The sequence below is a fragment of the Pseudomonas sp. 8 R 14 genome (assembly GCF_900005955.1).
GTDB lineage: Bacteria > Pseudomonadota > Gammaproteobacteria > Pseudomonadales > Pseudomonadaceae > Aquipseudomonas > Aquipseudomonas marginalis.
The window spans coordinates 57,672-108,717 of the sequence record NZ_CVTH01000090.1 but is presented as its reverse complement, the minus strand read 5'-3'; the positions used below and the strand labels follow the sequence as shown (position 1 = coordinate 108,717).

Annotated in this window: 48 protein-coding genes (1 of these 48 running past the window's edge); 21 read left to right on the top strand and 27 right to left on the bottom strand. The window is 63.5% G+C overall.

Annotated elements, in window-relative coordinates:
• Positions 1–51: 51 nt before the first annotated feature.
• A complete protein-coding gene (locus BFQ01_RS29340; protein ID WP_065928053.1) occupies positions 52–1,455 on the bottom strand; it encodes an MFS transporter in 1,404 nt (467 codons plus the stop codon).
• Positions 1,456–1,862: 407 nt separating this feature from the next.
• On the opposite strand from BFQ01_RS29340, the gene proP reads away from it, so the two are divergent.
• On the top strand, positions 1,863–3,365 hold the full coding sequence (gene proP / locus BFQ01_RS29335) for a glycine betaine/L-proline transporter ProP (RefSeq protein ID WP_065928052.1): 1,503 nt from the start codon (positions 1,863–1,865) through the stop codon (positions 3,363–3,365).
• Between the two features lie 52 nt (positions 3,366–3,417).
• Positions 3,418–3,924 (top strand): GAF domain-containing protein, encoded by a 507-nt coding sequence (locus tag BFQ01_RS29330; RefSeq protein ID WP_065928051.1) that lies wholly within the window; start codon positions 3,418–3,420, stop codon positions 3,922–3,924.
• Here BFQ01_RS29330 and BFQ01_RS29325 read toward each other — a convergent pair.
• A complete protein-coding gene (locus BFQ01_RS29325; RefSeq protein ID WP_065928050.1) occupies positions 3,899–4,822 on the bottom strand; it encodes an AraC family transcriptional regulator in 924 nt (307 codons plus the stop codon). The two genes, BFQ01_RS29330 and BFQ01_RS29325, sit on opposite strands and share 26 nt — an antisense overlap.
• Before the next feature lie 165 nt (positions 4,823–4,987).
• Here BFQ01_RS29325 and BFQ01_RS29320 point away from each other — a divergent pair, with 165 nt between their 5' ends.
• Together BFQ01_RS29320 and BFQ01_RS29315 are read left to right on the top strand one after the other, a co-directional pair.
• Positions 4,988–6,010, top strand: coding sequence for an alpha/beta hydrolase (locus BFQ01_RS29320; protein WP_065928049.1), 1,023 nt, complete (start codon positions 4,988–4,990; stop codon positions 6,008–6,010).
• Complete coding sequence (locus BFQ01_RS29315) at positions 6,007–7,212, top strand: MFS transporter (protein WP_065928048.1); 1,206 nt, start codon at positions 6,007–6,009, stop codon at positions 7,210–7,212. Before BFQ01_RS29320 ends, BFQ01_RS29315 begins: the two co-directional genes overlap by 4 nt.
• Here the strand turns inward: BFQ01_RS29315 and BFQ01_RS29310 are convergent.
• Positions 7,164–7,907 carry an SDR family NAD(P)-dependent oxidoreductase gene (locus BFQ01_RS29310; protein ID WP_027608503.1) on the bottom strand — a complete coding sequence of 248 codons (744 nt, stop codon included), beginning with the start codon at positions 7,905–7,907 and terminating at the stop codon, positions 7,164–7,166. The genes BFQ01_RS29315 and BFQ01_RS29310 overlap by 49 nt on opposite strands.
• 138 nt (positions 7,908–8,045) lie before the next feature.
• Between BFQ01_RS29310 and BFQ01_RS29305 the strand changes: the two genes are divergently transcribed.
• Both BFQ01_RS29305 and BFQ01_RS29300 read left to right on the top strand, forming a co-directional pair.
• Positions 8,046–8,396 carry a winged helix-turn-helix transcriptional regulator gene (locus BFQ01_RS29305; RefSeq protein WP_199275504.1) on the top strand — a complete coding sequence of 117 codons (351 nt, stop codon included), beginning with the start codon at positions 8,046–8,048 and terminating at the stop codon, positions 8,394–8,396.
• Positions 8,397–8,462: 66 nt separating this feature from the next.
• Positions 8,463–11,072 carry a bifunctional diguanylate cyclase/phosphodiesterase gene (locus BFQ01_RS29300; protein ID WP_065928046.1) on the top strand — a complete coding sequence of 870 codons (2,610 nt, stop codon included), beginning with the start codon at positions 8,463–8,465 and terminating at the stop codon, positions 11,070–11,072.
• Here the strand turns inward: BFQ01_RS29300 and BFQ01_RS29295 are convergent.
• Positions 11,029–11,850, bottom strand: coding sequence for an AraC family transcriptional regulator (locus BFQ01_RS29295; protein ID WP_065928045.1), 822 nt, complete (start codon positions 11,848–11,850; stop codon positions 11,029–11,031). The genes BFQ01_RS29300 and BFQ01_RS29295 overlap by 44 nt on opposite strands.
• 97 nt (positions 11,851–11,947) lie before the next feature.
• Here BFQ01_RS29295 and BFQ01_RS29290 point away from each other — a divergent pair, with 97 nt between their 5' ends.
• Positions 11,948–13,159: an MFS transporter gene (locus BFQ01_RS29290; protein ID WP_065928044.1), complete on the top strand. Its 1,212-nt coding sequence runs from the start codon at positions 11,948–11,950 to the stop codon at positions 13,157–13,159.
• A gap of 110 nt (positions 13,160–13,269) precedes the next feature.
• Complete coding sequence (locus tag BFQ01_RS29285; RefSeq protein ID WP_027608507.1) at positions 13,270–14,433, top strand: GGDEF domain-containing protein; 1,164 nt, start codon at positions 13,270–13,272, stop codon at positions 14,431–14,433.
• On the opposite strand, the gene iolG is transcribed toward BFQ01_RS29285, so the two are convergent.
• Together iolG and BFQ01_RS29275 are read right to left on the bottom strand one after the other, a co-directional pair.
• Complete coding sequence (gene iolG / locus BFQ01_RS29280; protein WP_065928043.1) at positions 14,421–15,425, bottom strand: inositol 2-dehydrogenase; 1,005 nt, start codon at positions 15,423–15,425, stop codon at positions 14,421–14,423. The genes BFQ01_RS29285 and iolG overlap by 13 nt on opposite strands.
• Before the next feature lie 35 nt (positions 15,426–15,460).
• Complete coding sequence (locus BFQ01_RS29275; RefSeq protein ID WP_065928042.1) at positions 15,461–16,486, bottom strand: LacI family DNA-binding transcriptional regulator; 1,026 nt, start codon at positions 16,484–16,486, stop codon at positions 15,461–15,463.
• A gap of 122 nt (positions 16,487–16,608) precedes the next feature.
• On the opposite strand from BFQ01_RS29275, the gene BFQ01_RS29270 reads away from it, so the two are divergent.
• Genes BFQ01_RS29270 through BFQ01_RS29260 form a run of 3 tightly spaced genes read left to right on the top strand, consistent with a single transcriptional unit; the run spans position 16,609 to position 19,543 of the window.
• Positions 16,609–17,451, top strand: coding sequence for an SDR family oxidoreductase (locus BFQ01_RS29270; RefSeq protein WP_065928041.1), 843 nt, complete (start codon positions 16,609–16,611; stop codon positions 17,449–17,451).
• The gene (locus tag BFQ01_RS29265) at positions 17,451–18,584 is read left to right on the top strand and encodes a phytanoyl-CoA dioxygenase family protein (protein WP_065928040.1); all 1,134 of its coding nucleotides are present in this window, start codon (positions 17,451–17,453) and stop codon (positions 18,582–18,584) included. Before BFQ01_RS29270 ends, BFQ01_RS29265 begins: the two co-directional genes overlap by 1 nt.
• A gap of 35 nt (positions 18,585–18,619) precedes the next feature.
• Entirely contained in the window at positions 18,620–19,543 is a 924-nt protein-coding gene (locus BFQ01_RS29260; protein WP_065928039.1) for a sugar ABC transporter substrate-binding protein, read from the top strand.
• Positions 19,544–19,590: 47 nt separating this feature from the next.
• Here the strand turns inward: BFQ01_RS29260 and BFQ01_RS29255 are convergent, their stop codons facing one another.
• Entirely contained in the window at positions 19,591–19,911 is a 321-nt protein-coding gene (locus BFQ01_RS29255; RefSeq protein ID WP_065928038.1) for a DUF2834 domain-containing protein, read from the bottom strand.
• Between the two features lie 82 nt (positions 19,912–19,993).
• On the opposite strand from BFQ01_RS29255, the gene BFQ01_RS29250 reads away from it, so the two are divergent.
• The gene (locus BFQ01_RS29250; RefSeq protein WP_065928037.1) at positions 19,994–20,779 is read left to right on the top strand and encodes a helix-turn-helix domain-containing protein; all 786 of its coding nucleotides are present in this window, start codon (positions 19,994–19,996) and stop codon (positions 20,777–20,779) included.
• 56 nt (positions 20,780–20,835) lie between these two features.
• Positions 20,836–22,542, top strand: coding sequence for an amidase (locus BFQ01_RS29245; protein ID WP_065928036.1), 1,707 nt, complete (start codon positions 20,836–20,838; stop codon positions 22,540–22,542).
• 493 nt (positions 22,543–23,035) lie between these two features.
• Here BFQ01_RS29245 and BFQ01_RS29240 read toward each other — a convergent pair whose 3' ends face one another.
• The 4 genes from BFQ01_RS29240 to BFQ01_RS29225 all read right to left on the bottom strand — a co-directional run bounded on the left by BFQ01_RS29240 (position 23,036) and on the right by BFQ01_RS29225 (position 25,655).
• On the bottom strand, positions 23,036–23,773 hold the full coding sequence (locus BFQ01_RS29240; RefSeq protein ID WP_065928035.1) for a CPBP family intramembrane glutamic endopeptidase: 738 nt from the start codon (positions 23,771–23,773) through the stop codon (positions 23,036–23,038).
• Entirely contained in the window at positions 23,773–24,243 is a 471-nt protein-coding gene (locus tag BFQ01_RS29235; RefSeq protein ID WP_065928034.1) for a RidA family protein, read from the bottom strand. The genes BFQ01_RS29240 and BFQ01_RS29235 overlap by 1 nt, the downstream gene beginning before the upstream one ends.
• A complete protein-coding gene (locus BFQ01_RS29230; protein WP_065928033.1) occupies positions 24,240–24,458 on the bottom strand; it encodes a DUF6434 domain-containing protein in 219 nt (72 codons plus the stop codon). The genes BFQ01_RS29235 and BFQ01_RS29230 overlap by 4 nt, the downstream gene beginning before the upstream one ends.
• A 102-nt stretch (positions 24,459–24,560) precedes the next feature.
• Positions 24,561–25,655, bottom strand: coding sequence for an SMP-30/gluconolactonase/LRE family protein (locus BFQ01_RS29225; RefSeq protein WP_065928032.1), 1,095 nt, complete (start codon positions 25,653–25,655; stop codon positions 24,561–24,563).
• Between the two features lie 222 nt (positions 25,656–25,877).
• On the opposite strand from BFQ01_RS29225, the gene BFQ01_RS29220 reads away from it, so the two are divergent.
• Complete coding sequence (locus BFQ01_RS29220) at positions 25,878–26,306, top strand: nuclear transport factor 2 family protein (RefSeq protein ID WP_024075865.1); 429 nt, start codon at positions 25,878–25,880, stop codon at positions 26,304–26,306.
• Between the two features lie 23 nt (positions 26,307–26,329).
• Here BFQ01_RS29220 and BFQ01_RS29215 read toward each other — a convergent pair whose 3' ends face one another.
• Positions 26,330–27,655 carry an aminotransferase-like domain-containing protein gene (locus tag BFQ01_RS29215; protein WP_065928031.1) on the bottom strand — a complete coding sequence of 442 codons (1,326 nt, stop codon included), beginning with the start codon at positions 27,653–27,655 and terminating at the stop codon, positions 26,330–26,332.
• Between the two features lie 87 nt (positions 27,656–27,742).
• Here BFQ01_RS29215 and BFQ01_RS29210 point away from each other — a divergent pair, with 87 nt between their 5' ends.
• Positions 27,743–28,633, top strand: coding sequence for a DMT family transporter (locus BFQ01_RS29210; RefSeq protein ID WP_065928030.1), 891 nt, complete (start codon positions 27,743–27,745; stop codon positions 28,631–28,633).
• On the opposite strand, the gene BFQ01_RS29205 is transcribed toward BFQ01_RS29210, so the two are convergent.
• The gene (locus BFQ01_RS29205) at positions 28,630–29,187 is read right to left on the bottom strand and encodes a YceI family protein (protein WP_027608522.1); all 558 of its coding nucleotides are present in this window, start codon (positions 29,185–29,187) and stop codon (positions 28,630–28,632) included. The genes BFQ01_RS29210 and BFQ01_RS29205 overlap by 4 nt on opposite strands.
• An 86-nt stretch (positions 29,188–29,273) precedes the next feature.
• On the opposite strand from BFQ01_RS29205, the gene BFQ01_RS29200 reads away from it, so the two are divergent.
• Together BFQ01_RS29200 and yghX are read left to right on the top strand one after the other, a co-directional pair.
• The gene (locus BFQ01_RS29200; protein ID WP_065928029.1) at positions 29,274–29,768 is read left to right on the top strand and encodes a PaaI family thioesterase; all 495 of its coding nucleotides are present in this window, start codon (positions 29,274–29,276) and stop codon (positions 29,766–29,768) included.
• Positions 29,769–29,812: 44 nt separating this feature from the next.
• On the top strand, positions 29,813–30,700 hold the full coding sequence (gene yghX, locus BFQ01_RS29195) for a YghX family hydrolase (protein ID WP_065928028.1): 888 nt from the start codon (positions 29,813–29,815) through the stop codon (positions 30,698–30,700).
• A gap of 62 nt (positions 30,701–30,762) precedes the next feature.
• On the opposite strand, the gene BFQ01_RS29190 is transcribed toward yghX, so the two are convergent.
• Positions 30,763–31,947, bottom strand: coding sequence for a DUF2252 family protein (locus BFQ01_RS29190; protein ID WP_065928027.1), 1,185 nt, complete (start codon positions 31,945–31,947; stop codon positions 30,763–30,765).
• A gap of 74 nt (positions 31,948–32,021) precedes the next feature.
• Positions 32,022–32,900, bottom strand: coding sequence for a LysR family transcriptional regulator (locus BFQ01_RS29185; protein ID WP_065928026.1), 879 nt, complete (start codon positions 32,898–32,900; stop codon positions 32,022–32,024).
• 127 nt (positions 32,901–33,027) lie between these two features.
• Here BFQ01_RS29185 and ampC point away from each other — a divergent pair, with 127 nt between their 5' ends.
• Positions 33,028–34,182 (top strand): class C beta-lactamase, encoded by a 1,155-nt coding sequence (ampC, locus tag BFQ01_RS29180; RefSeq protein ID WP_065928025.1) that lies wholly within the window; start codon positions 33,028–33,030, stop codon positions 34,180–34,182.
• 209 nt (positions 34,183–34,391) lie between these two features.
• Here the strand turns inward: ampC and dctM are convergent, their stop codons facing one another.
• The 8 genes from dctM to BFQ01_RS29140 all read right to left on the bottom strand — a co-directional run bounded on the left by dctM (position 34,392) and on the right by BFQ01_RS29140 (position 42,892).
• The gene (gene dctM / locus BFQ01_RS29175) at positions 34,392–35,672 is read right to left on the bottom strand and encodes a C4-dicarboxylate TRAP transporter large permease protein DctM (protein ID WP_065928024.1); all 1,281 of its coding nucleotides are present in this window, start codon (positions 35,670–35,672) and stop codon (positions 34,392–34,394) included.
• Positions 35,672–36,304, bottom strand: a complete 633-nt coding sequence (locus tag BFQ01_RS29170; RefSeq protein ID WP_065928023.1) for a TRAP transporter small permease — start codon at positions 36,302–36,304, stop codon at positions 35,672–35,674. Before BFQ01_RS29170 ends, dctM begins: the two co-directional genes overlap by 1 nt.
• Before the next feature lie 47 nt (positions 36,305–36,351).
• Positions 36,352–37,335, bottom strand: a complete 984-nt coding sequence (locus tag BFQ01_RS29165) for a TRAP transporter substrate-binding protein (RefSeq protein WP_065928022.1) — start codon at positions 37,333–37,335, stop codon at positions 36,352–36,354.
• Positions 37,336–37,490: 155 nt separating this feature from the next.
• Positions 37,491–38,303, bottom strand: coding sequence for an HpcH/HpaI aldolase/citrate lyase family protein (locus tag BFQ01_RS29160; RefSeq protein WP_065928021.1), 813 nt, complete (start codon positions 38,301–38,303; stop codon positions 37,491–37,493).
• A 14-nt stretch (positions 38,304–38,317) separates the two neighbouring features.
• Complete coding sequence (locus tag BFQ01_RS29155) at positions 38,318–39,511, bottom strand: CaiB/BaiF CoA transferase family protein (RefSeq protein ID WP_065928020.1); 1,194 nt, start codon at positions 39,509–39,511, stop codon at positions 38,318–38,320.
• 9 nt (positions 39,512–39,520) lie between these two features.
• A complete protein-coding gene (locus BFQ01_RS29150) occupies positions 39,521–40,870 on the bottom strand; it encodes an MmgE/PrpD family protein (protein WP_065928019.1) in 1,350 nt (449 codons plus the stop codon).
• Between the two features lie 10 nt (positions 40,871–40,880).
• Positions 40,881–42,044 carry an acyl-CoA dehydrogenase family protein gene (locus BFQ01_RS29145; protein ID WP_065928018.1) on the bottom strand — a complete coding sequence of 388 codons (1,164 nt, stop codon included), beginning with the start codon at positions 42,042–42,044 and terminating at the stop codon, positions 40,881–40,883.
• Positions 42,045–42,073: 29 nt separating this feature from the next.
• Positions 42,074–42,892: an FAS1-like dehydratase domain-containing protein gene (locus BFQ01_RS29140; protein ID WP_065928083.1), complete on the bottom strand. Its 819-nt coding sequence runs from the start codon at positions 42,890–42,892 to the stop codon at positions 42,074–42,076.
• Between the two features lie 205 nt (positions 42,893–43,097).
• On the opposite strand from BFQ01_RS29140, the gene BFQ01_RS29135 reads away from it, so the two are divergent.
• On the top strand, positions 43,098–43,997 hold the full coding sequence (locus BFQ01_RS29135; RefSeq protein ID WP_065928017.1) for a LysR family transcriptional regulator: 900 nt from the start codon (positions 43,098–43,100) through the stop codon (positions 43,995–43,997).
• Here BFQ01_RS29135 and BFQ01_RS29130 read toward each other — a convergent pair.
• The 4 genes from BFQ01_RS29130 to BFQ01_RS29115 are packed head-to-tail and all read right to left on the bottom strand — an operon-like array spanning position 43,984 to position 50,245.
• A complete protein-coding gene (locus tag BFQ01_RS29130) occupies positions 43,984–46,875 on the bottom strand; it encodes a bpX6 domain-containing protein (protein WP_065928016.1) in 2,892 nt (963 codons plus the stop codon). The two genes, BFQ01_RS29135 and BFQ01_RS29130, sit on opposite strands and share 14 nt — an antisense overlap.
• Complete coding sequence (locus BFQ01_RS29125) at positions 46,868–48,694, bottom strand: hypothetical protein (RefSeq protein ID WP_065928015.1); 1,827 nt, start codon at positions 48,692–48,694, stop codon at positions 46,868–46,870. Before BFQ01_RS29125 ends, BFQ01_RS29130 begins: the two co-directional genes overlap by 8 nt.
• On the bottom strand, positions 48,681–49,127 hold the full coding sequence (locus tag BFQ01_RS29120; protein WP_065928014.1) for a bpX5 domain-containing protein: 447 nt from the start codon (positions 49,125–49,127) through the stop codon (positions 48,681–48,683). The genes BFQ01_RS29125 and BFQ01_RS29120 overlap by 14 nt, the downstream gene beginning before the upstream one ends.
• A complete protein-coding gene (locus tag BFQ01_RS29115; RefSeq protein ID WP_065928013.1) occupies positions 49,124–50,245 on the bottom strand; it encodes an AAA family ATPase in 1,122 nt (373 codons plus the stop codon). The genes BFQ01_RS29120 and BFQ01_RS29115 overlap by 4 nt, the downstream gene beginning before the upstream one ends.
• Positions 50,246–50,338: 93 nt before the next feature.
• On the opposite strand from BFQ01_RS29115, the gene BFQ01_RS29110 reads away from it, so the two are divergent.
• On the top strand, positions 50,339–50,827 hold the full coding sequence (locus BFQ01_RS29110) for a GFA family protein (RefSeq protein WP_065928012.1): 489 nt from the start codon (positions 50,339–50,341) through the stop codon (positions 50,825–50,827).
• Between the two features lie 94 nt (positions 50,828–50,921).
• Positions 50,922–51,046 carry the 5' end (the start) of a serine hydrolase domain-containing protein gene (locus tag BFQ01_RS29105; RefSeq protein WP_065928011.1) on the top strand. It continues 1,699 nt past the right edge of the window, so 125 of the gene's 1,824 nt are visible here — the first part of the coding sequence; its start codon is at positions 50,922–50,924; its stop codon lies beyond the right edge, outside the window.

Sequence of the window (51,046 nt, the reverse complement as noted above, 5' to 3'; positions counted from 1 at the left end):
TCGCCACAGAGGTACCAGTTTGCTGCGCGACAGCGCGGCGGCCACGAGGTATTACAGGTCAGTGATTTCCTTATGGCGCGGCACCAGGGTCTTCATCACGCTCCAGGCCACCAGGTACGCCAGCGCACAGATCGCGAACATGATCATGTAGCCGGTGTGGATGTCATTGATGGACTTGTAGTAGTCGAACACCCAGCCGCCGATCTTGGTCATCACCACACCGCCGATGCCGCCGGCCATGCCGCCGATGCCGACCACCGAGGCCACGGTTTTCTGCGGGAACATGTCGGACACGGTGGTGAAGATGTTGCACGACCACGCCTGGTGCGCCGAGGCGCCGACGCCGATCAGCAATACCGGGACCCAGAAGCTGATGTAGCCCAACGGTTGCGCCAGCAACACCACCAACGGGAACAGCGCGATCACCAGCATGGCTTTCATGCGGCCGTCGTAGGGGGCATCGCCACGGGCCATGAAGTAGCTGGGGAACCAGCCGCCGCCGATGCTGCCGACCATGGTCATGCTGTACAGCACGGCCAGCGGCATGACGATATCGGCGCCTTTCATGCCGTATTGCGCCGACAGGTAGGTGGGCAGCCAGAACAGGAAGAACCACCACACGCCATCGGTCATGAATTTGCCGAAGGCAAACGCCCACGTCTGGCGGTAGGTGAGCAACTTGAACCACGAGACTTTTTTCTGTACCGCGCCTGCAACCGGCGGGATAGAGGGCTGCTGCGCCTGGTCGCTGCGGATATAGGCCAGCTCTTCGGCCGACAGGCGTTTTTGCTGCTCCGGCTTCTCATACACCGCCGCCCATACCGCCACCCACACAAAGCCCAGCATGCCGATGACCATAAAGGCCGCTTCCCAGCCCCACATCCCGGCGATCAGCGGCACACAGATCGGCGCCAGGATCGCGCCGACGTTGGCGCCGGAGTTGAAGATCCCGGTGGCCAGCGAGCGTTCTTTCTTGGGGAAATATTCGGCGGTGGCCTTGATCGCAATCGGGAAGTTACCCGCCTCGCCGATAGCCAGCACCGCCCGGGACAGCATGAAGCCGGCGATGGACACGGGGATCACTGCCAGGCCGAGCGCACCGCTGACCGCGGCGATGCCCTCGCCCATCGGCACCGAGAACGCATGCATGATGGCGCCGGTGGACCAGATCGCAATCGCGATCACGTAGGCGGCCTTGGTGCCGATCTTGTCGACGAACCGCCCGGCAAACAGCATGGAGATCGCATACACAAACTGGAACACCGCCGCGATATTGGCGTAATCGGTGTTGCTCCAGCCAAATTGCGTCGACAACTGCGGCGCGAGCAGGCTGAGCACCTGGCGGTCGAGGTAGTTGACGGTGGTCGCGAAAAACAACATCGCGCAGATGGTCCAGCGATAGTTGCCTACAGCTTGGCCAACGCGCTGGGCGTTGATGGGCTCGATCAAGTTCATGGCATCACTTTTTATTTTTGTTAGGTAGGACATATGTAACGTCATATGTCGTCGTACAACTGTGGCTTTTATATCGGGCTACCTACCCGCTGTCAATCTGAAAGATTACGGCTTTTGCGGGCTATCTCGCGGGTGTAAAAAGTGCCAGGCGCAGCTAGGTTGTAGGACGACAAGCGCACATGACCACGGCGAGCGGGCTTCTTGTGGCAAGCCCGCTCACCACAGAATGCCGGATCGCCCCAGGGTAGGTGCTCACCCCGAAAACCCAGGCAATTGCACGCAAATTGCGCCCCAGGCAAAAAAACGCAAATAGCGGTGAATTATTTCATGTCCGCTTGTATCTGAACTGACAGAGCGGTGCCATCGCAACGATGGCACCTCCCCTGTTCTGTTTTAGAGTGGTCCGCATGAAATTACGTAAGAAAAGCGTCAAGCCCATCGGTTTGAAAGACATCACCATTGTTGACGACGCCAAGATGCGCAAGGCGATCACTGCCGCCGCACTGGGTAACGCCATGGAGTGGTTCGACTTTGGTGTCTACGGGTTTGTCGCCTATGTATTGGGCAAGGTGTTCTTCCCCGACGCCTCCCCTAGCGTACAAATGATCGCGGCACTGGCGACGTTCTCCGTGCCGTTCCTGATTCGTCCCCTGGGCGGCCTGTTCTTCGGCGCGCTGGGCGATAAATACGGACGCCAGAAAGTCCTCGCCGCGACCATTGTGATCATGTCGCTGAGCACCTTCGCCATCGGCCTGATCCCCGGGTACGCCTCCATCGGCATCTGGGCGCCGATCCTGCTGCTGCTGTGCAAAATGGCCCAGGGCTTCTCGGTGGGCGGTGAATACACCGGCGCCTCGATCTTCGTCGCCGAATATGCGCCGGACCGCAAGCGCGGCTTCCTCGGCAGTTGGCTGGACTTCGGCTCCATCGCCGGTTTCGTCCTCGGTGCCGGCGTCGTGGTGCTGATCTCCAGCGTGCTGGGCGAAGCCGACTTCGAGGCCTGGGGCTGGCGCCTGCCGTTCTTCCTGGCCCTGCCCCTGGGCATGATCGGCCTGTACCTGCGCCATGCGTTGGAAGAAACCCCGGCGTTCCAACAGCATGTCGACAAGCTCGAACAGGGTGACCGCGAAGGCCTGACCCATGGCCCGAAAGTGTCGTTCAAGGAGATCGCCACCAAGCACTGGCGCAGCCTGCTGACCTGCATCGGCATTGTCGCGGCCACCAACGTGACGTACTACATGCTGCTCACGTACATGCCGAGCTACCTGTCCCATAACCTGCACTACTCCGAAAACAGCGGTGTGCTGATCATCATCGCAATCATGGTCGGCATGCTGTTCGTGCAGCCGTTCATCGGTTTTGTCAGCGACAAGATCGGCCGCAAGCCCTTCATCATCGCCGGCAGCATCGGCCTGCTGTTCCTGGCCATTCCGGCCTTCATGCTGATCACCAGCGGCAAGACCGGCCTGATCTTCGCCGGCTTGCTGATCCTGGCCATCGTGCTTAACTTCTTCATCGGCGTCATGGCGTCCACGCTGCCGGCGATGTTCCCCACGCACCTGCGCTACAGCGCGTTGGCCAGTGCGTTCAACGTCTCGGTATTGATCGCCGGCGTCACGCCTACCGCGGTGGCCTGGCTGGTTGAAAGCACCAACGACCTGTACATGCCCGCCTACTACCTGATGGTGTTTGCGGTGGTCGGCCTGATCACCGGCCTGACCATGAAGGAAACCGCCAACAAACCCCTGCGCGGCGCAGCACCGGCTGCGTCGGACATGGAAGAAGCCAAGGAGTTGCTGCAGGAGCATCACGACAATATCGAGCAGAAAATCGAAGACATTGACGCCGAGATTGCCGAACTGGAAGCCAAGCGCCAGAACCTGGTGCAGCAGCATCCGCGTATCAACTAAGACCTGACCAAGCGTGGTGGCAAGGGCCGCCACGCCAGTGGAGTGTTCAACCATGCTTCCAAGCTGCACCGCCGCACACGCGTTACTCAGCGCCGACGAACGCGCTGCCATCGCCGAAATCGAAGCCACCACCAGCATCCTGCAATTGGTCACCCGCCTGACGGGCATGCGCTTTGCCGGCATCGCCAAGTTCACTGACCTGGAATGGATTGTCTGTTCAGCGCACGACCCCTTCGACATGGGCATTCATGCCGATGACGTGCTCGACCTGGAAACCACCCTGTGCAGCGAGTTCTGCATCAACCCACAGACCCTGTTCATCCCGCAGGTCAGCGCCAATGGCCGCTTTGCCGCACGCCCGGTGGTCAAGCAATACGCCATCGAGAGCTATGCCGGCGCGCCGATCTTCCTCCCGGATGGCCGGCTGTTCGGTGCACTGTGTGCGCTGGATTCCCGGGCGATGCTGTTTGACGACCCCAACCTGCCGGAAACCCTCAGCCTGTTTGCGCGGCTGATCGGCTGCATCTTCTACGCTAACTTGACGCCAGCGGATCGCTGACCGCCGCTTTGCCGCGCAGCACGGCCATATCGCGCTTGGGCGGCACACCAAACAGCCGGCTGTACTCGCGGCTGAACTGCGACGGGCTTTCATAGCCGACCTTGAACGCCGCGCTGGATACGTCCCGATGCTCGTTCAACATCAAACGCCGCGCTTCGTTGAGGCGCAGCCATTTCTGATACTGCAGCGGGCTCATGGCCGTCAGTTGGCGAAAGTGATGGTGAAACGTCGCCGCGCTCATCTGCACGCGCGCGGCCAGTTCGTCCACGCGCAGCGGCACGTCGTAATTGAGCTTGAGCCAATCGATCGCCCGCGCAATCCGATAACCCTGCCCGTCCACGGAGCAGATCTGGCGCAGTCGGCCGGCCTGGTCGCTCTGCAATAGCCGGAAGTGAATCTCGCGCTGGATCAAGGGCGCGAGCACCGGTATCGCTTCGGGCTCATCAAGCAATTCAACCAGGCGCGCAAAGGAGGCAAGCATGGCGCCGGTCACCACACCAATCCCCACGCCTTTCATCACCGCCCGCTCACGCGTTGGCGGCAACTCCCCCTGGGCGATCAGCTCGGCCAGGATGCGCAGGTCGAGCTTGAAAGTCAGGCCCAGGCACGGGCGGGTCGGGCTGGCGACCAGCACTTCGGAGTTGGCCGGTATATCCAGCGACGTGAGCAGAAATCGTGCCGTGTCATACGGGTACCCCTCGCCGCCGACCCACAGCCGCTTCTCACCCTGGGCAACCAGCACGATGCTCGGCTCGACCATGCACACCACGGGTGTCGCGGGCTGCTCACGCCGATAAAAGCCCAGGCCGGGGATGGCCGTGGGGTAGTCGCCGGGTACGCAGACCCTTGAGCCGATCACGCGGACCAGCACGTCCAGGGGCGTTTGATTGATCTTCATAAAGGGCCCTTTGCTCTGATCGTTGGACTTTACCCCGACCGGCCCGCTGGCGTCCCCGGCAACCCGCCAGACTCAGAGGATCAGGCAAGTAATCCAGTGGAACGCACTACAGAACCCTCAGCCACGCCGGGAAAATGTGCCGACCCCCTTCTCAAGGATCCATCCATGAAAAGCCTCTTGCTCACCCTGAGTCTGCTGGTGATTTCGTTCTCTTCTCTGGGAGCCGACATGTCCAACGGTGCAAACAACTTCTACACAAGCGACAAGGTGACCGTCGAAAAAGTCACCTTCAACAATCAATACGGCATGCCGGTGGCGGGCAACCTGTTCGTGCCCAAACAGCTCGCCCCGGCCTCGAAAAATGCCGCGCTGATCGTCGGCCACCCGATGGGCGCCGTCAAGGAACAGAGCGCCAACCTCTACGCCACCAAAATGGCCGAACAGGGCTTTGTCACCTTGTCGCTGGACCTGTCGTTCTGGGGCGAAAGCGCAGGCACACCACGCAATGCGGTGCTGCCCGACCTCTACGCCGAAGACTTCAGCGCCGCCGTAGACTTCCTCGGTACCCGGCCGCTGGTCGATCGTGAGCGCATCGGCGTGATCGGCATCTGCGGCAGCGGCAGCTTTGCCATCGCGGCGGCAAAGATCGACCCACGCCTCAAGGCCATTGCCACGGTCAGCATGTACGACATGGGCGCCGCCAACCGCAACGGCCTCAAGCACGGCATGACAGCGGAACAGCGCCGGCAGGTGCTGGTGCAGGCGGCCAACCAGCGTTACGTGGAATTCCAGGGCGGCGAGACCCTCTACACCAGCGGCACGCCGCTCAAGCGGAGCGGCAACCCGATTGGCGATGAGTTTTTCGATTTCTACCGCACACCGCGCGGTGAAGTCACACCGGCCGGCGCGTCGCCGCAGACCACCACCATGCCGACGCTGACCAGCAACGTGAAGTTCATGAACTTCTATCCGTTCAACGATATCGAGACCATTTCCCCTCGCCCGTTGCTGTTGATTGCCGGTGCCGATGCCCACTCCCGCGAGTTCAGCGAAGACGCCTACCACCGTGCCGCCGAGCCCAAGGAGCTGGTGATCATCCCCAACGCCGGCCATGTGGACCTCTACGACCGGGTCAACCTGATCCCCTTCGCCAAGCTCACCAGCTTCTTCAAAAGTCACTTGAAGTGATCTCGATAAACCCTCACACGCCCCGCTGGGGCGCAGTCTTCGCCCTGTCCCTGGCGGCCTTTGCCCTGGTGGCCTCGGAGTTCATGCCGGTGAGCCTGTTGACCCCGCTGGCCGCCGACCTGGGCATCAGCCAAGGCCAGGCCGGCCAGGGTATTTCGGTGTCAGGCCTGTTTGCCTTGCTCACCAGCCTGGTGATCGCCCGAGTGGCGGCGCGCATGGATCGCAAGCGCCTGCTGGTCGCGCTGACCTTGCTGATGATCGTGTCCGGCAGCGTGGTAGCGTTCGCGCCGAACTACCTGATCTTCATGCTGGGCCGCGCCCTGATCGGCGTGGCCATCGGCGGTTTCTGGTCACTGTCGGCAGCCACTGCCATGGGCCTGGTGCCCGAGGGCCAGGTGCCGCGCGCCTTGGCCATCGTCAATGGCGGTAACGCACTGGCAACCGTGATCGCAGCACCGTTGGGCAGTTTCCTCGGTGGTTTGATCGGCTGGCGTGGCGCGTTTTTCTGCGTGGTGCCGGTGGCCGTGGTTGCGGTGCTGTGGCTGCTGCTGAGCCTGCCATCGATCAAACCCCGTCGCCAGGCCGGCAACGGCCACCTGTTGCGCTTGATCAAGCGCGCCCCGGTGGCCCTGGGCATGCTGGCCGTCAGCGTGTTTTTCATGGGCCAGTTCATGCTGTTCACCTACCTGCGGCCGTTTCTGGAAGGTGTTACCCAGGTGGGAGTATCGCTGCTGTCGTTGATGCTGCTGGTGCTCGGCCTGGCCGGTTTGGCCGGCACGCTGCTGATCGAGCGTGTCCTGAAGAACGGCCTGTACCCCACGCTGATCGCCATTCCCGTATTGATGGCGGTGATCGCCCTGGCATTGGTCGCATTCGGCAGTTCGCCCGTTATTACCGCCGCGCTCCTCGGTGTGTGGGGCCTGGTAGCCACCGCCGCGCCGGTGGGCTGGTGGACCTGGCTGGCAAAAACCCTGCCTGACGATGCCGAGGCAGGGGGCGGCTTAATGGTTGCCATCATCCAACTGGCAATCGCTGCCGGGGCAACGCTGGGCGGTGTGGTGTTTGACCTGTGCGGCTACCAGGTGACGTTTGCATTGAGCGCCGCGCTCCTGTGCATCGCAGCGCTACTCGCCTGGGCCGCTGCGCGGGTCAGTCAACGCGCACTGTCGATGATCTGCCCGCCATCCGGTGTCAGGCTGTAGCCGGTGATGAACTGCGCATCCTGGCTGGCCAGGAACAGCGCCACCGGCGCGATGTCGTCTTCCGGCGAGCCATAACGCCCGAGCACATTGGAGGGTGCCGGCGCGTCATAACTATCACCCCAGGTATCGGCCACCGGCAGCAGGTTATTGACGGTGATGTTATCCACGCCCCATTCCCGCGCGGCCGAGCGGGTCAGCGCGCGCACCGCTTCCTTGGCCATGTTGTAGGGCGCGTAGCCTTGCATGCCGATGATGCCGGCCAGCGAACCGAAGTTGATCACCCGCCCTGCGCCGCTGGCCTTGAGGTACGGGTAGCAGGCTTGCATGGTGCGCAGGTAGGCGATCGGGCCCATGTCCAGGTTGCGTTGCAGTTGTTCGACCGGCAACTCGAGCACCGAGGAAAACACCACGGACGGGTCGAATGCGTTATTGACCAGAATGTCGATGCCGCCATAGGTGGCGACGACGTTCGCCACCGCTGCGCTGACCTGCGCCGCATCAGCCAGGTCGCACACCACGCCGAGCGCCGTGCCGCCTGCGGCCTGGATATCGGCCACCACGCGCGCGACGTTTTCCGGGGTGCGCGACACCACGGCGACCTTGGCGCCCTGGGCCGCGAACAGCTTGGCCGTGGCGCGGCCGATACCACGTCCGGCACCGGTGACAATGGCGACTTTTGCGTTGAGTCGGGACATGTGTTTTCTCCAGTCTGTGAGGGATGAATTTCAGCTAAGATCCCCGCGGAGATGAATTCGCACAAGTAGGATGAAAAAGTGGCAGTCAGTATGGAAAACCAGACTAAAAGCGTTGAAAAGCTGAATATGCATGAAGAAATGCGGCGTGCATTTTCACTGCTCAGCGGCAAGTGGAAACTGGAAATCATGTGGCTGTTGAACCAGCGGGTCTATCGGTTCGGCGAGCTGCGCAAGACCATCGGCGGCATTACCCAACATATGCTCACGGCCCAACTTCGCGAGCTGGAAGACGATGGCCTGGTGACCCGCACGGTGTTCGCCGAAGTACCGCCCCGGGTCGAATATGAAATAACCGCCAAAGCCCGCGCGCTCGCGCCGACCCTGCAGGCGCTGATGGCGTGGTGGGCTGAATACGGCGACAGCCTGCCGGTGAAGCCGCCATCCCGAGGGCGCACCGCGCTTCAACGCCCGCCAACACCGAAGCGCTAAGTTTTTTACCCGCACCGCCGATAACCCGTCATACCAATGACTTGCAGCGACGTCCTGCGGGAAACCATGCCGAACTCTCTCGCCCCTATCGTCCGCACCTTGTCCGACCGCAGCAGCCTGTCGCTGGCGCGCACGTCGCTGTTCAATTTCGTGGCGTTGCTGGCCCTGGTCTTTGCCGCCGCCGCCTACTCCCTGGTTTACCTCGCGCACGAACTGGATCACTCCGAACAGCAGGAAAGCGCGTTTTATACGCGTAAAGCCGTGCAATCCCTGGAGAAGTCCCTGCGGGTGACCGTCAAGGACTACGCCTTCTGGAGCGATGCCTACAAGCACCTGCACATGACCGTGGACAGCGACTGGGCCTACGCGCGCGGCAACGTCGGCGCCACGCTGTATCAGGACTTCGGTTTCCAAGGCCTGTTCGTGGTCGATAACGACAATCGCACGGTCTACTCGGTGATCAAGGGCGCGCTGCAAAGCGTCGAGCTCTCGCAGTGGCTCGACCAGCCCCTGACCGAAATTATCGAGCAGGCGCGTGCCGGGGCTGAAAACGAAACACCGGTCACGGCGTTCATCAATGTACGCGGCAGCCCGGCACTGGTGGCCGCCGCCGCGATCACGCCCGGCACCGATCCCACGGTAGAGCCCGATGGCCGGCCGGCCTCGGTATTGATCTTCGTCGACGTTCTCAACAGCGCCAAGCTGAGTGCGATCGGCGATGACTTCGGCGTGGGCAAGCTGCATGTGGCCACGCCCGATGACATCGGCCAGACCCTGGTTTTCCCCCTTGGCGATAACGGCGCCGCTGGCAGCCTGCATTGGGAACCTGCGCGACCCGGCCTGCGCTTGATGAGCGTAGGCTTGCCGCTGCTGGGGTTGGCCGCGCTGCTGGTGTGCCTGATGACCTGGGTCATTCTGCGTCGCGCCACCGCCACCGCCCTCGCCCTGGATGCCAGTCACACCTCCCTGCTGGACAGCCAGGCCGCCCTGGCCACCAGCGAGGCGCGCTTTCGTGACGTGGTGGAGGCCAGCTCGGACTGGGTCTGGGAAATCGATGTGGGCTGGCGTTTTACCTACCTGTCGGAGCGTTTCGAAAGCGTCACCGGCCTGACCCGGCAAGCCTGGCTCGGGGCGGCCATGAGCGACCTGCTGGACACCGAGGCCGACCTGCTGTCGCAGTGGCTGAGCACTCCGGGCCGGCGCGTGGACATCAGTGTGCAATGCCGCTATATCGATGCCCAGGGACAGGAGCGCACAACCCGGCTGTCGGCCCGGGAAATGCCCTGTGGCGGGTTTCGCGGGACGGCCACCGACGTCACCGAAGAAGTCGAAGCACGTCGGCGCATCGAGTACCTGTCTCAACACGACGCCCTGACCGGGCTGCCCAACCGCACGCGCCTGCAGGCATTCCTGGACGGCAAACTCAAGGCCCTGCCCAGCGCCGAGCAGCCGCTGGTGATGCTCAGCCTCGACCTGGACCGCTTCAAGCCGGTCAATGACCTGCTCGGCCACGCCGCCGGTGACCGGGTGCTCAATCAAGTGTCCGCCCGCCTGGCTGCTTGCGTGCGCCATGGTGACCTGGTGGCTCGCGTCGGCGGCGATGAGTTTGTGCTGATCCTCAGCGACGCCGGCAGCCAGGATGAAGTCGAAAGCCTGTGCCTGCGCTTGATCGAGTCCATCGAGCAGGCGATCAAAATCGACGAACAAGAGGTGTTTATCAGTGCCAGTATCGGCATTGCCCTGGCGCCCACCGATGCCCGCGATGCCACCGAACTGCTGCGCTACGCCGATATCGCGCTGTATGAGGCCAAGGCCGCCGGGCGCAATACCTGGCGCTTTTACTCCGGGGACATGAATACGCGGATCATCGAGCGGCGGCGCCTGGAGAGCGATCTGCGCTTTGCGATCAAGCACGCCGAACTGCGCCTGCACTTCCAGCCGCGCTATCGCATCGCCGATGGGCAGATGGTCGGGGCCGAAGCCCTGGTGCGCTGGCAGCACCCGGTACGCGGGCTGATCGCCCCGGACACCTTTATTCCGATTGCCGAAGAATCGGGGCTGATCCTGGCGCTGAGTGACTGGGTACTGGCCACCGCGTGTGCGTGCGCGGCGCAGTGGCCCGACACGCTGTTCGTCTCGGTGAACCTGTCACCCACCGAGTTCAAGCGCGGCAACCTGGTGGAGCGCGTGCGCCACGCCCTGGACGCCTCGGGTATCGACCCTGCGCGCCTTGAGGTGGAAATGACCGAAAGCGTCATGCTCGAGGACGCCGTCGGCGCACTTGAGGTGATGCGCACACTCAAGCAACTGGGCATCCGCATTGCCATGGATGACTTCGGCACCGGCTATTCGTCCCTCAGCTACCTGCGGGCGTTCCCGTTCGATGGTCTGAAAATCGACCGCAGCTTCCTCACCCGACTGGAGGAAAGCGAGGATGACAAGGCGATTATCCAAGCCATTGTCGGCTTGGGCCGTGCCCTTGCCCTGACGGTCACGGCCGAAGGCATCGAAACCGCTGAGCACCTGGCCATGCTCAAAAGCGTGGCGTGTGAAGAAGGCCAGGGCTACTTCCTCAGCCGACCGCTGGATATCGACGCATTCAACGGCTTGCTGGACGACTACTGCGCCGACGTCAGCGGAAAAAATGACTCGGGGTCTTGCCAAACTGTTTCTTGAACATGCTGGTAAACGCACTCGGGCTTTCGTAGCCCAGCTCCAGGGCCACGTCGATAATCTTCTGCCCCACCGCGATACGCTCTAATGCCAGCAGCAGCCGCGCCTGCTGGCGCCATTGGCCGAAGGTCATGCCGGTGTACTTGCGGAACAGGCGCTGGATGGTTTTCTGGTCGAGGGCCAGGCGCTCGCTCCAATCCGCCACGGTGGAGGCATCGCCCGGGTCCTCCTGCCACGCCAGGCAGATCTGCCGGATACGCGGGTCGGCGGGTTGCGGCAGCGACAGCGGCAAGGCCGGCAACAGCGCCAGCTCGTCGAGGATCAGGTGCATGATCCGCGCATCGCGGGAGTCTTCGGCATAGGGCGGTTTCAAGCTCACGGAGGCCTTGATCAGCTCGCTCAGCAGCGGCGAAATACTCACCGCCTTGGTCTCGGTCGGCAGGTTGGGGAAACTGTCGGGGCGCACGAACACGCTACGCATTTTCAGGGCGCCCACGCAGCGCAGGGAGTGCACGTGCCCGCAGGGCATCCAGAAGCCGCGGTTGGGCGGCACCGTCCACTGGTTGTGCGCCGAATGCACCACCATCACGCCTTCGGTGGCGTAGAGTAATTGATGCTTTTCGTGACTGTGGTCGGGGATCACCCAGTTTTCCGGATAATCGGTGGCCGAACTGATGACAGCCCAGTCGCCCTCATCGATTTCCTGCAAAAATTTATCCAGTGATTTGATCATTTCGCCCTTTTTACGATGGTTGCCTCCCGAATTACGCGAGACAGGCATTCCTGACGAATCTAGCATAAGCTCTGAAACAAATTGAAATGGGCAGCCTGCTCAAGTACTCGCTGCCCCTCTTCGCTGCCTTGTATGGAATGCCTGCATGTCGACCCTGACCGCATCACCTGCCGCCACCTCGAGTCCGCCCCAAGTAAGCCCGTTAGTCATGCGTATCCTCGGCGCCTGTGCCCTGGCGCACCTGATCAATGACCTGATCCAGGCCGTATTACCGTCGATCTACCCGATGCTCAAGGCCAACTACGGCCTGACGTTTACCCAGGTCGGCCTGATCACCCTGACGTTCCAGCTGACCGCCTCGCTGCTGCAACCCTGGATCGGCTACCACACCGACCGGCATCCCAAGCCGTGGCTGCTGCCGGCGGGCATGGTCTGCACCCTGGTCGGCATCCTGATGCTGGCGTTTGTCGGCAGCTTCCCGGCGATCCTGCTGGCGGCAGCCCTGGTGGGTGTCGGCTCATCGACCTTCCACCCGGAAACCTCGCGCGTCGCACGCCTGGCCTCCGGCGGGCGCTATGGCCTGGCGCAATCGACCTTCCAGGTCGGCGGCAACACCGGCAGCGCGTTGGGGCCGTTGCTCGCGGCGGCGATCATCATTCCTTACGGCCAGGGCAACATCGCCTGGTTCGGGCTGTTTGCCGTGTTCGCGATCCTGGTGCTGTACGGCTTGAGCCGCTGGTACCGCAACCACCTCAACCTGTTCAAGCTCAAGCAAGGCGGCAAAGCCACCCACGGCTTGTCCAAAGGCCGCGTGACGTTTGCCCTGGTGGTGCTGGCGGTGCTGGTGTTCTCCAAATACTTCTACATGACCAGCCTGACCAGCTACTTCACGTTCTACCTGATTGAAAAATTCCACCTGTCGGTATCGAGTTCTCAGATGTACCTGTTCCTGTTCCTCGGTGCAGTGGCCGTGGGCACCTTCGCGGGCGGGCCGATCGGCGACCGGATCGGGCGCAAGAAAGTCATCTGGTTCTCGATCCTCGGTGCCGCGCCGTTCACCCTGGCCCTGCCCTACGTCGACCTGTTCTGGACCGCCGTGCTCAGCGTGGTGATCGGCTTCATCCTCGCCTCGGCGTTCTCGGCCATCGTGGTGTTTGCCCAGGAACTGGTGCCCGGCAATGTCGGCATGATCGCCGGGATCTTTTTCGGCCTGATGTTCGGCTTCAGCGGGATCGGCGCGGCGCTGCTCGGCCTGCTCGCCGACAGCCACGGCATCGAGTACGTCTACACACTGTGCTCATTCCTGCCACTGGTGGGCATCCTGACGATACTGCTGCCGTCGACCAAAGGCGTCTAGACCGCCGATCATCGGATGGCTGTATGCCATTATCCTTTGGGCTCTGAAAAACCTGCGTGTGCGCTTACAATCCCCAGCCTCAACGCACACCCAGGCAGACCCGGCACGAAATGACGCTCGACCCTCCTACGATTTTGGCACTCACCGTTGCCCTGGCCGCCGCTGCTGCCCTGTACCTGGCCATAGAATGGCGCAGCGTACGCGAACCTTCGCTGCTGTTCTGGAGCGCCGGTTTCGCCACCATCACCGTCGGCTCCACCTTGGCCCTGCTGCGCATCAATGGCTACCTGCTCATCGGCATCTGGTTTGCCAACGGCTTGCTGGTGGCCGCGCACTGCCTGTTCTTACTCGGGGTCGCGCGCTTTACCCAGGTACGCCTGTCGCCGCGGTGGTGGCTGCTGCTGGCCGTGTGGCTGGGCATGCTGATGCTCCCGACCGACCTGCCGTGGTCCAAAGCCATGTTGGGCGTGCAGTCGCTGCTGGTCGCGCTGCCGACCCTGCGCGCCAGTTTCCTGCTGCGGCCCCACGGCCGATCATTGAGCATCGGCGCGGTGCAACTGCGTTATGTGCTGCTGGTCCACGGCATGTTCTACGTGGCCAAGGCGCTGTCGGTGGTGATCCCTGGCACCTTGATCGACCTTGCGGCGTTCAAGGGCGAGATCATCCAGGTGTCCCTGGTGGAAGGCGCCATGGCGATCATGCTGATTGCGCTGTCGATGACCGGCTCGGAACGCTACCGCCGCGAACAGCAGATCGCCCGCCTCGCCGCCCGCGACCCGCTCACCGCCCTCTACAATCGCCGCGCCCTCGACCTGCGCGCGCCGCGCCTGCTGGCCCAGGTGTCGGCGCAACAACCGGGCGCACTGCTGCTGATCGATATCGACAACTTCAAGTCGGTCAACGACCTCCACGGCCATACCGCCGGCGACCGTGTGCTGATCGCCTTGAGCGAGATGATTCGCGCAGTCGTGCCCCGAGGCGCGCTGGCCGCACGTTTGGGCGGTGATGAGTTTGTGATCCTGCTTAACCCGGCCTCGACCGAGCAGATCGTCGAACTGGGCAGCAGCCTGCGCGAGCAGTTCCAGCAACTGGCCGCACAAACCTTTGCCACGCCCGCGCCGGTGACCCTGAGCATCGGCGCCACCCTGTTCGACCAGCCGCCGGCCAGCCTGGCGGCGCTGATCGAACAGGGAGATACCACGCTGTATGAATCCAAGCGTGGCGGACGGGATAGCATTCGGTTGGTGGATCGGACGGGGGCCTACAGGTCGTAACTGACCGCCACGCACCTCCCCGTCCTCACCGACTCCAACGCACAATCGGCCAGATGCAGCGCATACAACCCGTCGCGCACACTGGTGGGCAGTGCCTGGCCGTTGTTCAGCGCATCGATAAACCGGGTCAGCTCATTGCGATAGGCATCGGCGTAACGCTCCAGGAAGAAATGCTGCAACGGTTCCAGCGCTTCGGTGTGGTCGGCGCTCCAGTGGCGCAGGGTGCTGGGGCGATGGTTGTCGGTGAGCAGTACGCCAAGGGCGCCGGAGACTTCCACGCGCTGGTCGTAACCGTATACCGCCTGGCGGCAGCAGTTGATATGGCATTGCTTGCCGGAGGCGGTACGCAGCAGGACCATCACGCTGTCGTAGTCGTCGATCTGTTCCAGGCTCGGGTCCACCAGGCGGCTGGCGATGGCGCTGACTTCCACCGGTTCTTCGCCGAGCAGGTGGCGGGCGGTGTCGAAGTCGTGGATGGTCATGTCGCGCAGGATGCCACCGGAGTGTTCCAGGTAGTCCCGCGGGGCCAGGCCTGGGTCGCGACTGGTGATGATCACTTGGCGCACTGCGCCGATCTGGCCGGCATCCAGGGCCTGGCGCAGGCGCAGCATGTCGGGGTCGAAACGGCGATTGAAGCCGAGCATCACCTTGCCGCCCTGGCGCTCCACGGCCTGGGCGGCGCTGCGGGCCTTGGCGATGTCGAGGTCGATGGGCTTCTCGCAGAGTACCGCCTTGCCCTCGGCGACCGCCGCCAACAGCAGGTCGATATGGGTGTCGGTAGGGGTGCCGATAACCACGGCGTCGATGTCTTTGCGCGTGAGGACGGCGGCGCAATCGTAGGCCGCCTCGCAGCCCAGTTGGCGGCTGAGGGCATCGACGCCTTCGCGCCAGGGATCGGCCACCAGCACCAGCGTGGCATTCGGGTGGGCGGCGACATTGGCGGCGTGGATCCTGGCGATGCGCCCGGCACCTAGAACAGCGATACGTAGCATGGTTGAACTCCTGATCTTGTTGTTTGGGGGAGTGCTCAGTCCGGCAGGTTGAACGGGGTGACGATCTGCACCTGTGACGGCGCAATCGGGCCGGCCTTCCACAACCGGTGGTAGTGCAGGATGTGCAGGAACACGTGGCGGGCATCGATCTGCAGGTTGTGGTCGATGATCGCGGCGATTTTTTCGTCCAGCAGCAGTTGGCGGTTTTCTTCGTCGAGGTCGTGGCCGATAAACACCTCCAGCGGGCGACCCAGGGCGGCGAAGGCGTCGACAATCGCACGGTTGCCGCCGCCGACGCTGTACACCGCCTTGAGGCCGGGATGCTGTTGCAGCGCCTGGGTGACCCGCTCGAAGGTGCGCGGGTACACGCCATAGCCGCCGCTGACGTCCAGCACCCGCAGGTGGGGGGCTCGCCCGCGCAGCCAGGCGCGAAAGCCCATCTCGCGCTCCTCCTCGCCACGGAACAACTCGCTGCCGATCACCACCGCCACGTCCTGGGGCAACGCCGGCAGCCAACGCGACATCAGGTAGGCGGCGGTCTGACCGGCGGTGCGGTTGTCCATGCCGACGTAGCCGATGCGTTCGCTTTGCGGCAGGTCCGTCACCAGGGTCACCACCGGGATGCCCGCCGCGATCAGGTGCTTGACGGCCTGGTTCACCGCCGGCTCGTCGGCGGCCTTGAGCACCACGCCCTGGCTGCCGGTGTCGAGGCAGCGCAGCAACTGATCGTGCATGGCCTGGGGCTCGATTTCTTCGAACAGGTGAAAACGCGGGGCGATGCGAAACGGGGCCAGGCTGGCCAGTTGCGCGGTGATCGCCGCCTGCACCGCGGCGCTGAAACGCTGAGGGGTGTGCATGATCACGTCGACATGGAAGGTGCGCCCTACCGCCAGGCCGTTTTTCTCCTGGGACTCCAGTTCATCCAGCGCCTGCTCGATACGTCGGCGAGTCTGGCCGTGCACGCTGCCGCGCTGATGCAGCACGCGGTCGACCGTGGCCTTGCTCACGCCCGCCTGGGTCGCGAGTTGCTTGATGGAGAAGTGTTTGGCGCGTTCGAGCATGGGTTTCGCCTGAGGTGTTTATGAGGTCTTTTTTGGGTATTACTGAGGTTTTGCAATGCTAGTCTCAGTTTTGTCCGGCGTCGAGCCGGGCAATCAAAACAACAACAATCCAGGAGAACCCCATGCCTCAAGCCGACCTCGCCAGTACGTTCAACGGCCAATATTTTGTCGTCACCGGCAGCACCCAGGGCCTGGGCGCCGCCGTGGCCCACACCCTGGCGCGACGCGGCGCCGCCGGGCTGATCATTTGCGGGCGGCGCCGCGCCCAGGGCGAAGAACAGGTGCGGCAGTTGGCGCAGCTGGATTGCCAGGCGTTTTTTGTCGAGGCCGACCTTGAACAGGTCGAGGATTGCCGCGCGATCATCGAGGCCGCGCGCACCCACTTCGGCACCCTGCATGGCCTGGTGAACTGCGCCGGGATGTCGGACCGCGGCACCATTGTCGACACCTCGCCGCAGCTGTTCGATCGGCTGATGGCGGTGAATGTGCGGGCGCCGTTTTTCCTGATGCAGGACGCGTTGAAATTGATGATCAGCCAGGGCGTGGAAGGCGCCGTGGTAAACATCCAGAGCATCACCGGGCATGGTGGTCAATCGTTCCTTTGCGCGTATGCGGCGTCCAAAGGTGCGCTGGCGATCCTGACCAGGAACGTGGCGTTCAGTGCGCTGCGCAACCGGATCCGCGTCAACGGCCTGAACATCGGCTGGATGGACACGCCCCATGAGGATCAGATCCAGCGCCAGTACCACGGCGCCCAGGACGGTTGGCTGGCTGAGGCGGAACGCGCGCAGCCGTTCGGCCGCCTGCTCAAGCCCGAAGAGGTGGCGCAAAGCGTGGCGTTCCTGCTGTCGCGCGAGTCGGGGATGATGACCGGCGCGGTGATCGACCTGGAGCAAGGCGTGGTCGGCTGCACCGACAGCGGCAGCCCGCAGCCCTTCAATGCCCTGAGCCTGGGAGGTGAGTAATGTCGGCATTTGTGACACTGCAGGATGTACGCATTGAGGATTTCAAGCGGATTTGCGCGCAACAGGCGCGTGCCGAGGACTATCCCCTGGCTGCGGAAGTGCTCGGCAACGTGCCGGTCTATCAGGCCTGCACCTTGCGCAACAGCGACCGCCACACGGTGATGAATGAACTGCACCGTTTGTTTCGCGATGGACCGGGCGTGATGGTGGTGCGCCGCGCCTATGAGGACCTGGAAGTGGTGGATCGCCACAGCCAGGTGTTCGAGGCGATCTTTGCCCAGGAGGCCGCCCAAGGCGTGGCCGCCGACCATTTTGCCAAGGCCGGCAGTAACGGGCGTATCTGGAATTCATTGCAGAAGGCCGCGCTACAGTCGCCGCAATCCTTTGTGGAGTATTACGCCAACCCGCTGCTGGGGCTGATCGCCGAGGCATGGCTGGGCCCGAGCTATCAGGTAACGGCGCAAGTGAACGTGGTGCACCCCGGCGGCCAGGCGCAACAGCCGCACCGCGACTATCACCTGGGCTTCCAGACCACTGAGGTGGTGGAGCGCTTTCCCCTGCCCTTGCATGTGCTGTCCCAGTACCTGACGTTGCAGGGCGCAGTGGCCCACTCGGCGATGCCGCTGGAAAGCGGCCCCACCCAGTTGCTGCCGTTTTCCCAGCAATACGCCCTGGGTTACCTGGCCTGGCGGCGCCCCGAATTTATCGAGCACTTCCAGCAGCACGCCGTGCAACTGGCGCTGGACAAGGGCGACCTGCTGTTTTTCAACCCGGCGCTCTTCCACGCCGCCGGCACCAACCGCACGGCCGGCCACCAGCGCATGGCCAACCTGCTGCAAATCTCCTCGGCCTTCGGCAAGCCCATGGAAGCCCTCGACCGCGACCGCATGATGCTGGCGGTGTACCCGGTCCTGCTGGCCAACACGGCCCTGGATGCCCAGGCGATTGCAGCGGTGGTGGCCTGCACCGCCGACGGCTATGCCTTCCCCACCAACCTCGACACCGACCCACCCTTGCAGGGCCTGGCCCCGCAAACCGGGCAGCAACTCATGCTGCAGGCCCTCGACGAACGCTGGGCGTATGAGGACTTCGCCGCGGCCGTGGCGCAACTGCGGGCCAAGCGCCAGGCGTGATGTTTTAACAACAACAAAAACAACGGAGCACAACCATGAAGAAGCAACTCCTTGCGGCACTCTTGACCCTCGCCATCACCCCCTGGGCGCTGGCCGATATACGGATCGGCGTGAGCATCGCCCAGGTCGACGACGTATTTCTCGCGCAAATGCGTGACTACATGGCCGCCCACGCCCGGGAACTGCCCGGCGTGACCCTGCAATTCGAAGACGCCCAGGGCGACGTGGTGCGCCAGCTTAACCAGGTGCAGAACTTCACCGCCCAGGGCATGGACGCAATTATCGTCAACGCCGTAGACACCGCCGCCACCCAGAAAATGACGGTCAATGCCCAACAGGCCAGGATCCCGCTGGTGTACGTCAACCGCCGCCCCGAGTTCAAGGAAGTACCGCCAGGGGTTGGCTATGTCGGCTCGGATGAGATCAAGGCCGGTGAAATCCAGATGCGCTACCTGGCCGAGAAAATGGGCGGCAAAGGCAACCTGGCGATCATGCTCGGGCTGCTGTCCAACAACGCCACCCACAACCGTACGCTGGGGGTCAAGAACGTGCTCAAGGACTATCCAGGTATAAAGATCGTCGAGGAGCAGAGTGCCGAATGGCAGCGCAGCAAGGCAATTGACCTGATGAACAACTGGATCGTGTCCGGGCGCAAAATCGACGCCGTGGCGGCGAATGCCGATGAAATGGCGATTGGCGCGGCCATGGCGATCAGCCAGGCCGGCATGCAGCCCGGCAAGGATATTCTGGTGGCCGGCAGCGATGGCGGCGCGGCCGGTTTGGACGCAGTGAAGAAAGGCCAGTTGCTGGTGACGGCGTATCAGGACAACAAGGGGCAGGCCGTGGGCTCCATTGACCTGGCGGTGAAGATGGTCAAGAAACAGCCGTATGACGCCGAGCTGACCATTCCTTATCAGCAGATCACCAAGGACAACTACCAGGCATTCCTCAACCCATAAACTTCATCGTGGCGAGGGGGCTTGCTCCCTCGCCACAAGTAGACCCGTCAGTCCTGACGTTCTGCGCGTCGCACAACACCATTGACGACGATATACAGCAACGGCCCCACCGACAAGAACACCGCCGTCAGCAAGAAGTACGGCAGCACCGACGCCAGCGACCGCCCCCGCGCCCGTGCATCCCGGTACATCCACACACAGGCCAGCACGGCCATCAGGTACAGGTCGATGACGACCTGCGCGGTGTCCGGGCGCGATATCAACTCTCGTCCGAAGGCCAGCAACGATTGCTCGGCCGTGAGCAGCGTGAACAGGGTGTACAGCGAAAAACCCAGCAGAGCGGCGAGGGCCAGATAAGGTTTGTGCATGGTCTGTTCCTTGACGTGATCGAAGCCCACCCTAGTGATAAGGTTGCCCCCTCGCAATGACCTCGGAGGTCATAGTCACGCCATGGATAACCCCGCTACTGCCGGCGAACATCTGCGCCAGCTACGCCGACAGGCTGGTCTGAGCCAACTTGACCTGGCCCTGATCACCGGCGTGTCCCAGCGCCACCTCAGTTGCCTCGAAACCGGCCGCGCCAAGCCGAGCCCAGGTACGTTGAATCACCTGCTCAGCGCACTGGAAACACCGCTGGAGCAGTGCAACCGCGTATTCCTCGCCGCCGGCTTCGCGCCCCGCTATACCGCTACCCCGCTCGCCTCCCCGGCCATGGCCGCAATTCGCGAGGCGGTCAGCCATGTCCTGCACGCCAACAACCCGGCCCCGGCGATCCTGCTGGGCAGCCACTGGGAAGTGCTGGCGGCGAATGCGAGTACCGGCGCGCTGTTGGAACTGGTGGGGGTCACGCCGCCGCTGGAAGGCCTGAACCTGCTGACCACCCTGCTGCAACCCGGCGGCCTGGGCGACCACCTGGTCAACGCCGAAGAAATCCGCACCCTGGCCTGGCAACGGGCAAGCCGCGAGGCACTGGACAACCCTGTGCTGGCCGCTCTACTGGCGAGCCTGCCCGCCCCCGCCCACACCACGCCGCCGCCTGAAATGCCGCCGCTGGTGTTGACCCGCGTGCATACCAGCCAGGGCGAGCTGAGCTTTCTGTCCACCTTCACCACCTTCGGCATGCCCCAGGACATCACCCTCGCCTCCCTGCGTATCGAACATCTGATTCCCGCAGACGACGCCACCTGGCAGGTGATGCGTGCCGCCCATGGGGAAAATGCCGCACTGGTTTTGTGAAATATCTGTACGTAGACTGCCGCCATACCTCAACTTAAGGCGGCGAAGAAAACGTCATGCAAGTTACCGAAGTCTCCATTGCCCAATTGCGCGCGGCGCTCGAATCCGGCCAGACCACGGCCGTTGAACTGGTGCAGGCTTACCTCGCACGGATCGATGCCTACGACGGCCCGCAGACCGCTACCGCCCTCAACGCCGTCGTCGTGCGTAACCCCGACGCCCTCAAGGAAGCCCAAGCCTCCGATGCACGTCGGGCCAAGGGCGAAACCTTGGGGCCATTGGATGGCATTCCCTACACCGCCAAGGACAGCTACCTGGTCAAAGGGCTGACGGCCGCCTCCGGCAGCCCGGCCTTTGCCAGCCTTGTCGCCCAGCGCGATGCGTTCACCATCGAGCGCCTGCGCGCCGGTGGCGCCATCTGCCTGGGCAAGACCAACATGCCGCCGATGGCCAATGGCGGCATGCAGCGCGGCGTGTATGGCCGCGCGGAAAGCCCGTATAACGCCGACTACCTCACCGCGCCGTTCGCCTCCGGTTCGTCCAACGGTGCCGGCACCGCCACCGCCGCCAGCTTTGCCGCCTTCGGCCTGGCGGAAGAAACCTGGTCCAGCGGCCGTGGCCCGGCGTCCAACAATGGCCTGTGCGCCTACACCCCGTCCCGTGGGGTGATTTCGGTGCGCGGCAACTGGCCGTTGACCCCGACCATGGACGTGGTAGTTCCCTACGCCCGCACCATGGCCGACCTGCTGGAAGTGCTCGACGTGGTGGTGGCCGACGACCCGGACACCCGTGGCGACCTGTGGCGCCTGCAGCCGTGGGTGCCGATCCCCAGCGTCGCCTCGGTGCGCCCGGCGTCTTACGCTGAACTGGCGGTCAACACTGAAGCCCTGGCCGGCAAACGCTTCGGCGTGCCGCGCATGTACATCAACGCCGACCCCGAGGCCGGCACCAGCGAAAAGCCCGGCATCGGCGGCCCCACCGGGCAGAAGATAAACACCCGTGCCAGCGTGATCGACCTCTGGAAAGACGCACGCCAGGCGCTGGAAGCCGCCGGTGCCGAAGTCATCGAGGTCGACTTCCCACTGGTGTCCAACTGCGAAGGCGACCGCCCAGGCGCGCCAACCGTGTTTACCCGTGGCCTGGTGTCCCGGGAATTCCTGCACGATGAACTGTGGGAACTGTCGGCCTGGGCCTTCGATGATTTCCTGCGCGCCAACAACGACCCGGCCCTGAACCGCCTGGCCGATGTGGACGGGCCGAAAATCTTCCCCCACGACCCCGGCACCCTGCCCAACCGTGAGGACGACCTGGCCGCCGGCATGGACGAGTACGTGCGCATGGCCGAGCGTGGCATCACCCCGTGGAACGAGATCAGCACCGTCCCCGATGGCCTGCGCGGCCTGGAGCAAACCCGGCGGATCGACCTGGAAGACTGGATGGATAAGCTCGGCCTCGACGCTGTGCTGTTCCCCACCGTGGCCGATGTAGGCCCTGCGGATGCCGATGTGAACGAAGCCAGTGCGGACATTGCCTGGAGCAACGGTGTGTGGGTGGCCAACGGCAACCTCGCCATCCGCCACCTGGGCGTGCCTACCGTTACCGTGCCCATGGGCGTGATGGCGGACATCGGCATGCCGGTCGGGCTGACCTTTGCCGGGCGCGCCTACGATGATTCGGCATTGCTGCGGTTTGCGGCGGCGTATGAAGCCACCGGCAGCAAACGCCTGATCCCGCCGCGCACGCCGCCGCTGGCGACAAACTAACTGATTCACTGTGGGAGAGGGCTTGCTCCCGATGAGGGCGTGTCAGTTGATGCATCGGTGGCTGACCCACTGCCATCGGGAGCAAGCCCCCTCCCACATTTGGAACTGCATATATCAGGTAGATCTCGGTCTGCTTTTGCTCTGGCTTTTACAGTCTTCGAGCCGACCGGAGTTGTCACTGGTGTACTCGGCTAAGTGTGGGAGGGGGCTTGCTCCCGATGAGGGAGTGTCAGTTGATGCATCTGTGGCTGAACTACTGCCATCGGGAGCAAGCCCCCTCCCACATTTGGAACTGCATATATCAGGTAGATCTCGGTCTGCTTTTACTCTGGCTTTTTCGGCCTTGGAGCCAATTGGAGTTGGGGCTGGTGTACTCGGTAAAAAATGTGGGAGGGGGCTTGCTCCCGATGAGGGCGTGTCAGTTGATGCATCGGTGGCTGACCCACTGCAATCGGGAGCAAGCCCCCTCCCACCGTTCTGAGCGCATTTCAAGTCAGGCCATATAGGGCACCGCAATCAGCAGGATTGCCGTGCCATGGCAGGCCGTCGCCGCCAACACGCCATGACGCATGCGCACCAGTGCGCAGGCCAGCCCTTCGATCAGGGTAAACAGCAACACCGGCCAGCCCAGTTGAGTCACGCTCAAGGCCAGGAAGGCATGGCAGGCGGCAAACGCCACGCCACTGATCAGCGCCGCTCGCAGCGGTGTCACCTGCTGTTCAAGGTAGCCCTGCAAAAACCCGCGAAACAACACTTCCTCCAGCGCATTGGCGCCATAGGCCAACACCACCATGCCCGGCAGCCACACCCAGTAGCCGGGGATCGCGTGCGGCTCTATTCCTTGATAGAGCCGCAACGGCACACCGATCAGGCAACCGACCGCAAGCCCCACCGCCAGGCCAAGGGCGCGGTGGCCCCGGGTCCATACCACCAGGCGCCACAACTCCGGCGCCACCCGGACCAACACTACGGCCAGCAGCACCGACAGGCCACCCAGCGCCGCCAATACAAAGGCATTCGCGGTGAAGGCGATTTGCACGTCGTCACTGAGCGCCCACATGCCCAGGGGCGTCATCACATCGCGCATCAGCACGAACGCCGCGAGCAAAATCAGGATGCGCATGGCCGGCAACGACTTGGGCGTCAACCCGAACCACAGGCCAAACAGCAGCAAACCCGGCGCCAGGTGCAGGCCGTAGTTGAGCAGGACGACCAGACCTTGGCTGACCATCAGTCGTGCGCGACCGCGACCATGTCGATTTCCACCGCCGCCGACTTCGGCAGTTGCATCACCCCCACCGACGTGCGCGAATGCACCCCGGCACCGCCGAGGATCTCGTGCAACAGGTCCGAGGCGCCGTTGGCCACTTCACTCTGCTGATCGAAGTCCTCGGCGCTGCGTACATACACGGTGATACGCGGGATGGCCTTGACCCGATCCAGCGAACCGAGCGCCTGCTTGAGCAGGCCCAGGCAGCGCAATGCACTGATGCCGGCGGCGATCTGTGCCTGGGCCAGGGTCAAGGTGTCACCGACCTTACCCGGCAGCATGACCGTGTCGCCGACACGCGGGATCTGCCCGCTGATGTACAGATGGTTGCCGTCGCGCACCAGCGGCGTGTAGTTGCCGCCGACTTTGAATTCATCCAATTGATAGCCGAGGCGTTTTTGCACGGCTTGGTATTTTTCATCCGGTGTCATGCTCGGGAGTCCTCGTTGCGACGCTGCCACTCATCCACCACGTCGCCCATCGTCTTGGGTGTTGCGTTGCGAATCCACGCCATGAAAGGCCGGTCGAACGTGAACCCCGCGCCGCAGTGCTCACGCATGAAACGGCGTACGTTCTGGGTGTTTTTGTAGTGTGAAGTGACAGGCGTGCTGCGGGTGATAGGGGCGCTGTGCCAATCAAAGTCCATTTGCGTAACGCTCTGATGTTTCAGGAGCACGCAGCATAGCGCTAAATAGCCACTGTGAACGCCGGCCAACCGGCGCTGACAGTGGATTTTTTTCAGCGCCTATCAGGCGAAATCCGCCCCTCGCGTATTGACGAACAACGCGTAGATCGAATGGCTGCCGGCCATGAACAGGCGGTTGCCTTCGCGGCCGCCAAAGCACAGGTTGGGGCAGCGTTCCGGCAGCGAGATATGCCCGATGGCCTTGCCCTGGGAATTGAACACGCGCACGCCGTCGAGCTTTTCCAGGTCGGCCTTGGGGTCGCCATTGCCGCCCCAGCCACACCAGAGATTGCCGCTCTCGTCGCACTTGATGCCGTCCAGCGCTGCGTATTCGAGGCCTTCGATATGCTTGCGCCGTTCGCCCAGGGTGCCGTCGTCCTTGACATCAATCGCCCAGATCAGTCGGTTGGGCTTGGCGCGCCCTTCCACCACGTAGAGGGTCTTTTCATCCGGCGAAAAGCACAGGCCGTTGGGACCGTTGAGGTCGTCGATCACCCGCATAACCTTGCCGCTGTCAGCGTCGATGCGATACACGCCATGGGGCTGGGTGGGGGTGATCTTGTGGCCTTCGTAGTTGTTGCCGGTCTGGAATGGCGGGTCGCTGAACCACACCGAACCATCGCGCTTGCACACGATGTCGTTGGGCGAGTTGAAGGGTTTGCCGTCAAAGCTGTCCGCCAGCACCGTGATGCTACCGTTATGTTCGGTGCGAGTGATGCGCCGCCCCTCGCCAGAAGTGGTCGAACCTTCGCACACCAGCAGGCGGCCCTGGCGATCGCGGCACATGCCGTTGGAGAAGTTGGCGTTTTCACGGTACACCGACAGGCTGTCGGTCACCTCATCCCAACGCACGATGCGGTTGTTGGGAATATCACTGAGCAGCAGGTAGCGGCCATCGCCGATCCACACCGGTCCTTCGGCCCAGCGCAGGCCGGTCGCCAGGCGCTCAACGCTGGCATTGAACAGGCGCAGCTCGAGGAAACTGTCGTCGAGCACCTTGATCAGGGGGTCTGGATAACGCTGGCTCAAGGGCTCGGCCGCGTCTGCCAGGCGAGGCAGGTTGCCCAGCACCGCCACCGACGCGGAAACCGCCAGGGATCGCTGGAGAAAGACCCGGCGGCTGTGTTCGGAGCGGGCAGGCGAAGGGGGAAAATCCATGGGTATCTCCGTTATTTTATTGTTAGACGGGAGACTAGTTTTAACCTGTGATGAGACATCGTACAAGATTGAAGACTTCACTCACCCTATACAACGCAAGGTTCTGCGCAAATATTCCAAATTTTACTTTCCAAAAGCCCTTCGACTATTGCAATGTTGTACGACAACAGATTCAGTAACGTGTTGCCCGTACACCTCCCCAACAACAATAAGGAAACACCCATGCAAAACGTCAAAGTGCTGATCGGTTTTCTGTGCCTGTTCAGCGGCTATGTGGCCGCGGCCCCTGCCGCCGACAAAGACGTCGCCCAAGCGGTCGACCACCTCACCCAGGCGATGCTGCATAAAGACCTCAAGCAGCTCCAGAGCCTGACCGCCGAGAACCTCACCTACGGCCACTCCAGCGGCAAGATCCAGAACAAGCAAGAATTCATTGCCGATATCGAGACCGGGCGCAGCGGCTTCAAGACCCTGGAAATGCAGAAACAGACCATCACCCTGAGTGGCGATACCGCCCTGGTACGCAACCACTTCTCCGCCCTGGCGGTGAACAGCGGCAAGGAAGTGCCCACCGAAATCGAGAACTTCCAGATCTGGCAAAAACAGAAAGGCCACTGGCTGCTGATCGGGCGCCAGGCGTTTAAATTCTGATGGCTAGCGGTGGGCCATCGGGCTCACCACTGCACCACCTTGCGCACCTTCAGCAACGCCTCGCGCAGCGCCGGCATGTCCACCGAGCCCAAGGCCAGGCGCAACGCATGGGGCACGTGGGCCGAGACGGCGAAGGGCTCGGCGGTGGAGACGGAAATACCGTCGCGCTGCAAGGTCATGGCGACTTGATCGGCGCGGGCCTCTTCCGCCAGGGGCAGCCACAAGAAATACGATGACGGGTGGCTGGTGTAGGCCACCCCCTTGAGCACCTGCGCGGCCAAGGCTTGCCGCGCCCGCGCATCCTGGCGCTTGTGGGTTTCAAGTTGCGCCACGGTGCCATCCTCGAGCCAGGCCACCGCAATCGCACTCATCACCCCCGGCACGTTCCAGGTGGTGGCCATGATGGTGCGTTCCAGTGCTTTGACCCAACCCGACGGGGCAGCGATAAACCCCACGCGCAGGCCGGTCGCGACACTTTTCGACAGCCCGCCCACATAGACCGTGCGCTCCGGCGCCAATCTGGCCACGGGCAGCGGCGCGTCCTCGGCCAGGAACGCGTAGGCCGCGTCCTCGATGATCATCAGGTTGTGCTCACGGGCAATCGCCACCAACTGCTCGCGCTGCGCCAGGCTCAGCACCCAGCCCAACGGGTTATGCAAAGTCGGCATGCTGTACACGGCACGCACCGGGCGCTTGCGACACAGGCTGTGCAGGTAGTCCAGGTCCGGGCCGTCGGCAGTTACCGGGATGGCGACGATCTCCAGGTGCAGGGTCTCGGCCAGCACCTTGAACCCCGAATACGTCAAGGCGTCGACGGCGATCACATCACCGGGCTTGAGCAAGGTCATCATGGTCACGGCCAACCCGTGCTGGGCGCCACTGACCACCAGCACCTGTTCGGCCTCGACCGTCAGCCCTCGACTCAACAGGTGCCGCGCGACAGCGGCGCGCTCATGCAGGCGACCGGCGTGGGGCTGGTAACGCAGCAGCGCTTCAAGGTCGCCGGACAGCGCCAACTGGCGCAATGCGGTGCGCAGCAAGTCGGCCTGGCCCGGCAAGGACGGGTAGTTGAAACTCAGATCGAGCATGCCCGCCGCCACGCTCATCTGCCCGCTGCCCTGCCCCGGCGGCAGCGAGATTTCGCGCACAAAGGTGCCTCGGCCTGTCTCGCCACTGACCAGGCCCATGGCCTCCAGCTCGGCGTACACCCGGCTCGCGGTGACCAGCGCCAGGCCATGTTCGGCGGCCAGTTGGCGGTGGGTCGGCAGTCGCGTACCGGGGGGCATGCTGCCTGAGCGAATGGCCTCGGCGAAGCTGTCGACCAACGACTTGTAGCGGGCGCGGGGCATAGCGATGTATCCATGACAATTTTTTGATTGTCTTTATCTTCAACCCTAGGATGCCTGCCACGCAACTCATCCTTTTCGGACACCCATATGGAACGTACAGCCCCCCTCAGCAACCTGGACACCCGCACCCAAGGCTGGATCAACGGTTTTATCGGCGTGGTGATCTTCAGCGGCTCGCTGCCGGCCACGCGCCTGGCGGTGATGGAATTCGACCCGGTGTTCCTGACCATGATCCGCGCCGCCATTGCCGCGCTGCTGGGGCTGGCCTTGCTGGGGCTGTTCAAGGAGCAACGCCCCGCGCGCCAGCAATGGATGCCCCTGGCAATCGTCGCCCTCGGCGTGGTGATCGGCTTTCCGTTACTCACCGCGCTGGCGCTGCAATACGTGACCTCCGCGCACTCCATCGTCTTCATCGGCCTGCTACCGCTGGCGACCGCCGTGTTTGCTGTACTGCGTGGCGGCGAGCGTCCACGCCCGGTGTTCTGGCTGTTTTCGATCCTCGGCAGTGCGCTGGTGATGGGGTACGCCTTCGCCCAGGGCTTGAGCGCCGCACCGGCGGGTGACGTACTGATGCTGCTGGCGGTGCTGGTGTGCGGCCTGGGGTATGCCGAAGGCGCCAAACTGTCGCGCAGCCTGGGCGGCTGGCAGGTGATCTGCTGGGCGCTGGTGGTGTCGTTGCCGGTGGTGGTGCCGTTGAGCCTGGTGCTGGCGCCGTCGAGCGTCAGCGGTATCAGCCTGCCGGCCTGGCTGAGCCTGGGCTATGTGTCGCTGTTCAGCATGCTGATCGGCTTTGTGTTCTGGTATCGCGGCCTGGCCCAGGGTGGCATCGCCGCCGTCGGACAGTTGCAACTGCTGCAACCGTTCTTCGGCCTGGCGCTGGCAGCGGGCTTGCTGCATGAACAGGTCAGCCTGGGCATGCTGCTGGTGACGGTCGCGGTGATCGGCTGCGTGGCCGGGGCCAAGCGGTTCGCGCGCTAACGCTGGGGCGCGACCATCTTGAACTTGATGTTGATGTCGTCGGACACCACGCTGTTGCCGGCCCATTCGCCTTCGCCGATCCTGAAGTCGCCGCGCTTGAGGATGAACTCACCGTCGAACACGCCGATGCCATCCAGCTCCTTGAGCACCACGTTGACCGCCACCGGGCGCGTGGTGCCCTTGATCGTCAGGTTGCCGCTGATGTTGAAGCGGTTATCCCCCAGGGCCTTTACAGCGGTGGACTCATAGACGCCCACCGGATAGGTCGCGGTATCGAACCACGAGGCCCGTTGCAGCTCGTCGTTCGCATCGGGGCTGCCGGCATCGATACTCGCCAGCTGGATCTTGAGCAAGGCATGTCCGCTTTCGGGCTTTTGCGTGTCAAAGCTCAGCGTGCCTTCGAAGTCGCCGAAGGTGCCATACACCCGCTGCCCCAACTGCTTATAGGTAAAACTGATCTGGCTGGCGGTGCGATTGACGTCGGTGTACTCCGCCGCCTGGGCACAGCCGATAGCACCCAGGACCAGGACCAACGGGAGAATTCGACGCTTCATGCCACGCTCCGCAAAAAATGGATGTATTCCCATCAGGTGCCTGTCCTGCTAAACAGACTAGTCGCTCACAACAATAAGGACGCTGCATGCCCACCCCTTCTCTACAGGACATCACCGCGCCGGAAGGCATCTGCTACGGCTGCGGCGGCAGTAACCCCCATGGTTTGCATATCAAGAGCCGCTGGGATGCCGATGGTGTCCATCTCATCGCCGAACATCACCCCGAGGCAAAATACAGTGGCTGGCCCGACCTGGTCTACGGCGGCCTGATCGCCATGCTGGTGGACTGCCACTCCAACTGGACCGCCATGGCCTACCACTACCGTGCCGAACAGCGCGAACCCGGCAGCCTGCCGCGCATCGACTGCGTCACCGGCAACCTGGGGATCAAATTCATCAAGCCGACTCCCATGGGCGTTCCGCTCACCTTGCGTGCGCGGGTCGAAGGCGAAGTGGGCCGCAAAAGCCGCGTGGTCTGCGAGGTGTACGCCGGCGAGGTACTCACGGCCATCGGCGATTCGCTGTTCGTGCGCGTCGACACCCGCGAACTGGCTGCGGCCGCCCATGGCCGTGACAGCTGATCCTGGTCTACATTGACTGGCACCGCTAATCGAGGACCGAACCGATGACTCGTCTCACCGCGAAAGACTTTGCCCCCGAACTGCTGGAACTCTACGACGGCTACGCCCACGGCAAGCTCAACCGCCGCGAATTTCTCGACCGCGCGGCGCTGTTCACCTTTGGCGGCCTCACCGCCTCGGCCCTGCTGGCGGCCCTGAGCCCCAACTATGCCCTGGCCGAACAGGTGAAATTCACCGACCCGGACATCGTTGCCGACTACATCACCTACCCCTCGCCCAAGGGCAACGGCACCGTGCGTGGCTACCTGGTGCGCCCGGCCAAGGCCACCGGCAAGCTGCCGGCAGTGGTGGTGGTCCACGAAAACCGTGGCCTCAACCCCTACATCGAAGACGTCGCCCGGCGCCTGGCCAAAGCCGGGTTTATCGCCCTCGCGCCGGACGGCCTGACCTCGGTGGGCGGCTATCCCGGCAACGATGAAAAAGGCGTGGCGCTGCAACAGACAGTCGACCCGACCAAGCTGATGAACGACTTCTTCGCCGCCATCGAATGGCTGATGCACCACGACAGCAGCACCGGCAAGGTTGGCATCACCGGCTTCTGCTATGGCGGCGGCGTGACCAATGCGGCGGCGGTGGCGTACCCGGAACTGGGCGCGGCGGTGTCGTTCTACGGGCGCCAGCCGGAAGCCAAGGACGTGCCGCGCATCAGGGCGCCGATCATGCTGCATTTCGGCGAGCTGGATACGCGGATCAACGAGGGGTGGCCGGCGTATGAAAAGGCCCTGAAGGCCGCCGGCACGACTTATGAAGCGTACATCTACAAGGGCGCCAACCATGGTTTCCATAACGATTCGACACCGCGTTATGACGAGGCCGCGGCGAATCTGGCGTGGGAAAGGACACTGGGTTGGTTCCGCAAATACCTGGCCTGAATACAGTCCAAATATGGGAGGAGGCAAGCCCCCTCCCACATTGATCGTCACCGCATTCCAGCTCAGTGTTCCAGCGCATACCGGCGGCAATGGTTGAGGTAGCCCTGCTCATGGCTGCCCACCAACTGCACCACGCTGGTCCATAACCACGACGGCGCATCCAATTGCCTGGAGCGGTTTTCCTGCAGCACCGACATCCAGCCCTTGCGCGTCGCCCGGTCCATCTGCCGGGCATGGGCGATACCGACCACCCGCGCCAGGTAACCGGCGGCGTGCATGGCATCGAGTTCACTCAGTTCGTCCAGTTCCAGCTTCATGTCCTGGGGCAACAGTTCGCGGATGAAAAAGCCATGGTCCAGAAACCGTGTCGCCACCATGCGTTCACCCAGGCCCGGCGACAGCTGGCGGGCGCCCTCCACCACTCGGCGGCCGTTGTACCTGGGCATCTTCGCCCGTGCCGCGCGCGGTGCGGCGGCGCCGACGGCTTCCTTGATATCGATCAGGCAGTATTCCTCATCGTCCTTGTCGCCCACCCCCAGCAATACGGCGTAGCGCAGCAGGCCGAGGGAGCTGCAGCCCTTGACCCAGTAAGCCGAATCCAGCAGTTGGACCTTGGCGTCCTTGGGGCGGCCCTTGAGCGAGGTGACCAACTGATGGATGTCATCCGACGCGCAGACGCTTTCCAGCGCACTTTTTTCTGCCCGCGACAGCGACCAGAAATGCTTGCCCAGCGGGATCGTCGGCCGCACGTTGTCGATGCGCTCACGGGCCAGGCTTTTCCAGGTGCGCTCGACGGCGCTGCGCATCCCCGCCTTGACTTGGGACGGACGCGGCGGTACCTCGTCGGGCTTGTCCTTGAACGCCTGTTCATAGCCCACCATCATTTCTTCAAGCATGCGCGCGGTGGTCACGCCCGGCAGGTCCGAACCGCGCGCGGCGGTGGCCAGGGACAGCGCCAGGCGCACCAGGTCGTGGGCCGGGTTGCCGATCACGGCCTGGTCAAGGTCGCGGATATGCATATCGATGCGGCCCTTGTTGTCGCCGGTGGGCCCCAGGTTGCCCGCGTGGCAGTCGCCGCAGATCCAGATCGCCGGGCCTTGAGGCAGACGCCTGCCCATCTGGCTGTGCAGCCACTCGTAGAATTGCACGGTGCTGCCGCGCACATACGCGTGGGCGGAGCGTGCCATCTTCAAATTGCGCAGTTGGGTGAGGTGTGGCATGCGAGCGGAGGGGCGCGGTATTTTCATGGAATAACTCAGTGCAGGTGTAGCGGTAGAACGCCGGCCCCGAGCAAATGTTTCATTATGTTTCAGAAATAAACTCAGACACGCCCACTCTCCTCCAGCAACCACGCCTTGAAGACCTGCATGGCCGAGGTCTCGGCCCGCGACTGCAAGCGCGTCAGCCAGTAGCTGCCAGTGGTGATGCCGACGTCGAATGGCTGGCGAATCACATCACTCTCCAGTTGCCGCGAAAACATCAGCGCTGGCGCCAGCGCGACACCGCTGCCTTGCAGCGCCGCCTCCATCATCGCCAGCGACGAGTCGAACACGATGCTGCGCGGTACCAGGGTGTCGGCGGGCAGCCCGGCGGCCTGAAGCCACAGGCTCCACTCATCCGCGCGGTAGGAGCGCAGCAGCGTGTGTTTCAACAGGTCGGCCGGCGTGTGCAACTGCGCGGCGAGTGACGGCACACACAGTACCGTCAGCGGCGCTTCCAGCAACTCCAGCGCATCCGTGCCGTGCCAGGCACCTGCACCGAAACGAATCGCGTAATCCAGGCCTTCGGCAGCCACGTCGACTCGATTGTTATGGGTGGACAGGCGCAGGTCGATGAACGGGTAGCGGCTCTGGAAGTCCGGCAGACGTGGCAGCAGCCAGCCGACGGCAAAGGTGCCGACCGCGCCCACGGTGAGTACCTCGCGGTAATGCCCGCCCTCGAACTGACCCAAGGTGTGGGCAATGCGGTCGAACGACTCGCGCACCACCGGCAGCAGGGTTTCGCCCTCGCGGGTGAGCATCAACCCGCGGGGCAGGCGCTTGAACAAGGTGACAGTGAGCTGCGCCTCCAGGCTCTTGACCTGATGGCTGACCGCCGCCTGGGTCACGCATAACTCAATGGCGGCGCGGGTAAAGCTCAAATGCCGGGCGGCCGCTTCGAAGGCGCGCAAGGCGTTCAACGGTAAGTGGGAGCGGAGCATATTGACCCCAATATTTCTAATGACTGCTGCGAGATATCATCGTTTGCCCAGGATCGGCGAACGGCCTACATTTGCCTCGCCCGCGCAGGCTCTTTATTCAATCGATCATTCTCATGGAAGCGTTATCATGCCCCAACATTTACTGTCTGGCGTGCGTAATTTCACCGCCCTCGCGGTGTTTATCGCCGCCGGCAACTGCCTGGCTGCCACCGACCTGCAGGCGGTGGTGGATGCCAATGTCAAACCGCTGATGCAGCAGCAGTCGATTAACGGCCTGGTGGTCGGCGTGGTGCGGGACGGCAAGGCGCAATACTTTAACTACGGAATCGCCGCCACCGATACCCGCCAGCCGGTCAGCGAAAACACCCTGTTCGAAGTGGGTTCAGTGAGCAAGACCTTCACCGCGACCCTGGCCGGTTACGCGGTAGCCAGCGGCAAACTCACGCTCTCCGACCCGGCCAGCCATTACCTGCCGGCACTGGGCGGCGGCAAGTTCGACCACATCAGCGTGCTCAACCTCGGCACCTACACCGCCGGCGGCTTGCCCCTGCAATTCCCCGCCAATGCGGATAACACCCAGCGCATGATCAGCTACTTCCAGCACTGGCAACCCGACTTCGCCCCTGGCACCCAGCGCCTGTATTCCAACCCGAGCCTGGGGTTGTTCGGCTACCTGGCGGCGCAGAGCCTCAAGCAGCCGTTCGATCAGGCGATGGAAAAGACCCTGTTGCCCGCACTCGGGCTCAAGCACACCTTCATCAAGGTGCCGCAGAGCCAGATGAGCCTGTACGCCCAAGGCTATGGCAAAGATGGCAAACCGGTACGCGTCGGCCCCGGCGCCCTGGACAGCGAGGCCTACGGCATCAAGACCAGCGCTGCGGACTTGCTGAAGTACGTTGACGCGAACATGCACCCGGCGACGCTGGATAAAACCCTGCAGCAGGCGATCAGCGTGACTCACACGGGTTACTACAGCGTGGACGGCATGACCCAGGGCCTGGGCTGGGAAATGTACCCCTACCCCATCCCGCTCGATGGGTTGATGGCCGGCAACTCCACACCCATGGCAATGGAACCGCACGCGGTCAACTGGCTGACCCCGCCCCAGGCGCCCCACGCCGACACCCTGGTGAACAAGACCGGCTCCACCAATGGGTTTGGCGCCTACGTGGCGTACGTGCCGAGCAAGGGAGTGGGCGTGGTGATATTGGCGAACAAGAACTACCCGAATGCCGAACGGGTAAAGGTCGCCCATGCAATCTTGAGTGCACTGGACCAATAGAGCCTGACGCAAAACCAATGTGGGAGGGGCAAGCCCCAATACCAGTCAGTTAAGACACTTTGTAGGAGCGAGGGGGACGCCTAGTTCTTGCTCGCGAAAAACGCCCAGGCAACGCGTTCATTCTCGATAAACGTGGTGGCCCTGAGTTCTTCGCGAGCAAGAACTAGGCGTCCCCCTCGCTCCTACAGTGAGTCACTTGCTGACCCGCGCTACATCCCCAACCAGTGCGGCAAGGCCAGCGAAATAAACGGCAAGTACGTGACCATGATCAGGAACACCAACAGGATCATCAGCCACGGCAACGCCGCACGAATGGTCTGCCCCAGCGTCAACCCGGTCACCGCCGAGGTGACGAACAGGTTCAGCCCCACCGGTGGGTGCACCAGGCCGATTTCCATATTGACCACCATCACGATGCCCAGGTGAATCGGGTCGATGCCCAGCTTCATGGCGATCGGGAAGAAGATCGGCGCCAGGATCAGCACGATGGCCGAAGGCTCCATGAAACTGCCGGCGATCAGCAGCACCACGTTGACCATGATCAAAAAGCCAATCGGCGTGAGGCCCTCGGACAGCACCCAGGCGGTGATTTCCTGGGGGATCTGCTCGGTGGTCAGCACATGGGCGAAGAGCATGGCATTGGCGATGATAAACATCAGCATGATCGCCAGGCGCCCGGACTCCAGCAGCACCTTGGGGCAGTCGCGCAGCTTCATGTCCTTGTAGACGAACAACGCCACAAAGGCCGAGTACACCGCCGCCACCGCCGCCGCCTCGGTGGGGGTGAACATGCCGCTGTAGATGCCGCCGAGGATGATCACCAGCAGCAACAGGCCCCAGAAGGCGCGGCGTGCACAGCCCAGCCATTCACCCAACGTCGCCCGTGGCTGGGCCGGCAGCTTCTTGATGCGCGCGACAATGTAGATCGCCACCATCAGCATCAGGCCCAGCAGCAAGCCCGGGATCACCCCGGCCATGAACAGCTTGCCCACCGAGGTTTCCGTCGCCGCCGAGTACACCACCATTACGATCGACGGCGGAATCAGGATGCCCAGGGTGCCGGCGTTGCAGATGATCCCCGCGCCGAATTCCTTCGGGTAACCGGAGCGCACCATGCCCGCCACCGCAATCGAACCCACCGCCGCCACCGTCGCCGGGGATGAGCCGGACAGCGCCGCAAACAGCATGCACGCCAGTACCGCCGCAATCGCCAGGCCGCCACGGATATGCCCGACACAGGCGTTGGCAAAGTCGATCAGCCGCTGCGCCACGCCGCCGGTGGTCATGAACGCACCGGAGAGCAGGAAGAACGGGATCGCCAGGAAGGTATAGGCGTCGGAGGTTTCGAACAGCTTGATCGCCAGGGAACTGACCGAGTCCGGGCTGAACATCAGGATCGACACCGCGCCCGACAAACCCAGCGCAATGGCAATCGGCACGCCGAGGAACATGAACACGAACAACAGCAGGAACAGACAGAGCACGGCCATCAGTGACGCTCCCCATGGCTGCCTGCCAATTTGCTGGCCTCACCGGCCTCGTCAGCCAGCCCCAACCCGACCTGACGGCGGGTAAAGATGCGGTAGAAGATCTCCAGGTAGCGGATAAACACCAGGGCAAAACCGATGGGCACGATGATCACAATGTCACCCACGTCGATACCGAACTGGTCGAGGTCTTCGGCGCCGATATGGGCGGTCATCACCGCGCTGACCCACTTGTAGCTGGCGACCATGAACAGCCCGGCATAGGCCAGGCAGCACAGGCAGGCGAGCATGCCCAGCACGCGCTGCACCGGACGCCGGGTCAGCTTGACCAGCGCGTCCACCCCCAGGTGGCCGGCGGTGCGCACCCCATAGGAAATGCCGAAGAAAATCAGCCAGCCGAACATGGCCTTGGTCAGCGCCACGCTCCAGGTCATGTCCTGGGCCCAGGTCATGGTGTGGTCGCCCAGCGCGCCGAAGAACGTGCTGCTCCACGCCCACTTGTCAGACAGGGCAAAGAACAGCGTGTAGATGTTGTTGAGCATGACGTAAACAAATGTCACCAGGGTCATGGCCGCCAGCAGGAAGGCAATAAAGCCTTCCTCCAGGTGCTCCCAGACGCGCCTTAGCGTTTGCATGGCAAAACCTCGCGAAAGCAAATGAGATGTCAGGGCGGAAACCGGATTCAATGGTTGGAGGCATCCGCCGCCTTGATCAGATCAGCCCCGATTTCCCCTTCGAACTTCTGCCACACCGGCCGCATCGCTTCGCGCCACAACTGGCGTTGCTCGGGGGTCAGCTCGATGATTTCGCTGGTCTTGGCCTCGACGATCTTCTGCCTGGCCGACTGGTTCAGCGCTTCGGCCTGTTTGTTCACCTCGACGGTGACCTCGACCATGACCTGCTCCAGGGTGCCGCGGATGTCCGGCGGCAGGCCGTTCCAGAACGTGGCATTGGTGATGACCATGTAGTCGATCAGGCCATGGTTGGATTCGGTGAAGTACTTCTGCACTTCGTTGACCTTCTGGCTTTCATAGTTCGACCAGGTGTTCTCGGTGCCATTCACGGTGCCGGTCTGCAAGCCCTGGTACACCTCGGCAAAGCTCATCTTGCGCGGGTTGGCACGGATCGCCTTGAACTGCTCCTCCAGCACGCTGGAGGCCTGCACGCGGAACTTCAGGCCACGGGCGTCCTTGGGTTCATGCAGTGCCTTGTTGGCGGAGAGTTGCTTGAGGCCGTTGTGCCAATAGGCCAGGCCGAGGATGTTCTTGCTCTGCATCGAGGTCAGCAGTTGCTTGCCCTCGGCGGCCTGGAAGCGGTCGACGGCGGCCAGGTCGTTGAACAGGAACGGCAGGTCATAGATCTGCACTTGCCGGGTGTATTGCTCGAACTTGGCCAGGGACGGCGCCAGCATCTGCACGTCGCCCAGCAGCAGGGCTTCCATTTCCTTGCCGTCGCCGAACAGTGACGAGTTGGGGTACACCTCGACCTTGACCTTGCCGGGCAAGCGTTCTTCGGCGAGCTTCTTGAACAGCAACGCGCCCTGGCCCTTGGGGGTGTTTTCAGCGACCACGTGGGCGAACTTGATCACGATCGGGTCCGCCGCCTGGGCCAGGCCCGCGGCAAACAAGGTGGCGGCGCAGAACAGCGCCCGAGAAAGCTTGAGCATGGAAAATCACCTTCTTATTGTTGTGTTGTAGGGCAAGGTGCCTGATATGACGCGTGTAGTGAATTTCGAATTTTTGATACCTGCGTTCGGCCACGCCGAACACCAACCTCAAGAAAAATGCAGTTCCCCCTCCACATTTGATTCGGTTCCGTCAGCTATAACTGTGCGAGCAACCGCTGCGCCCGCAACAACACCGGCGCATCCACCATCTGCCCATCAATCTGGTAAGCCCCCGCCCCATGCGCCCCGGCGTCAACCACCCGCCGTGCCCAGGCCAGGTCGGCGGCGCTGGGCGCCAACGCTTCATGGATCACCGCCACCTGCCTGGGATGGATACACAACGCGCCGGCAAAGCCCATTTCATAGGCATGCCGGATCGAACGGCGCAGGCCTTCAGGATCGTCGATGGCCGGGTGCACGCCATCCAGTGGCGCCACCAGGCCAGCCGCGCGGGAATGCACGATCAGCGCCAGGCGTGCCTGGTCGAGGGCGAACTGCGCGGCCGGGGAGTTGCTGCTCAAGTTGAGGTCCAGCGCCAGGTCCAGGCCGCCGAATGACAGGCGTTCGACCTGCGGCGCCCCCGCGATGTCGGCCACCGCCAGCAAGCCCCGTGCGCTTTCTATAATCGGCCAGATCACTTTGCCCGCAGCGGCGACCACCGCCACCTGGGCCGCGCTTTCCACTTTCGGCAGGAGTACACCCGCCACGTTGGCGTGGGCTTTGCAAAACGCCACATCTTCGAAATGCCCGGCATGTTCCGGCGCGTTGATGCGCACCCACACCCGGGCCTGCGGGTGACTTTGCAGGAACGCCCCGAGGTTATCCCGCGCCTGGCGCTTGAGCGGCTCTTCCACCGCGTCTTCAAAATCCACGATCACGGCGTCGGCGCCACTGGCCAGCGCCTTGGAAAATCGCTCCGGTCGGCTGCCGGGAACAAACAGCGCAGAGCGCACAAGAGGGTTTGGCATAACGGACTTCCTTATTAGATAACGCCGCGCGCGCGCAGGCTGTCGATGGCATCGCCGGAGTAACCGAGCTGCTCGAGGATGCCCTGGCTGTGCTGCCCCAGCGCCGGTACGGCGTCCATGCGCGGGGTAAACGCCCCGTTGCGCGCCGGCGGCAGCAGCGACGGCAGCGGCCCGGCAGGGCTTGCGACTTCACGCCAACTGTCGCGGGCCTTGAGCTGCGGGTGGTCCCACACGCCTTGCATATCGTTGACGCGGGCGCTGGCGATCTGCGCGTCCTCCAGGCGCTGGATCACGGCCTCGGCGCCCAGTTGGGCAAAGCTGTCGACGATGATCTGGCGCAACACCTCGCGGTTGGCCGAGCGCTTGAAGTTGGCGCTGAAGCGCTCATCCGTCGCCAGTCCAGGTGTGAGCAGCACCTTGTCGCAGAACGCTGCCCATTCACGCTCGTTCTGCAAACCGAGCATCACCGTGCCGCCGTCACCGGTGGGAAACGGCCCGTAGGGGTAGATGGTCGAGTGCGCCGCGCCGGCACGCGGGGGTGGAGGCGCACCGTCGAAGGCGTAGTACATCGGGTAGCCCATCCACTCCACCAGGCTTTCGAGCATGCTCACGTCGATGCGGCTGCCCTGCCCCGTCTTGCCGCGCAACAGCAGCGCGGAAAGGATGCCGCTGTAGGCGTACATGCCGGCGGAAATATCGGCGATGGAGCAACCGGCCTTGGCCATCTGCTCGTCACCCGGGCCACCGGTCACCGACAAAAAGCCGCCCTCGCTCTGGATCAGCAGGTCATAGGCTTTCTTTTTCTCGTAGGGCCCGCCTTCGCCATAGCCGGAAATGTCGCAGACGATCAGCCGTGGAAAGCGTGCATGCAGCGCCTCGAACGACAGGCCCATGCGCGCCGCCGCGCCCGGTGCAAGGTTCTGCACCAGCACATCGGCATCCGCCAGCAGGCTGTCGAGGATGGCGTCGGCGTCGTCCTGCTTGAGGTCCAGGGTGAGGCTTTCCTTGGAGCGGTTGGTCCACACGAAATGCGAGGCCAGGCCACGCACGCGCTCGTCGTAGCCACGGGCGAAGTCACCGGCACCGGGGCGTTCGATCTTGATCACGCGGGCGCCGAGGTCGGCCAGTTGACGGGTGCAAAAGGGCGCGGCGATCGCGTGTTCCAGGCTGACAACGGTGATGCCGTCCAGCGGTCGTGGGTCAGTCATGACAGTTCCTCAGAGCCAGTGGGCCATGGACGCGGCGTTGCGCACATCCCAGACTTTGGCGATCAATGCGGCGGCCTGGGCCGGTGTGCGAGCGTTACTGAACCGGGCGAGGCGCTGGAATTTATCCGCCAGTTCTGCACGGCTCAGGGTGTTGCCAGGGTCGCCCTTGGGCTCGTCGATGGCGCCGTGCAGGGTGCGGCCGTCAACCGTGGTGACGGTGACGCGGCCGAGCCAGCGCTGCGGGTAGGCGCCATCGACCTCGGGGTCGAGGGTCATGCTGACCCTGTCGCGAAAGGCGGCGACGGCGGGATCGGTCAACGCCGATTCATGGAACTCGGTGAGCCCGGCCTTGCCATGCACGGCGATCAACCCCAGCACGGTGCCCATGGAGAACTTGGCCTGATGCACGCTGGTCGGCACGCTTACTCGCCCCAGCACATCGATGGCGCCTTGGTGCACACGGGTTTCCACACGGGCGATATCGACGGCCTCGAGGCCTTCGCGTTGCATCAACGCCAGCAACGCATCGGCGGCCGGATGGGTATGGCGGCACGACGCGTGGAACTTGAACGAGGTCTCCAGCAGCGCCCAACGGCTACCAAGGCCAGCCGATAACTTGCTCGGTTCGGCATCCGTGGACATACCCGCCGCCAGGCCCTGGTCGCCTTCGAGGATATTGCGCGCACCGGTCAGGCCATCCGCCGTCAGGTACGCGGCGAGCAAACCGTCCGCGGCCGCCTTGGCCGTGTGCAGTTGCTTGGAGTCGGCGGCATCGCGCAGGAATTCCCACAGCCCGGCGGCCTGGGTGCCGGCGCTGCCGAGCAGATGGATGAACTGGTCCTGATTGAAATCCAGCAACTTGCCCACCGCCACGGCCGCCGCCAGGGTGCCCACCGTGGCCGTGGTGTGGAAGATGCGGTAGTGGGAGCGCCCCATGAATTCGCCGATGCGGATCCCGGCCTCATAGCCGGCCACCGAGGCCAGCAACACGTCACGGCCGGATTTACCGAGGTCCTGGGCGGCGGCCAAGGCAGCGGGAAACACCACGGTGGCCGGGTGCAGCACCGAGCTGTTGTGCAGGTCATCCTGTTCCACCAGGTGGGACGAGGCGCCGTTGACCAGTGCGGCGAAATACGCGCTGCTGCCGGTGCCATTGACGATCACCTGCGCCGGGCCGCTGCTCGGGCCCATCTTCTGGGCATAGCGCTCGAACAACGGGATCGGGTGCGCGCCCTGGCTGGCCAACGCGGACGCCAGCCAATCCAGGAACAGGTCTTCGGTGCGCGCCAGCACGGGTTCGGGCAACTGCTCGTAGGCCAGGTCGGCCAGGAACCGACACAGGGCTTGGGTATGGCTCATGGGCAGGCCCTCAGAAGCTGCGTGGCAGCTCGAGCAGGTGCTCGGCCACGTAGGACAGGATCAGGTTGGTGGAGATCGGCGCCACCTGGTACAGGCGCGTCTCGCGGAATTTGCGCTCGACGTCGTACTCGCAGGCAAAGCCAAAGCCGCCGTGGGTCTGCAGGCAGGCATTGGCCGCTTCCCAGGACGCCTTGGCCGCCAGGTACTTGGCCATGTTCGCGCTGGCGCCGGCATTCACGCCGCTGTCGTATTCCGCACAGGCGCGCCAGCGCATCAGGTCGGCCGCCTCGACTTCGATATGGGCTTCGGCAATCGGAAACTGCACGCCCTGGTTCTGCCCGATGGGCCGGCCGAACACCACGCGGTCGCGGGCGTAGGCGCTGGCCTTGTCGATAAACCAGCGGCCATCGCCGATGCATTCGGCGGCGATCAGGGTGCGTTCGGCATTGAGGCCATCGAGGATGTATTTGAAGCCCTTGCCCTCTTCGCCGATCAAGCTATCGAGGGGCAGTTCAAGGTTGTCGAAGAACAACTCATTGGTCTCGTGGTTGACCATGTTCGCGATGGGCTGCACGGTCAGGCCGTTGCCGATGGCCTCACGCAGATCGACCAGGAAGATCGACATGCCTTCGGACTTTTTCTTCACCTGTGCCAACGGGGTGGTGCGCGCCAGGAGGATCATCAGGTCGGAATGCTGCACCCGCGAGATCCAGACCTTCTGGCCGTTGATCACGTATTTGTCGCCACGCTTGATCGCGGTGGTCTTGATCTTGGTGGTGTCGGTGCCGGTGGTGGGCTCGGTGACCGCCATGGATTGCAGGCGCAATTCGCCACTGGCGAGCTTGGGCAGGTAGAAGCGTTTTTGCGCCTCGCTGCCGTGACGCAACAGGGTGAACATGTTGTACATCTGCCCGTGCACGGTGCCGGAGTTGCCGCCGCAGCGGTTCACCTCCTCGAGGATCACCGAGGCTTCGGCCAGGCCCAGGCCGGAGCCGCCGTACTCCTCGGGAATCATCGCCGACAGCCAGCCGGCGTCGGTCAGCGCCTTGACGAAGGCTTCGGGGAAGCCCTTTTCTTCGTCGATCCGGCGCCAGTAGGCCGCGTCGAATGCGGCGCACAAGGCGCGCACGCCGTCGCGGATGGCATTGAGTGCTTCGTTGTCATTCGGGTTCATCTCACGGCTCTCCGCCTGTTGTTCTTGGCTTATTCGAAATGCACTTCAGCGGTCTGCGCCAGGCCATCGGTATTCCCGGCCCACAACGCCGCCGCCCCGGTTTCACTGATGCGACCGCCCACTGCGAACGGCTGCGGCGCAATCAACGGGCGCACGCCGCGATAGGCAAAGCGCCGCACGCTGGCTTCGGGATGGGCGCGGCAAAACGCGCGCAGGCTCAAGGTCGCGATCAGCGGGCCATGCACCACCAGCCCGGCGTAGCCTTCGGTGCCGGTGACATAGGGGTAGTCGTAGTGAATGCGGTGACCGTTGAAGGTCACGGCGCTGTAGCGAAACAGCAGGGTCGGCGTGGGGTCGATGGTTTCCTGCCACTCGCCCTGGGCCAGGGCCTCGCCGCTGCCCGGCTTGGGCGGCGTCGGCTCGCGGTAGACGATGTCCTGTTCTTCGCGGATCGCCAGGCGACCGTCCTGGGCATAGTCATGGCGCACGGTGACAAACAACAGCGAGCCGCTGCGGCCGGTCTTTTCTTCGACCTGGGTGATGGTCGACACGCGGGTTGCCGCCTCGCCGGCCCGCAGCGGGTGCAGGAATTCGATACGCCCACCCGCCCACATGCGATTACGGTTATCCGCCGGCGGCAGGAAGCCGCCACGGGCCGGGTGGCCGTCGCCGCCCAGGGCGCTTTCCGGCAGCGGGTCCTGGAAGAAGCACCACTGCCACAGCGGCGGCAGGACCGCGCCCTGCTCGGGGACGGCTTCGCCAAAGGTGGCGGCAATGCGTTTGAGCAGGTTATGGCTCAGGTGGTCGTGGGCGGTTTCGCTTCGGCCGATCCAGTCAGTAGCGCTCATCAGGTACAGGTCCTCGGGCAGTGAGTGTCTGCCCCGGATCATGCAAGCGCCGGCCCGTTCTGAGAATTTGCATTTCAATAAACCAGCGTTCGGCTATGCTGAACGCTCTTTCCCCGACATAACACCCGCGCGGCCCAGATCCGTAGGATTTGGGCGGTGTTGGATAGGACGGTATCTACCGGGTTCATTCATACGGGAGTTTTGCATGCACTTCGACCTGGCCGACCTGCGCCTGTTTATCCATATCGCCGAATCCCCCAGCCTGACCCAGGGCGCCAGGCGCGCGTTCCTCTCGCCGGCCGCTGCGAGTGCGCGGATCAAGGCGCTGGAAGGCCAGCTCGACACGCGCCTGCTGTACCGTGACAGCCGTGGCGTAGAGATCACCCCTGCGGGCGAACGGCTGCTGCACCATGCGCGGTTGATCATGCGCCAGGTGGATTACCTCAAGAGTGAGTTCACCCAATACGGCGTGGATTCCGCCGGGCATATCCGCATCTTCGCCAACACCACGGCGGTCACCGAGTTCCTCCCGGAGGTGCTGGCCGGCTTCCTGTCCCAGCGCCCTGGCGTGACCGTCGACCTGCAGGAGCGCTTGTCCCGCGATATCGTGCGCGGCGTGCTGGATGGCACCAGCGACATGGGCATCATCGCCGGCCCCGTGGAGGCGGCGGGTTTGCAGGTGCTGCACTTCAGCACCGACAAACTGGTGCTGATGGTGCCCGTCGGCCACGCCTTGGCCGATCAAGCCTCGGTCACCCTGGAACAGACCCTGGCCTATCAGCATATCGGCCTGCATGAAGGCAGCACCTTGCTCAGCTTCCTGCGTGAACACGTCGAGCGGTTGGGCAAGCAGTTGTCGCTGCGTATCCAGGTGTCGAGTTTCGAGGCGATTTGCCGGATGGTCGAAGCGGGCGTGGGCATCGGCATCATCCCCGAGTCCGCCGCCGTACGGCACAGCCGCACCATGCAACTGGTGGCGGTGACGCTGGATGAGCCGTGGGCGATTCGTGAGCGCAGTATTCTGGTCAGGGAGCTTGAGGCACTGCCCGGCACCATACGGGCATTGATTGCCACGCTGATGCCGGAAACGGTCAATGCAGGGTGAGGTTGTGCTGGCTGGCGTGGTCGAGGTTGATGTGGCTCAAGCGGCCTTGATCATCGAATAACAGCCAGTCCGTCCCCAGGCGCCGCGCCTGGACTTGCGCTTGTGGCCAGTGCAGGCTGACGCAGAGCCGGTCGCTGGCGCGATGAATGAAATGCCAACGGGTCGCCTCTTCCTCCACGCCATAGCGAATCAGCAGCCAGTCCTCGAACAGGAATGGCCAGACCGTTTGATCCCACTCCTCCTCCCGCAGGTTGCCGGGCAAACGATAGCCCTTGCGCGCCCCACCCTGCTTCAGGACGAGGACCGGCGGCCCTTCGCTGTCGTACTTGATCAAGTATTGCGCCGCCTGACCGGTTGCACTGGGTAGCCCGAAATCCGCTTCTATGACATCGATTCCAGGGTCGCGACTGATCAAGCGACGCTCCGGCAAACGATAATGCCAGAGCGCCAGGATCCCGCCCATTTCCAACAGCCACAGGTATTCGTTGTGCTGATCCGTCTCGAGGGCATGCACCCGTGCCGGTAGATCGCCCACGTGCCATAACGTTTCAAACCCACGATCGACGTCCACCACCCTCAGTTCCCGGTCACGGCCGACGGTCCAGGCAGTGCCGTCAAACACCTTGGCAAATACGTCCAGCGCCAAGACACCAAGGTCCGTGGCCGTGCGGCTTACCAGGTCCAGCTTGCTGATACGCCACAGCCGGTCTCGACGCGTCAGCGCCAAGGCCACTTGGCGGCTGTGGCCGATGACAATCTGCTGCGCCGGCACCGCAAAATGAAACAGCGTCTTGCCCTGCGCATCCACCACCAGCGCGCCGGCCTCGCCCAGCCCCAACAGGTAACGCTCATCGTGCAGGGGCACGGCATCCAGGATCGGCCGATTGCCCGCCGCCGGTGCGGACCACTCCAGCGTGCTGCTCACGCGGTCCAGCGACACAACGGCTGGACGTTTCAGCGCCTGGCCCGGCAAGTCCGCCTGAAGCAATTTATCCCGACTCATTTTGACCAGCGCCTGCAACTGATTGAAGTTCAGACGCCCGTGCCCACTGAACTGGTCGGCAAGAATCGCGTGCACGGTAGCGCCTGCCAGCCAGGCCAGGGCCGAGGATTGGGCTTTATGTTCCAGCAATGCCTCGGCCAGGGCGGCGCGCTCGCTGCCGCGCGCGGGGTCGTCACGCACGTCTTCGACCCATTCGCCGTACGCCTCCAGGGTGTCCGGCAGCAGGATGGCGCGCTTGACCAACGCGCCAATGGCCAGGCGCCCACCGGCCGCTTCGGCATTGAGCAGCCATTGCGCGGCGCGTGGGCGTTCAGCCGGCAGGCTCCAGATCACATCGACCGCTTGCAGCCACAACCCCTTGGCGATCAACGCTTCGGCCCACTCCAGGCGCAGGCGGTCGGCGGTTTCCGGTGATTTGGCCTGGAGCATCAGCACCGCATCGCCGAAGGCATCGTCACGGCGCGCCACCATCAAGGCGCGTTGCCAGTTCTCGGCCAGGCACAACAGGCGTACGATCACCCCAGGTGGCATATCCCAGGCCAGGGCGAGGTCGGCGGCTTGTTGATAGCGCGCGTGTTTTTCCAGGTAATCGAGGGCCTGCTGACGCTCCTTGAGCAACTCGGCGAGGATAAACACCGCCTCTTCAATGCGCCCGGCGCGGTCCAGGCGCTCATAGCTCTGGCGGTAGACCTGGCGCAGGTGCTCGGTCATCCCCTCTTCGAAGAACATCGAACGGCTTGCCCCGTTTTGCCGGTCCAGGGCCAGGTCCTGGCGGCGTTGGGGGGTTCCAAAGCTCTGCTCGTCACCGGACTGCTCACCATTCAAGGGAATGGCATGGCGCAAGGCTTCTTCGAAATTGCCGTCCTCGAACATCTCGAGCATCCGCCGCACATAAGCAGCCTGACGCTTGCCATACAACGTGGACAAGCGCGAATGCAGGGTCAGGCGGGTCAGCCAGCGGCGCCACGCAGCGGGTTTGTGCCGGCGCGGTTCGCTGCGCGCAGCGATGCCAGGGGCGACCGGTGCTGTTGGCGTGCCGGAGACTGGCGTGCGCCCACGCCGCAGGGCTCGGTTCAGGCCCCATAAAAAGCCGGTCAAGAACAGCCCACCGACCAACGTCACGCCGACCACCGCAAAAACCTGGTCGCTGCTCAGCGTTGGCATGGGTGTCAAGGGCGCGTGCTGACCCTGGTTGGCCATCCACAGCACAGCAGTCACCAGCGCCAAGGTCGCGCCAAGCTTGAGTGCCGGGAACGAGGCTGGCTCGCGTGAGTCCCACTCGCCGTTGCCAGCCGCGGTCGCTTTGGCCGGCGGGCTCTTCGGCGCATGGCGCTGACGTTCGATCAGCGCCTGCATCACCCCTTCCCGCTCCGGGCTGACGGGTCCCAGTGCCCCGCCGAGAATCTCACGCACATCGGTGACCCGCAGCGGCGGCACCGGTTCCAGTACCGGTGCATGGCAGTCGAAGGTATCCAACAGTGTGCAGGCGCTGATATCCAGCCACTGCCCAGGCGCCAGCAACTGCGCATCGCGCAACTGCAAGGCCTGCACCTGGCTGCCACGCACCAGCCACAGGTCGGCAGCCGGCAAGGCCCGCAGCTCCTGCGGGTCGAGCAGCGCGGAGGACAAACCACGGCCCTGGCGCACCAGCGGCCAACCGACCAGGGTTTCGCACAACACCGATTCAGGCCGCGCGAACTGCAACACATCGCCGTCGGCAAAGCGGTAGGCACGGGCGCCGGGCTGCCAGTATTCGAGGATCAAGCCGGCGCGCTCGTGCAAATCCAAGCGGTCGCTGGAAAACCACAGCCCATCAATGTGTTGATGCCCCGTCAGCAGCGGGCGCCTGATCAGCATTGCGTCCTGTTCAAGCATGCTCACGCTCATGGGTTAACAACGCGACCTGGTTACACAGCACTTGCAGGCGCATGGCACGCTCGGGCACCGAATACACCAACAGTTCACGGGCGCTGGTGATAACGGCAACCAGGCCACTCATCGGGCAAAACGTTGCCCGCGCAATCGCTGCCGAGGTGGTGAACAGCACACGCTGCTGCCCTTCGATATACAAACCGACGGTGTGCTGGTTCGGGCCCAGCAGTACCAGCGCGTGCAGTTCCTGGGGGCCAACCTCATGGTGCAGGCCGATGGCCTTCCAGCCGGGGGCCAGGTCGATCTGGGCTTTTTTCGAGGGGAAGCTGTCGTGGGTGACCACGCGCCAACGTTGGCTGCCAAGATTATCGGCCAGCAGTGCACAGCCGCCAAAGTACTGCCGCCAATAGGCGGTGCCTGCAAACAGCACCTGGCTCACGCCATTGGCCGCACCCACCGCGTAACCACCGGACCTCAGCCCATCGCCCGTAGCCGCATACACGACGACTTGCCCGCCTTCACTGCGGGCGTAGGCCAGGGTCAAGGTGTCGACCTGGGCCAGGCCGATGACATTGTCGGTGATCTCGCAGCCCTCACGCGCCGGAGCGCGGAGCACCGCGCCTTGCCAGCAGGCGAGCCGGCCCTTGCTGTCCAGCAGGTAGAGCCGTTCGCTTTTCTGACTGCGCAACCACACCGAGGGCAGGAACGTCGCGGTGCCTGGAGGAAGGTGCAGTCGTTCGGCGGGTGGTTTGTCGATCGGGGCAATGCCCGGTATGTTCCAGAAGCTCAAGGTGTTGTCACTGCTGAGCACCGCGCCCAGGCTGCGGTAGTGAAAGCTCATACTCAGCGCGCGTTGGTGGCCTGACCACAGGCGCCGACGCACCTCGAGGGATTTTTTCTGGTTCCTCGACGGCAGCTTGATCACCACCATTCCGGTTTCATCCAGCATGCGCAGGGCGACATGGCTGCCGGAGCCTGAGATCACCGGCGGCAAGGTCAGGACCACGCGCGGCACCACACCAGTCTTGGTGGCGGGCGGTGCCTTGACCTCGTGATCGAACTGCCCTTTGAGCAATTGCACCGCGTGCTGCGCCTGCGGCATCGGCAGCAACACCCGTCGCGTCTGGCCTGCCTGCAACTCAAACGACAGGCTACGCCCATCCAGGCTGCGCTTGACCTGGACCCGGTGGCTGCAATGCCTGGCGTCGGCGACCGGCAAGCGTTGCCCGACCATCCAGCATTCACCCACAGGACGATCCTGCGCGGCCATCCAGTCGCGCCAGGCATACCAATGGCTGTCGCTCACCCCTTCATAGGTGCGGGCGTTAAGCAGACGCTTGATCTGTGCCGGCGAATCCAGTTCATGCAACACCGGCGGGCCTTGCAGCAGCCCCCAACGCAGCTCGGCGCCCGCCTCTTCGGCACGCCGCGCCAACAGCATCAGCAATGCGATATGCACCAGGCGTGCGGCCCCCAACTGCAAGGGACCGGCGTCGAACAGCACCACCATCAGGCGGTTGGCCTCACGGGCACGGTACTGGGGCGCGAGGAACATATGCTCGCCCCCGACCGCACGGCGGAGAAACTCATCGGGTACCTCCTCTGCCAGCAACCATTCACTGGAGAGCAGACGCTCATAGGGGCCACGGCGTTGCAGGTCGCCCAGGCCATCAGGCTCCGGCACACCGCCTTGTTGCCTGCCCCGCAGTGGGCCGAGCAGCGGGTTGAGACGGCCCAGCAGATCGGCGAACACTGGCAGGTGCTCGGGCGCAAACCATTCCAGCCACTGCCGCCAGGGTTGCAGGGCATCAGGCAGTTGCATCGGGCATCCCCCAGTGAGCAGCGATTCGCCGCAAATGATCGCGGCTGACGGGCAGCAAGCGATCCAGCGGCACCACGGCCTGCGGTTCACGCCACAGCAATAACGGCGAACGTTTGAAGCGTGCCGCCAGGGCCTGGCCCAGCACATCTACCGCAGTTGTCGGCTCCCAACTGGTGGGCAACCACAGCCCTGGCGCGACATCTCCCGGTGCGGCGTAGGCCACCCCGTCGACCCAGGGCAGGTCAACACCGGCGCCGGTAACCACCAGCACTTCACCGCTGGCCGTGGCTTGCAGTCGCGCAGCCTGTTCGTCCGGCAGCTGTAACAAGCGCGCGTGCAGAAGCCGAGCAGCGTCACCCCAGGCGACAGCGGCCTGCGGCTCGGTCGGTACCTGCCGTGGGCGCCAGGTCCAACGCTGCAACGCTGCACTCATGGCGTGGGCGTCAGCAGTCGCGCCAATTGCCCGCGTACCTGTCGCAACGGCTCAGGCAGGGTCTGGCTGTTGAAGTTGGCGTCAATCTCGCGCAGCAGGCCTTCCAGCGCCGGGCTCGCCGGTGGCTCGGTGCGTGCCAGGTAATCTTCGGCGGTTTCCAACAGGCGATTGAATCGTGACATCGGCTGCAAGGTGGCTTCCTCCACCGCACTGAACAAATGACGGTTACTGGAGGCGGCAAACAGGTCGCGCAGCACTTCACGACCGTGTTGCTGGCTTTCCTGGGTCGGCAGCACGTACAGCAGCGGCCACAGGTCGGCATCGCTGGCTTCCGGGCGCCCGCCCAGCAAGGCAGCCGCTGCGATCAGCCGTTGAGACTTGACGATACGCCGGTCCGATAACTGAATGCCGGCTTCACGCAGGCGGCGGATAGCCTGGGCCAGTAACGGACGTACGGGGTTGAGGTCAACGTTTTTCAGCGCATGGCCAAGGGTGTCCAACTGGGTCAAACCGAGCAACTGCTGCACCGGCCGCTGTTCCGACTGCCAGCCACCCGCGAGCATGGCCTCCAACTGGTTATCCGGCACCGACTCGACAAACAGGTGCAACAGGAAACGATCCCCGAACGCCGCCAGCGCTTCGTCGTCCGGCAGGCCGTTGGCAGCACCGACACACACGCGCAGCGGGCATTGGATCTGGGTGTGTCCACGGCGAAAGCGGCGCTCGTTAAGCACGCCCAGCAGGGTGTTGAGGATGGCGGTCGAACCGAGGAAGACCTCATCGAGAAAGACGATATCGGCTTCCGGCAGCATGCCGCTGACGTCGGTTTCGACGGTGCCTTCGCGCAGTTTCTTCAAGTCCACCGCACCAAACAATTCCGAGGGTTCGGTAAAGCGCCCCAGCAGGTATTCGAAATAACGCCCGCCCATGGACTGCGCCACACGCCGCACCACGGCACTCTTGGCGGTGCCAGGTGGCCCGATGACCAGGATGTGCTCCTGAGCCACGGCGGCCAATACAATCAGCTCGGCCAGTTGCTCACGCCCGACCAGGCCTTCGGTGGCCGCACGCACGGCATGGCGAATTTGCGCGGCAGCGCTGTGCAACTCAGCAATCATGGGTGTCTTCCCTGAAACCAAAGCAAGGAATCTTGCCTGAGGCTAAGGTATTAGCAAAGCGTTGTTACATAAACCCAAGAGGAGTCAGCCCCGATGCAGCTTGAGGGATCCTGCCACTGCGGCGCCGTGACGTTCAGCCTCACCAGCGCCCACCCGTACCCTTACCAGCGTTGCTATTGCTCGATCTGCCGCAAGACCCAGGGCGGCGGCGGTTATGCGATCAACCTGGCCGGGGATGCCAATAGCTTGCAAGTGCGCGGGCGCAAACAGATTTCGATCTACCACGCCCGGCTCAAACCCGAGGGCGCCAGCCGTGCCCATGCGAGTAGCGCCGAGCGGCATTTCTGTTCGCAGTGCGGCAGTGCGCTATGGCTGTTCAGCCCGGAGTGGCCGGAGCTGATCCACCCGTTTGCCTCGGCCATCGACACGCCGTTGCCAGTACCGCCGGCGCATACGCACCTGATGCTGGGCTCGAAGGCGCCGTGGGTCGAAGTCAGCGTGCGCAAAGGCGACCTGCAGTTTGATGAATACCCCGAAGAGTCCATCGCGCAGTGGCATGAACGCCATGGGCTCAGCCGTTAACAGTCTTTGACAGTTTCCCGACAAAGCTCGCAAAGATTGTTGGACGGCCCTTCCCTAGCATTCGAGCATCCAAACAGCCATTCGGGTGCTCCTCATGTTTCGCAGATTGCGCGGTATTCCGCTGCTGGGTTGCCTGCTGGGCAGCCTCGGTTGCCATGGGCAACCGCCGGCACCGCCGCCCATTCAGAAGGGTGACTACGGCGCGATCATCCGCTACCT

What these genes read in the sequence shown, in the direction of transcription:
- BFQ01_RS29210 (WP_065928030.1), top strand. Translation starts at nt 27,743, where the DNA reads ATGGAACGTACAGCCCCCCTCAGCAACCTGGACACCCGCACCCAAGGC.
- BFQ01_RS29270 (WP_065928041.1), top strand. Translation starts at nt 16,609, where the DNA reads ATGCCTCAAGCCGACCTCGCCAGTACGTTCAACGGCCAATATTTTGTC.
- BFQ01_RS29235 (WP_065928034.1), bottom strand. Translation starts at nt 24,243, where the DNA reads ATGACACCGGATGAAAAATACCAAGCCGTGCAAAAACGCCTCGGCTAT.
- BFQ01_RS29140 (WP_065928083.1), bottom strand. Translation starts at nt 42,892, where the DNA reads ATGAGCGCTACTGACTGGATCGGCCGAAGCGAAACCGCCCACGACCAC.
- BFQ01_RS29300 (WP_065928046.1), top strand. Translation starts at nt 8,463, where the DNA reads ATGCCGAACTCTCTCGCCCCTATCGTCCGCACCTTGTCCGACCGCAGC.
- BFQ01_RS29340 (WP_065928053.1), bottom strand. Translation starts at nt 1,455, where the DNA reads ATGAACTTGATCGAGCCCATCAACGCCCAGCGCGTTGGCCAAGCTGTA.
- BFQ01_RS29290 (WP_065928044.1), top strand. Translation starts at nt 11,948, where the DNA reads ATGTCGACCCTGACCGCATCACCTGCCGCCACCTCGAGTCCGCCCCAA.
- BFQ01_RS29110 (WP_065928012.1), top strand. Translation starts at nt 50,339, where the DNA reads ATGCAGCTTGAGGGATCCTGCCACTGCGGCGCCGTGACGTTCAGCCTC.
- BFQ01_RS29130 (WP_065928016.1), bottom strand. Translation starts at nt 46,875, where the DNA reads ATGCTTGAACAGGACGCAATGCTGATCAGGCGCCCGCTGCTGACGGGG.
- BFQ01_RS29245 (WP_065928036.1), top strand. Translation starts at nt 20,836, where the DNA reads ATGCAAGTTACCGAAGTCTCCATTGCCCAATTGCGCGCGGCGCTCGAA.
- proP (WP_065928052.1), top strand. Translation starts at nt 1,863, where the DNA reads ATGAAATTACGTAAGAAAAGCGTCAAGCCCATCGGTTTGAAAGACATC.
- BFQ01_RS29330 (WP_065928051.1), top strand. Translation starts at nt 3,418, where the DNA reads ATGCTTCCAAGCTGCACCGCCGCACACGCGTTACTCAGCGCCGACGAA.
- BFQ01_RS29205 (WP_027608522.1), bottom strand. Translation starts at nt 29,187, where the DNA reads ATGAAGCGTCGAATTCTCCCGTTGGTCCTGGTCCTGGGTGCTATCGGC.
- BFQ01_RS29150 (WP_065928019.1), bottom strand. Translation starts at nt 40,870, where the DNA reads ATGAGCCATACCCAAGCCCTGTGTCGGTTCCTGGCCGACCTGGCCTAC.
- BFQ01_RS29145 (WP_065928018.1), bottom strand. Translation starts at nt 42,044, where the DNA reads ATGAACCCGAATGACAACGAAGCACTCAATGCCATCCGCGACGGCGTG.
- BFQ01_RS29165 (WP_065928022.1), bottom strand. Translation starts at nt 37,335, where the DNA reads ATGCTCAAGCTTTCTCGGGCGCTGTTCTGCGCCGCCACCTTGTTTGCC.
- BFQ01_RS29325 (WP_065928050.1), bottom strand. Translation starts at nt 4,822, where the DNA reads ATGAAGATCAATCAAACGCCCCTGGACGTGCTGGTCCGCGTGATCGGC.
- yghX (WP_065928028.1), top strand. Translation starts at nt 29,813, where the DNA reads ATGACTCGTCTCACCGCGAAAGACTTTGCCCCCGAACTGCTGGAACTC.
- BFQ01_RS29310 (WP_027608503.1), bottom strand. Translation starts at nt 7,907, where the DNA reads ATGTCCCGACTCAACGCAAAAGTCGCCATTGTCACCGGTGCCGGACGT.
- BFQ01_RS29225 (WP_065928032.1), bottom strand. Translation starts at nt 25,655, where the DNA reads ATGGATTTTCCCCCTTCGCCTGCCCGCTCCGAACACAGCCGCCGGGTC.
- ampC (WP_065928025.1), top strand. Translation starts at nt 33,028, where the DNA reads ATGCCCCAACATTTACTGTCTGGCGTGCGTAATTTCACCGCCCTCGCG.
- BFQ01_RS29170 (WP_065928023.1), bottom strand. Translation starts at nt 36,304, where the DNA reads ATGCAAACGCTAAGGCGCGTCTGGGAGCACCTGGAGGAAGGCTTTATT.
- BFQ01_RS29240 (WP_065928035.1), bottom strand. Translation starts at nt 23,773, where the DNA reads ATGGTCAGCCAAGGTCTGGTCGTCCTGCTCAACTACGGCCTGCACCTG.
- BFQ01_RS29115 (WP_065928013.1), bottom strand. Translation starts at nt 50,245, where the DNA reads ATGATTGCTGAGTTGCACAGCGCTGCCGCGCAAATTCGCCATGCCGTG.
- BFQ01_RS29250 (WP_065928037.1), top strand. Translation starts at nt 19,994, where the DNA reads ATGGATAACCCCGCTACTGCCGGCGAACATCTGCGCCAGCTACGCCGA.
- BFQ01_RS29220 (WP_024075865.1), top strand. Translation starts at nt 25,878, where the DNA reads ATGCAAAACGTCAAAGTGCTGATCGGTTTTCTGTGCCTGTTCAGCGGC.
- BFQ01_RS29285 (WP_027608507.1), top strand. Translation starts at nt 13,270, where the DNA reads ATGACGCTCGACCCTCCTACGATTTTGGCACTCACCGTTGCCCTGGCC.
- BFQ01_RS29185 (WP_065928026.1), bottom strand. Translation starts at nt 32,900, where the DNA reads ATGCTCCGCTCCCACTTACCGTTGAACGCCTTGCGCGCCTTCGAAGCG.
- BFQ01_RS29190 (WP_065928027.1), bottom strand. Translation starts at nt 31,947, where the DNA reads ATGAAAATACCGCGCCCCTCCGCTCGCATGCCACACCTCACCCAACTG.
- BFQ01_RS29275 (WP_065928042.1), bottom strand. Translation starts at nt 16,486, where the DNA reads ATGCTCGAACGCGCCAAACACTTCTCCATCAAGCAACTCGCGACCCAG.
- BFQ01_RS29215 (WP_065928031.1), bottom strand. Translation starts at nt 27,655, where the DNA reads ATGCCCCGCGCCCGCTACAAGTCGTTGGTCGACAGCTTCGCCGAGGCC.
- BFQ01_RS29320 (WP_065928049.1), top strand. Translation starts at nt 4,988, where the DNA reads ATGAAAAGCCTCTTGCTCACCCTGAGTCTGCTGGTGATTTCGTTCTCT.
- BFQ01_RS29160 (WP_065928021.1), bottom strand. Translation starts at nt 38,303, where the DNA reads ATGCCAAACCCTCTTGTGCGCTCTGCGCTGTTTGTTCCCGGCAGCCGA.
- dctM (WP_065928024.1), bottom strand. Translation starts at nt 35,672, where the DNA reads ATGGCCGTGCTCTGTCTGTTCCTGCTGTTGTTCGTGTTCATGTTCCTC.
- BFQ01_RS29305 (WP_199275504.1), top strand. Translation starts at nt 8,046, where the DNA reads ATGCGGCGTGCATTTTCACTGCTCAGCGGCAAGTGGAAACTGGAAATC.
- BFQ01_RS29230 (WP_065928033.1), bottom strand. Translation starts at nt 24,458, where the DNA reads ATGGACTTTGATTGGCACAGCGCCCCTATCACCCGCAGCACGCCTGTC.
- BFQ01_RS29125 (WP_065928015.1), bottom strand. Translation starts at nt 48,694, where the DNA reads ATGCAACTGCCTGATGCCCTGCAACCCTGGCGGCAGTGGCTGGAATGG.
- BFQ01_RS29120 (WP_065928014.1), bottom strand. Translation starts at nt 49,127, where the DNA reads ATGAGTGCAGCGTTGCAGCGTTGGACCTGGCGCCCACGGCAGGTACCG.
- iolG (WP_065928043.1), bottom strand. Translation starts at nt 15,425, where the DNA reads ATGCTACGTATCGCTGTTCTAGGTGCCGGGCGCATCGCCAGGATCCAC.
- BFQ01_RS29200 (WP_065928029.1), top strand. Translation starts at nt 29,274, where the DNA reads ATGCCCACCCCTTCTCTACAGGACATCACCGCGCCGGAAGGCATCTGC.
- BFQ01_RS29260 (WP_065928039.1), top strand. Translation starts at nt 18,620, where the DNA reads ATGAAGAAGCAACTCCTTGCGGCACTCTTGACCCTCGCCATCACCCCC.
- BFQ01_RS29135 (WP_065928017.1), top strand. Translation starts at nt 43,098, where the DNA reads ATGCACTTCGACCTGGCCGACCTGCGCCTGTTTATCCATATCGCCGAA.
- BFQ01_RS29155 (WP_065928020.1), bottom strand. Translation starts at nt 39,511, where the DNA reads ATGACTGACCCACGACCGCTGGACGGCATCACCGTTGTCAGCCTGGAA.
- BFQ01_RS29265 (WP_065928040.1), top strand. Translation starts at nt 17,451, where the DNA reads ATGTCGGCATTTGTGACACTGCAGGATGTACGCATTGAGGATTTCAAG.
- BFQ01_RS29255 (WP_065928038.1), bottom strand. Translation starts at nt 19,911, where the DNA reads ATGCACAAACCTTATCTGGCCCTCGCCGCTCTGCTGGGTTTTTCGCTG.
- BFQ01_RS29295 (WP_065928045.1), bottom strand. Translation starts at nt 11,850, where the DNA reads ATGCCTGTCTCGCGTAATTCGGGAGGCAACCATCGTAAAAAGGGCGAA.